The sequence below is a fragment of the Curtobacterium sp. ME12 genome (assembly GCF_903970855.1).
GTDB lineage: Bacteria > Actinomycetota > Actinomycetes > Actinomycetales > Microbacteriaceae > Curtobacterium > Curtobacterium poinsettiae_A.
The window spans coordinates 1-47006 of record NZ_CAJCKD010000027.1; the positions used below are offsets into that span (position 1 = coordinate 1).

Here is a 47006-nt window from a genome sequence, read left to right on the forward strand (position 1 = left end):
ACGGCCAACGCGGCCGCCACAGACGAGTCAACGACGCCTACTGACGTGCCGCAACCCCACCTTCGAGGCCTCGGTGTGCCTGTCCGGCAGCCAAGATCGGCTATTGAGACGATCTGTGTGCTTCGTGGGAGTGGGACAAGTTCGCGTTTGTAGCGTCGACCGGGTTGCCTCGCGGACCCTAGCTGAGAGTCCGACTCTTCTGATCGGGCTGGCCTCGTCAGATCTTCCGCGTTGAACCCGACGACGTCGTGGCACGGGAGCGTCCGCCGGGAACCCGAGTCCCTGGCGGATGTTCCCTCTCGCGGCCCTGCCCGCGCGTGGGACGACCGTCGTGTCGGGGTGCGCGGAAAGCGCGGCTGGTAGGTGTCCCCGATTCGCGGATGCCTAAATCGGTTAGGTGTCCGGGGACGTGGGTTCGTAGCGTTACTGCTGTCAGGACGCACCAACCGCCCGTGTCCGTTCAACACTCTCCACACCCTCGTGGGGGCTGAATATCGCACGGCACCCTGACTGCTACGAGACGCGCAACGTCTCAGGAGAGGCGGGCCCATCATGACCGCCACGATGATCACTCCGACCACCGGCGCTCCGGTCGCAGGCTTCCGCCACGTCGCCGCCTACCCGTCGACGTCTCGCTCCTCGTTCTCCGAGGTTCGCGAAGCCCACCGGAACCGTGTCCTTGCCGCTTCGGCAATCCTGACCGGCATCGGCGCCGTCAGCATCTCCGCGGTCGCCGCGATCGTACTGAGCGTCGCCGCATGAGCCCCACGATTTCTCTTCCTGCCGTGTTCGTCGATGAGCGTGTGAACGCTCCGACGGAAGCGATCGACATGACCGCGCTGATCCTGGCGCAGAAGTAGGCCACACCATGCAGCACCAGTACAACGTCCACCAGCTCCGACAGATCCCGACCGAGTGGCACCGCCGCGGGATGAGCTCCCCGGCAGAGATCGACGCCCTCGTGAACGAGCGCCTCGGCCAGCCGCGCCTCGCGACCGTCGCGCCGAGCGGCCCGTCATACGCGGACTTCTTCCGCGCCCCGACTGCCGCGTGAGCGCGCAGAAGATGACCCCAGTCCTACGGTGGACGGTCGCGGACGAGGGGTTCTGGGTCGCAGAGGCCGAGGGCTCCTACGCAGGCACCGTGGACCGGCAGGGAAAGCATCACTACGTCCGGAACGGGTACGGGGAGTACATCGGCGACTACGCCACCCTCCCCGCCGCGCAAGTCGCACTCGCTGCGCGCAGCACCGACCGCCGAACCCGGTGGCTGCACCGATGATCAGCCTGTCCGACGTGCTGCCTGAGCACCGGAACACGTGCCGGCGGCTGCTGCAACTGCACGCCATCGCCGCCCGACCGGAAACCGCACCACAGCCCATCCGCTGATCGTGTCCGCGAATCGCGGACACGATCGGCAACGCTTGCCGGACGGCCGCGAAGAGCGGTCATCCTGGTCGGCACCCACCCTTCGAGGCTTACTGTGAAGTCCGTTATGACTGCACCTGTTGCTCCGCGAAACCCCGCTCCCGGGGCAGACGCGAGCGCGAGCGACGTGATCCTGGTGGCCGCGGATCGGGTTCTCGGCCGCGGCGGCGCATTGCAGCTGCAGATCGAGACAGTTGCCGGCGACGCCGGCGTTGAGGTCGATGCGGTTCGTGCCCGGTTCCCAGATGTCCTGGCGTTGGCCACCGCAGTGCTGCGGTTCCGGCAGGAGCAGTGGCTGACTGGCCTCGCCGCCGCGGCGGTCGGGATATCCGAGCCGCGGGACCGGATCTTGGCTCTGTTCAGCTACCTCGAGTCGTGCTTCATGGACGACGACTGGCGCGGATGTGCGTTCATCAACGGCTACGGCGAGCTCGGCCGCGCCGAACCCACCATCGCGGCCCTCGCCGACGAGCACCTGGCGAGCATCGAGACGCACCTGCGTGCCCTGTGTATCGAAGCCGCGCTCCCGCCATACGTCGCGGATGGGTTGTCGCTGCTGGTGCAGGGCGCGAAGGTCGAAGCCGCGATCCACGGCACCACGCAGCCGGCACGGTCAGCGCGGATGACCGCAGCGATGCTGATGAGCGTCTACGAGCCGGCCCGCGAAGACCTCTTCATCTGACGCAGCCGCCGTTCTTGCAGTGGCGGCTCAGGTGTTGGCAAGGGTGTCCTTCGGGTACTCGCTGAACTCGGCAGTGTACTGCTGGCTGAACCGGCCCAGGTGCGCGAAACCCCACGCGGACGCCACCTGCCGCACCGTCGTCGTCGTCGGGTCCGCGGCACGGAGTTCCTGACGGACCCGTTCGAGCCGCACCCGTCGGATGAACGCGTTCGGGGTGGTCTGCAGGTCCCGCTGGAACGCTTCCTGCAACGCCCGAAGGCTGACGTCGAGGTGCTTCGCGAGTGTCGTCGTCGTGATCGGCAGGTGCACGTTCTGGTGCACGTACTCGACCGCTGCCTGCACGTGCGCCGACCGAGACGCCCCGGACCCAGCCTCATTCCCGGTCTGCTGCTGTGGGTACATCTCCAGCAGCGACGCGGACACCAGCCGCGCCATCTCCGCGTGCAGCAACCGCCCCGGCGTGCTCTCGCGGAGCGTGTGAGAGACCAGGGAGACGGTGTTGTGCCAGGTCCGGACCGCCTGCTCAGAGGGCGCCATAGTGGGGTCGAAGACGATCCCACCGGACACGTCCGCACCCTGCTCCGCAGCAACACGTTCCACGAGCGGCCGGGACAGGTGCACCAGGCGCTGTTCGTAGGTGTCCATCTCGAACGCGAACGAACGGTGTGCCAGCAGCGGCACGGGCACACCGTGCGTCATCTGGAACGGCTGCCCACCGGTGTCGAGGACACTCGTTCCGGACTGCAACCACTGCACGACCACTTCATCCGTCGGCTGCAGTTCGCCGGCGAGCCGGCCCCCGAACTTCGACGTGCGCAACGTCATCGTCTCGTCACCGATCGCAGCGTACCGGTACGAGAACGGAGCATCCGACGCGGCGACGTGCAGCTTCCCGCCGTACAGCTCAGTGAGCAGTTCTTCGGCTTCCTCGGGCTTGGTCCCGGCTGCTTCGAGACGCACCGGCATCGCGTCATCGATCGGCATCAGCACGAATCATCACACACAGTCCGACGGGTGCGGCAACCCACATCCGGCAGGCGCACCAGCCACCGGGGGCCGCGAGCGATCGGTGCAGTGGTGTGAACCTGTGGGGAGGGCGCGGGTGACGTGTAGAAGGTGGGGAGTCGTTTGTTCGATCCGGAGACCAGACAGGTTCCGGGAGGCGCTCGTCGAGCGAGCGGAGCCCCCCATGTCCACCCCTCCTGAACCGCAGGTCCCTCCCGGTGTTGCGCTGTTGGAAGCCGTCAACGAGCTCCGCGCCGCCGAGACACTGATGAGTAACCGTGCCAGAGCCCGGATGCACCTGCGGGCGCCGGACTATCAGGCGTTGCAGTACATCGCCGCGCACGACGATGCCGCCGAACCTGCACGGGTCAAGGACCTGGTCCCGGTCCTCGGGATCACCGACGCCGCGGCGACGATCATCGCTGACCGCCTCGAGAAGCGCGGGCTCATCACCCGCACGCAAGACCCCATCGACCGCCGCAGCCGGTTCCTCGCCCCCACCGACGCCGCCCGCGCTGAACTCGCCGACGTGTTCGGGCTCTTCCCCCGCGAAGTACGCGACGTTCTCAACGACGTCGACCAGAACGACATCGCAACCATCCGAGACCTCGCCGACCGGGTCCGGGAACTCCTCGACCGCACAGCAGTCTGACCCCAGTCTCAATAATCCATCGGCTATCGAGACGACTGTTCCGGGTTCCGGGTTCCGCGGGTCGCCTACTCTGGCGGCATGGATTCATGGATGATCGAGGCTCAGCTCCCAGACCATCCCTCGTCGCTGATTGTCATCAGTGCGTACGGGGTTGTCGATCACGTCGCACCATTCGATTCGCCGTTGCGGATCGCACGGGATATCGACGGCTTCAATGAAGCCGGGGTTGAGGCGATCCCGTTTGATCGGCCCGCCGTTCTCATCCACGAAGCAACCGAGGGAGGGCGAGACGTCACGGGCATGACCTTGCAGTTCAGGGCGTCGGCCTCCACCCCGATCCGTTCTGCGGCCGTGGTAATCAGCATCACGTACGTTCCAGACTCCCTCGTGCCGACCGAACCCGAGAACGTTGAAGCAGCCCTGGCGCAGTCTCGCATTGACTCGATAGAGCAGTACCAGAAGAGCACCGACGGCCACCATGAGGGCGACGATGCGCCAGTGACGCTGACCTTCCGGCAAGTGCAGAAGCTTGCCGCGATCATCGACGCAGCACGGCAAGGGCAAACCGCGTATGCAGATCAGCTCGACAAGGTGACGTGGTTCCTCAACATCGCAGCTTTAGAAGCGAACCCCCGTATCGATGCTCAGAACAGCCGATCGGCGGAGGAGCTCTGGGCAGAGATCGATAGCTCTGTGCCGTGGCCCTTGCACGGTCCGCCGCGCGCCCAGCCGGACATCGACTCTTGACGGATCGGGGCTAGAAGCGAATTGGCTGTCGGGCGGTTGCGCCCTGTCTTCGCTGCGCTGCGCAGGCCATCGGAGGGACCATGGCTCGGTCGTCGACGTCGGCTGCAGCTGCTCGAGGTGGTCGGTCATGATGGATGAATCATCGGCTCGCGTGTTTACCCTGCTGATCGTGGACGACGAGCTCGAGCGGTTGCAGTGGTTGACCGCCGATGAGCTCGCGTCCGCGCGTCGGAGTGCGATCCGCCGACTGAACCGGCTCGACCGATCTGCGCCGGACGCTGCATGGCGGGAGGCGGTGCTACAGCGCACGATGCGCCTGATTGGCGAAGTGCAGGACGGGCGCCGGCGGCAGCGCTGACGTCCTGGTGTCGGCGGCCGTGGTCATCATCGGTTCATGCCCGAACATCGGTGGGCGCCGCCGAGCCATCCCGATCCGCCCGAAGACCAGCCACTCGGCATCGATGCGCCGCCGGCACCTGACCGGGTCTCCGGATACCCGGCGGTGTGGGTGCAGGTCGAGTTCACCCGGTCGGGCCCGCAGGCATGCCTCGGCTTCGTCGAGCAGGCCGATGGGGACGTGGTCTACGTGCAGCTCGTGCACATGTGCTTCGTCCACCACGTCTGGGTGCCAATGGACCGGCTCCAGAAGCGGTCTCAACGGCCGCAGGCGCGCCACTGATGGGTCAACGCCGGCGTGGCCGCTGGGTGCCCGAGGAGGCCCTCTCCATCCCTCAAGAGGCCCGTGGCGGGCCCGTGGGGGATATTGCGCCGTCGGCGCCGGTGTGGGCGCGGATCCGCACGTACCGAGGCGTCGATCGACGGGTGGAAGCGCGCGCAATCGCGGTGACCGCTGACGCGGTCCTCATCGAGTGGGGGACCGGGCAGGCCGCGACCGCGGCGTGGGTATGGCGGGCCGCGCTGAAGCACCGCAGTCTCCTCCCAGTGGGCTCATAGCGTGCGGGGGGGCTCGCTAGGCGTTCTAGCGTTACCGTGGATGCGCGCTCGGACTGTTCCCCCCAACACGTTCGAGCGTGAGCCGCTCGGGTCTGCCCCCCATTGGGTCCGAGCAGCACCGGCCCCGGTCCTGCACCGCCCCCCTCGCAGGCCGGGGCCGCTTCACGTTCGCCGGTCTCTGCGCGCCGGCGAGCTCCTCGAGCGCGGGAGAGCTGAGCGGGCCGCCGTGCCGGCGGGCTGTTCTGGTCTGAGTTGCCCCGCCTTCGGCGGCCTGTTCTGACTGGAGGGAGCCGGCAAGCCGGCCAGTGCTTGTCGAACCCTGCCGGGTTCGTTGTTTGCCCGGGAAGCCTTCGGCGATTGTACGGACGAGGTTCCGGGCCGCAAGCCGTCGCCACCGCCGCACGCGAGAACTTTCGACCGGCGCCGTCGTGCTCATCTCCTTCGTCAATGGACGGCGCCGGTCGAAACTTCTCGGAGCGTCGCCGCTTTGGGCTTGCACCCCGGCTCCTCGTCCTATCGGCACTACGTGCCTTCCCGGGCAAACAACGAAAGGGAGAGGAAGAAGGAAATGAAGTTGATGGGTATTCGAGCGACCGCAGATGGTGCGGTCGAAGGCGTCGTCGTGAACGCGGCGCAGTCCACCCTGCAGGGCACGCGGGAGCAGATCGGGTGCCGCCTGGTGGACGTGGTCCGCCTCGACGGCCGGATCGACGCGTGGATCGATGACGAAGGCATGTACGCGGGGGACCGCAACGACCTCGCCACCGTCGCAGCGGTCGCGCTCGGGCGGTCTCGTGCGGCGTCGCCGCTGTTCGGGACGGTCCTGTTCCTGACCTACGACGAAGCCGGGGACACCCGGTCGCTGTCGCCGGATCAGTACACGGCCGTCATGACCGCATTCGGCCACGCACGCGCCGCCCTCACCCGGGCGGAAGCGCTCACCGCGGCACTTCACCAGTAACACCCGCAGTAGCACCCACCGAATGAAACAGACCGGGTGCGAAATCCCTGACAAGGACAAGTTGCCAGGACCCGCACCCGGTCACTACCGGAAAGCGTAGCAAACACAATGAGCATCATCGAGAACACCCGGACCACCACCACTGGCACCGTTGACGCGGTCGGCGTGGACCTGGTCACCATCCCGGCTTCTGAGGCCGTGATCGAGGACAACGTCCGCACCGCGGCGGACCTCGACCCCGCGTTCCTGTCGTCCGTGAAGCGTCACGGGGTGCTGCTGCCGACGATCGGCTACCGGAACGCGGACGGGGCCGTGGTGGTCCGTGACGGGCAGATGCGCGTCCTCGCCGCTCGCGAGGCGGGCGCGACCGTGCCGGTGTTCGTCACCGAGCGCGGCGACACCCCCGCCCAGCGGATCGCGGAGCAGTTGGTCGCGAACGAGCGCCGTACCGCGCTGACGGACGGGGACCGGCTCGCCGCCTACCGGCAGTTGGAACTCGCCGGACTCTCCGTTGCGGGAATCGCTCGCGAAACCGGCACCGACAAGGAGCAGGTGCAGGCGACCCTGACGGTGGCGAAGTCGGAGGCCGCGACTGCCGCGGTCGTGGACCGTCAGGTGTCGTTCGACGCGGCGCTGCTGCTGGCCGAGTTCGAGGGCGACGAGACGGCCACGGCGGAACTGAACGAGTGCATCAGCGAGGGCTACGACGACGAACTGCCGTTCGTCGCTCAGCAGCACCGCAACCGCCGCATCGCGGAAGCGGAAGCCGCGAAGGTGGCGGAGCAGTACCGGGAGCAGGGTGTCGCCGTCGTGGACGACAACACGGCCCTCGGCTGGAAGCGCCTCGACAACCTCTCTGACGACCCGGTCCCCGAGGATGACCCGCGGGCCATGCTCCCCGCCCTCGACCCGGAGGCCCACACCGCCTGCGGCGGACACGCGGTGCTGGTGCAGCCGATCGGTGACAGCGCGTCCGTGACCGCGGTGTGCACCACCCCGGAGGCCCACACGGCCCGGCACTTCTACGACCGCCCCGCACCCGAGTTGACCCCGGAACAGGAAGCCGAGCGCGCCACCGAAGCCGAAGCCGCGGCGGCTCGTCGGGAGCGGGACAACCGGCTCGCGGACGAGTGGACCGCAGCCCGTGAGGTTCGTCGGGTCTGGCTCGCCGGACTCGTCGCCTCGAAGAACCTCCCAAAGGACGCAGGCCGGTGGACCGCGGCGGCGCTGCTGACGCCGATGCGGGACTACTACGGCCAGCGCGTCACCGCGACCGACCTGCTGGGCGTCCCCGAGGACGCTGACGCAGCCGAGTGGGCGCGGAAGCGACCCGGGAAGGCCGGTCACATCGCGTTCGCGTTCGCCCTGGCGGAAGTCGAATCGGCCGTGGGCCGGTACGGGTGGAGCATGCCCGCCCCCGAAACGGTGCCGTACCTCACCCAGTTGGCCGCGTGGGGCTACACCCTCTCCCACGTCGAGCAGATCGTCACCGGCGCAACATCCGCCGACGACGGCGACGACGCCGACCAGGCCGCCGACAGCGCGGACCAGGACGAGGACACCGCAGCCGAGTAGGTGAACGAGCGTGAGGGTCGCAGCCAGCGGCCCTCACGCCCACCCGGCCCCGATTCGTGTCCCATCCGACCCCGAAAATGTCCCATCGGGGCGTCCGGGTGTCCGTGGGCTGCGCGCCGGCTGCGCCACCGCGGCAAGGGCTTCGCCCCTCCCAACCCGGAGCCGCTCGACGGAGCTCGCGGCTGTCACCGCCTCCGGCGGGCCAGGGGAGCAGACGAGACTCCTGCTCGAGCGGGCCGGCTACCGGTCCCGGTCAGGGCTGTGACGGTTGGAACGCGGCGGCGGGATCTGCGCCGCGGGCCGCGGCGTCGTACCGTGCCCACGACTCCACCTGCAGCTGCGACGGCTCGCTGCCGCCGTGGACGGCGGCTGCGATCGCGTTCGCGTACATGTCACGCATTTCTTCGGCATGCTTGCGCAGCAGCACAGGCCGGCTCCCCTCGAGTCCGGAGCGCGCATCGACGATGCGCCCCCTTTGAGCAGCGCTCCGCCGCATCGTCGATGCGCTCGCATGATTGTGCCTCACTTCATGCGATGTTGCACAAAGCCTCACATCAGAACATGCCGATGGGCTCGCCGCTGAGGGCACGGATCATCAGGTTGATGACGAGCACCAGACCGGCGGCGACACCGGATGAAGTCGGCCAGGGGCCCCGATCGAGTCGAGGAACCGGCCGACCGCACGGAACGGGCACCGGCGTGGCCGCGGGGTGGGGTGTCCGGCGTGCTCGGTCACGGGGTGAGGATCCCAGGGCTTCCGGCCAGAGACCGGGAGTCGCCTTCGGCTCCGGATGGAACCGGCTGCGCCGGCGCTGTGGGGCCTGCGGCCCGTTCTTTTGCCTGGAAGCCTTCGGCAGCGTACGTCCGTCCGGGTTCCGCGCAAGCCGCTCCGCGGCCGTCTCCTCCGAAATTTCCGCCACGCGGTCGCTTCGCTCCCTTATTTCGCGCCGAAATTCTCTCCCCCTCCGCCCTTCGGGTTGCACTCCACCCTCCCGTCCTAGCGGCGACAAGTCGCCTTCCAGGCAAGAGAACGTGAGGGAGAGGGAACCCCAATGCAGCACATCGACACACTCACCACCATTGTCCCGGTCGTGGACACGTTCGTCCGCGACGACGACGCGGACCGAGGCCGGGACGCGGGCATGGTCACCACCGATGGGGTGCCGGTCTCGCTCGAGCAGGACGACCACATTCAGCACCTGACCCAGACGTGGCACGACCTCGCCAACCAGTCGGATCGATCGGCGGATGCGCAGGCCGCGTACGCGGAACTGATCCGCGAGGTCGACCATCTGCAGCTCACCGGAACCACGCTGGACCCCCGCAAGTAACGGAAAGCGGCCGGGACCAATAGCAGGTTGGTCCCGGCCGCTCGATCACTCTTCCACAAGCGTCCGACTCCTCGAAAGGAACCGACCCACCATGCCTACCACCCTCATCCCCACGAAGGCTGTCGCCGCCCTGCTCCGGAAGGAGCTGCGCACTACGTTCCCGGGCGTGATGTTCTCCGTGCGCTGCTCTACCGGGACCGCGTCGGCGTGGATCAACGTCCACCACGAGGACGGACCTACGTCCGCGCAGGTGGATGAGATCTGCGGCAAGTACGAGGGCCGCTCGTTCGACGGGATGACCGACACCTACACCGACCACGGCACCACGCTCGTCGCCGGTGAGGCGGGGGAGATGCCGACCGAAGTCCGGTACTGCTGCGACGGCATCAACACGTCCCGCGACTTCACGGCCAACGGGCATCTTGCCGCGCAACGCCTCATCCACGAGCGCAGCAACATGCCGCACCTGATCCTCTGCGAGGACACCGGTGAGCTGGTCGAGGGGCGTGACATCACGGGCGGGCAGGGCTGCGAGTTCAACGACGGCCACCACGCCTGGGACCGCCCGCAGCTCTCCGCCTGGTCCGCGGTCCGGTTCCTGCTTCAGCACACCGACCTCACCCCGGCACCCGTCCGGAAGTAGTCGGAACGGGCCGCGCTGAAATCAGGATCAGTGCGGCCCGCCCGGGCGGCAAGCCGAGCGAGGGTGCCGCCCCCACCAACCTAGAGAGGACCACCAGCATGTTCATCACCTACGAACGCCCCGCCACCATCGGCGAGCAGATCGACCCGGCTGCGCCCGCCGCGGATCTCGACGCGACCGGCGCCGAGTGTGCCGCGACGACGTACGACGTCGGCGGCCTCGGATGGCACTGCACCCGCCGCCCGAACCACACCGACGACGAACACCGCGCCGCATTCGACGTTCACGGCGGCGGACCCACCGGCCAAGTCGCGTTCGCCTGGCAGTACGAGTGGGGCGGAGCCGGCCACGGCCCGTCCTCCACCGACCCCGTGACCACCGTCACCGTCACCGTCTCGTTCCCGTCGACGGCATGGACGAACGAGCAGCTGCCCGACGTGATCGCCGCCGAGATCCGCTCAGTGTTCTGGGAGTGCGACCACGACGACGTCACCGTGGCTACCACCGCGACCAGCACCCCGCACCCCGCCACGAGCTGACCCGCCGCGGCGGTGGTGGTCTTCGACATGGTGAAAAGCGCCGGGACGACACAGTTCAGGAATGCGCAGCCCGCTATTCCTAACGGTTTCCGGTGATTGCATTACCGGTTTAAGGCTCCTGGGGATTCCCAGCCCTCCCGCTGTTACTGATGCCCCAGCCGGACGTTCGTAAACGTCATGCCCTGGTGTCAAACAATGCAGACGCATGCGTTGACAACAGGCGTGCCGACCGGCAGAAAAGGGGTCAAAGAATGTGCGGAAAAGGCTACCCATATAGGCCCGCGCGTTATAGAATAGAAGCATGCAATGGGGGAGGCGCCCCCACTGCATCGCAATCTTTCGGAAGGTGATTTCGATGAGCATCACGGTTTACACCAAGTCTGGTTTCTGCGGCATGTGCCTCGCCAACGAGCGTGCCCTCGACTCCGCCGGCATCGAGTACACCGAGGCGATCCTCGACGACGTCGACCAGGCGCAGATCGAAGAGTGGAAGACCACCCTCGGCATGAACGCCCCCATCGTCATCACCGACACGGAGACCGGCTCCTGGAGCGGGTTCCGCCCCGACAAGATCGGCGAACTCGCCTCGAGCACGGCCGCGTGATGACGATGACCCTCGAGCGTCCGAGCACCATCCGCCGCGACGTCGTGCAGCAGTCCACCCGCGACGCCGTCGACGAGCTCTACGCCGGCGACACCGTGGTCGCGTTCCGCGCGATCGACACCGCCACCGCCGACCCGACCGAGAACGTCCGCGAGTGGGAACTCACCGACGAACAGCGCCAGGTCTGGGAGGCCGGCTACATGGTCGGGTTCCAGATGGCCGCCCCAGAGCTCATGGCCGAGGTCCTCGAACTGCGGGCCCGCCTCGAGCAGGCCGAACGCGACGCCGATCGGTACTACGCCGAGATGTGCCGCCGACCCGCCCCCGCCGAACCGACCGCATCGGGTCCGACGTTCGCGGAGATCTCCCGGACCCGCGGCGAGGACGACCGCGCCGCCCGCCACGAAGCGACGATGGACCGCATGTTCCCCCAGTACGCCGGCGCCCGCGCCTGAGCACGGAGACTAGAACCATGAACACCGCAGCAGACCTCACGTCGACCGTTTCAGCGCTCGGGCGCGAAGTACCCATCTGGGCCTTCCTTGTCGTCGCTGTCCTGCTCGTGCTCGTGCTCGGTGGGGTCGCATCGATCGTTGTCCGGCACGCCCGTGAGGCAGCGGGGGAGGAGCACTCATCCCTCACCCCGCTCCCCTCCACAGCAGCAGTCCTGTTCGTCGCGGCCGCGGTGGTGTTCCTCCCGGTGTTCACGGTGCTGGTGCAGGCGTTCTGATGAGCGCGGGGCGCAAACGGGTCCGCCGAAACCGGAAGCGGCAGAAGTGAGCACATGAGTGGGCCGACTCCGGTGAGTGCCGAGGAACGCTTCTTCTCGCACGTCGTGCGGGGGCCGACGCCCAGCGATTGCTGGATCTGGACCGGTGCCATCGGCGACGACGGCTACGGCCGCTTCTGGGTTCCACAACCCGACGGTGGCCAGCGTGCGATGCGGCCGCAGCGGTGGCTATACGAACACCTCACCGGCACAGCGCTGCACCCGACGGTGCTGCTGCTGCACGCCTGCGATATCCCGTTGTGCGTCCACGTCGACGTCAACGAATCGGTGTCACACCTGGCACCGGGCACGCACCGCGGGAACATGCTCGAGCGTGTGCAGCGCGGCCGCCACCGCAACGGGGCGACCGCAGTTCGGATGGCCGGCCTGCAGCGCAGCGAACGAGTGGCGCTGTCGCGTGAGCTCCGCGAAGCGTTCCGCGATCACGGGTGGGACCAGGCAGCGATCCGTGCGTGCCGCACAGGGATCGCGCCGGACACCCCGACGCTCTGGTGACCACCGACACCTAACGGCCAGAAGCCCCAACCTGGCCAGCGGTCCGATCGCCGGCGCCGCCGGCATGCGCGGGACAGGTGTCGGTCCAACTGGGGGAGCGGTCGGCGGTCGTCCACCCATGGGCGCGGGCGTAGGCGCGCGCTTCGGTGCGGCTGCTGTTGTCGTCGGGTCCGGCTATCGGGACGATGACTTGGTCGCAGCCAGCGACGTCGCAGGTGATGACCATCGCCGCTCGTGCACCCATCGTCCTGACTCCTCATCCCTAACGGCCACAGCCCCCGCGCATCGCGGCGCCGGGCCCGTCGGTTCCTATCTTGCCTGCCCGCTTACGCAGGGCCGGCGGTGCTCACTGCTCGTCGCGCGGCCCGTCGGGCTGTGTGCCCTGAGCGAGCCGCACCCGCGATTCGATGCCGGCGGTGAGGGCTTGGAAGTCGCGGATGGCCTGATCGCGGCGAAGCTTCCGAACCACGCCGATCACGATCGCTGGGACGGCGCACGCGGCGACACTTCCGATGAGCACGTTCGTCGACAGGTCCGACTCGAGCGCGTCAGGACCGGCGAACGCGACGAGGAACACCACCGTCAGGAAGACCCCAACGTACGCGATCGCGAACCACCACAGCACGACCACCATCGGCACGTTGTCCCAGCTGACCGGTCGCGGTTCCGGGGGATACGCGTTGAGCATGTCGCGACGTTGCGCGGCGCGCTCGGCGCTGCGGTCCACGATCGCGATCACTCCGCGCAGCACCAGCCAGAGCGGTAGGAGCACGAGCACCACGCCGAGCGCTGGCGACCACACGAGCGTGCCCGTCAGCACCAACCCCTCGAACGTCACCCACCCCATCAGGGCGTTCGACGCGCGCCGGGCGCGGTCAGTCCGGCGTAGGCCCGTTCGGCTGCGAAGTCGCCACCCCAAGTACCAGACGATCCGCGCGACGCCGACCGCGGACGCGACGACCGCCGTGCCGACGTTCACGCCGCCTGCCCGGTTTCACCCGCATGCTCCGCGTCCACGAAACCGTCGCTGGCCTCCACGTCCGACGTCGCGCCATCGTTCGCGCTCGGGCTGGCGGACTCCGCACCGAGGTCCCGCAGGCGGCGCACTTCCGCCACCGGAATGTCGAGCAGCTGCGCGATGCGCGGGTTGGTTTCCTTAAGCTTCACGAGCGACTGGACCGCGAGGGCGCGGTCCACGTCGATCGCGTCGAGCTTGGCGATGAGTTCTTCGCGATCGTCGTTGGCGTCGAAGAACGTCGAGGCAGCTTCTTCGATCGCGGCGTCACGTCGGGCTCGTTCAGCGTCGAGTTCTGCCCGGCGCTGACGTGCTCGTTCTCGGTTGTCCTTCTTCGTGCTGGTTCGAGCCATGGTTGGTTCCCTCTCGCTGGTCCCCTCAACGAGTTCCGACGATCGCAACGACAGCTTTGATAGGTGCTGACGCAGTCTGACCGACCGCCTGACATCACACTACCGAACGCACACACCTCTTGCACTAACAGTGTGTGGCCCTCCAAAACCCGCTACGGTGGGGGTGTGGGAGGAGGTGATCGCTCGTGATGACGGTGCACGTCCTGCACGCAGGTGACGGATACTCATACCTGACAAACCAGGTTGCTGCGGGCGATCAGCAGGTCCGGCGAAGCGAAGACCTCACGGACTACTACACCGCTGAGGGAGCCAAGCCCGGCCAGTGGTGGGGCAACGGCCTGGCCTCCCTGGGGGTCTCCGGGCAGGTGTCCGCAGAGCAGATGCAGGCCCTCTTCGGCGAGGGGCTGCGCCCTGACGCAACTGCCTTCATCCAGGAGCAGATCGCCGCCGGCGCGTCCGCCTCCGAGGCCATCGACGCCGCCCGTCTGGGCCGTCGGTTCATGACCACGAACGACCCCGACACCGAGTGGCAGGTGCAGATCCACGCCGCGTCCGTCGCGTTCGAGCGGGACCACCAGCGCGCCCCTGCGGACGCCGAACTGTCCGGCATCAAGGCCGACGTCGCGGCCACCATGCTGCAGAAGTCACTGCGTCGACCCGCCACATCGGACGAGGTTTCCTGGTTCGTCGCGCTCCGTGTTCCGGACTGGAAGCAGCAGGTCTCCCGCGGCTACCAGGGGTTCCGTGACGAGGTCGGCCGGAACCCCGAGACCGGTCCGGAACGCGACCTGGTGAAGCACAACCTCGCCGCCGATCACCTGCGCGGTGCGCTCGGCCGCGAGGCCACCACCGGCGAGGTCGCCCGGTTCCTGACCGAGCGTGGCACCCCGCCGCGCCAGCCCGTCGCGGGCTACGACCTGGTGTTCAGCCCGGTCAAGTCGGTCTCCCTGCTGTGGGCGTTGGCGGACCGCAACGACCCTCGTGAGGCGCACATCGCCCGTGAGGTGCATGCCGCCCACGAAGCTGCATGGCAGGGTGCGATGACGTTCCTGCAGGAGGAAGCAGCGTTCACCCGGACCGGTGCCGGCGGCGTCGCGCAGGTCGAAACGAAGGGCCTCATCGTCGCTGCGTTCGAGCACCGCGACTCCCGCACCGGCGACCCCGACCTGCACACCCACGTCGCCGTCTCGACCAAGGTCGAGGGCGTCGACGGGAAGTGGCGATCCCTCGACGGCCGCATGCTGCACCGCCTCGGTGTCGCCGCATCCGAGCGGTACAACTCGCTCGTCGAGGAAGAACTCCGGAACCGTCTCGGCGTGCAGTTCGTCGAAGAGTCCCGGGGTGCCGGCAAGCGCGACGTGCGCGAGATCATGGGCGTCGATCGCAGCCTCCGCGAGGGCTTCTCGTCCCGCCGTGTTGGGATCGAGCAGGCGTACTCCGAGCTCGTCGACGAGTACGTGGCCTCCCACGGCCACACCCCGCCGAAGAACATCCAGCACGAGCTCTACGAGCAGGCGAACCTCTCCACCCGCGACCACAAAGCACCGCCGTCGTCGGAGCAGGACCAGGTAGCAGAGTGGCGTCGTGCTGCCTCGGAGAAGGTGCATGTCGACGGGTGGGCGGCGGGCATCGTCGCCCAGTCGAGGGCGATGCCGGCGCAGGATCTGCTTGCTGGGCAGAGCGTGCAGCAGCTCGGGAATCTCGTCGTCACTCGGGTCGAGCAGGACCGGTCGACGTGGAAGGACTCGCACCTGCAGGCCGAGGCCGAGCGCGTCGCACGTCGCGTCGCGCAGGCCACCGGGCAGGACGTCCAAGCCCTCACTCGCGACATCACTGCCGCCGCGGTGCAGCGGTCGATCTCCCTGATACCGCCGGAGCTGAACCCCACGCCGGCGCAGCTGCAGCGCAGCAACGGTGAGAGCGTCTTCCGGATCCACCGTGCCGACGAGTTCACCTCCGAGAAGACCCTCCGCACTGAGGAAGCGATCCTCGATGCTGCCCGCACCCGGGGCGGTTTCGCGATGGAGCCGCAGGCGTTCGACGACGCGATGCGTCGGTTCAACGACCGCGCGATCGCCGACGGACACCACGAACTCAACGCCGGCCAGATCAAGCTGGCACGGCAGTTCGCGACCGGTGGCCGCCGAATCGAGACCGGTATCGGACCGGCCGGCACGGGTAAGACCACCGCGATGCGGGCCACGATCTACGCCGTCGAGGCGGGCGGTGGTCGTGTCCTCGCGCTTGGGACCACCGGCAAGGCGGCGGAAGTTCTCGGCCGCGAGCTCGGCGCGACCGCGGACACCGCAGACATGCTCCTGCAGGCGCACGCGAACGCGAAGCGCAGCGGGCAGCCGGTGGCGGAGCAGCACCGCATCGACGCCAACACGCTCCTCCTCGTCGACGAAGCGTCCATGGCGGGCACGCCGCTCATGGGACGTCTTCTCGCTCTCGCTGACGAGCACGGCGCCGCCCTCCGACCCCTCGGCGACCCCGCACAGCACGGGTCCATCGGCGCCGGCGGCGTCCTTCGCCTCCTCGAGCGCGAGACCACCGTCACCCGACTGGAAGAGGTGCACCGCTTCACCGGCGAGCACGCCACCGCCGAAGCCGCCGCCTCCCTGAAGCTCCGTACCGGGGACACCACCGGACTCGACTTCTACATCGAGCGGGGCCGCGTGTTCGCCGGCACCCGCGACGAAGTCATGGACCGGATCTTCACCGACTGGCACGCCGACACGACCGCCGGGAAGTCGTCGCTGATGATCGCCGGCACCAACGAGGAAGTGTCCGCTCTGAACGCCCGGGCCCGCGCCGACCGCGTCGCCCAGGGCCAGGTGCAGGAGGACGGACGGCTGCTCGCGGACGGGAACACCGTCGGCACCGGTGACGTCATCCTGACCCGCAACACGGACCGGTCGCTGCGGATGAACCAGGGCAAGGACTGGGTCACCAACAACGCCATGTGGACCGTCACGGCGGTCGGCCCGTACGGCGTCATGGCGAAGTCGCACCTGCACGGCGGCACCGTCACCTTCCCGCTCGAGTACGTCGACGAGCACGTGCAGCTCGGCTACGCCCGCACCAGCCACGGCACCCAGGGCGACACCGTCTCCACCGGCGGCGCGGTCATCCACCCGGACCGCACTACCCGCGAAGAGCTCTACGTCGACAGCACCCGCGCGAAGGAGCAGAACCGCCTCTACGTCGTCATCGACAAGCCGCTGGACTCCTCCGGCCACACCGACGACGAGCGTGAGAACTCCATCCGCGGAGCCCTCGAGCAGGTCCTCGGCCGTGAGGGCGCGACCAAGAGCGCCACGGAGACCCTGCGAGCCGAGCAGGACACCGCGCACTCCCTCACGACGCTGCTGCCGCAGTACGACCACGGCCGCGTCGCCGCACTCGACCCGAAGGCGATCGAGCGCGCCGAGCAGGCCGTCCGCGACGCACTTCCCGCCGATCTCGCCGCGAACATCATCAACGACGAAGCCTGGTCGACATTCGCCGCCCGGCTGGTCGACCACGATCTCGCCGGCACTGCACTCCACGCCCGGCTGCAGGGGCTTGTCCGTCCGCGGGATCTCGACGAGATCTCCCCGATCCAGTCGCCGGCGCGCGTCTACTGGTACCGGCTCGGACCGGTCACCGCGATCGGCACCGACCTCGAACCCGTGCCGGGGCTGCCGAAGTGGGTGACGCCGTTCAACGACCGCATCGGCGAACCCGAGGTGCGGACCTGGCTCCACGGCCAGCAGGAGCTGATGCGCGACCGCATCACCTCCCTCGTCGACCAGGTCGTTGCCGAACCGCCGGCGTGGGCAGAGCCGTTCGGCCGGATCCCCACGGACCCCGCGCAGGCGGAGCAGTGGCGGGAGAACATGGGCCGCATCGTCGCCTACCGGGAAGCGTTCGAGGTGCCCGCGAGCGAAGCCGTCCTCAGCGAGGAACCCGGCGGTTCCCACGCCGTCCAGGCATGGCAGGACGCCCGCGCAGCAGGGCTCGACCTCCGTACCCAGCAGGAGCGCCTGGCGCGTGAGCAGGCGTCCGCGGACGCCCTCGAGCGCATGGGCATCGACCCGAGCGCGCGCACCACCGCGACGGCCACGGCAACCCTGCCCGAGACGGCCGTCGTCGTCGACGTCGACCGGCTCCTCGAGCAGAAACCGGCATGGGTGGCGCAGTACGGCATGCAGCCGGCGGACGGCTACGCACGCGACACCTGGCGCGAGCAGGTCGCCACCGTGGCGGCGTACCGCGACGCCCACGGCATCCCCGACGACGCCTACCGTCTTCCGGACCCGGGCATGGTCGACCGCGATAGCCGGCACGCGTTCGCGGAAGCGGAGCAGGCCCACGAGGACCTCCGCCGCACCGGCTGGATGCGCGATCGCGACGGCGCCGAACGGAACACCGCCGGCCCCGTCCCCGCGGCCGAGACGACCGCCGGGGAGCCTACGACCGTCCGTCCCGGCGACGGTCCTGCGGGTACTCCGGTGGCTACTCCCGCGGTGGAGCCTGTCGAGAAGGCGGCGCCTGACGCGTCCGAGGCCATCCGTCGGCTGGCCAACGACCCGGATGCTCTCGCAGACGCGCTCCGTCGACGCCAGGAGGCCGCCGCGGCACGCGAGGCCGCGGCACGCGAGGCCGCGGCACAAGCTGCTCGCGACGCCGCGCAGCAGGCCGAGACCACGAAGCGGAACACGTACGACCAGTCCGGACCCCGTCAGGACCAGAGCGGCCCGCAGCGCCACATGTAGGCCGACTAGGTGGTTACGGGCGCCGGCGTACTCAGGTAGTCCGCTACCGGAATGGTGCAGTTCTTTTCAAGGCCGCTTCGATGCGTGTCGGTGTTGGGGCAGAACGCGATAGCGAGGAAACATGCCTTGACGCGGAGGATCTCGATCGGGTTAGTCAGCGGGCCGATGGCAATCTTTGCCGTTCGCTTCAAAACCACCTTCAGCACTACGGACAGCAGCGGTGGGACATTGAGGCGGTCAACCATCGCTTCCACGAGCTTGGTGACTGAACCGGTGAACGAGGCGAGCGCTACGGCGAGATCTTCGAACAGCTCGCAAAGTACGTGCTTGTTGAACAGGTCGCATAGCTCGGCGCGCTGCACTTTGGTTCCATCGGTTGCGACCGCATCCATGAGGTCCAACGCGGCTTTACGCGCCCGGTCGGATTGCTCGGTTGTCGCGTAGTCCAGGAGCTTGTCGCCCAACTTCACGAGCAGTTCCTGCTGCTCCGTCGTCATATCCGATTCAGAGAACGCGCCGCCTTGTCCTCCGGCCGTCGATGCGCCTGCGCCAGATGAGGAAGACGGCGCCGCGGCGGGCGTCCCTGCTGTTCCGGGAGACGTCGTGGTTGCTGCGCCGGCGGGCCCGTGCACACTCGCCGGGCACCTTTTACCTCGCTCGCTGGTCGCAGTGTGTCCGCGCACTGGTGCCGTGCATCCGCCGCCTGGCATAGTTCCCCCTCGTTCGTCCCGCCCCGACTCGCGGCGACCAGAAGGTCGCTCTCGGTCGACCACCGTAGGCCTGATCGTGCCCGGCTTGTCGAGGAGGCGTCAAGACCCCGGTCAGGTGACGACGGTGATCGGCTCCGTCGTGGGCTCAGACACGTCCGACGGTCCCGGGCTGGCGCTCTCGCGCTCCGGTGCGCTCTCGGCGCTCTCCTTGGCCAGCGCGCGAGCCGACGCGCCGGCGGCCTGTTCCAGGGCTCCGGCGGCGGCGTCCGTGGTGACCACGTTGCGGTTCCGAACGAGTAGCTTCCCGTCCTTGAAGATGCCGAGCGACTGCAGCCGCTCGATCGCTGGCCAGAGCGCCCGCTCGTGCCACTCGGACAGCGCCGAAGAGGGCTCTTCCAACATGTCGCTGTACGCAGCCTCTCGGGCGACCATCACCGCGGTGAGGACTTCGACGACGACCGGGTTCTCGTGCCAGTTCGCGGGGAACTCGTACTGCTCGTTGCTGAGGTGTCGCAGGTAGCGCTCCTCGAGCCACTGCACGAACGCGGTGAGGTCCTGCGCGAGCTCCTTCCGGCGTTCCTCGCTGACCCCAACCCAGTTCCAGGGGCCGCCCGCGTCCGCGACCGCGGTTTCCGCTACCGGGGCGGTGGTCCCGACCTGCGGGACCGGGGTCTCAGCCGCCGCCTCGGCGCCGGCGGCCGTGTCGGCCATGAGGATCCCGGCGACGAGCTGTTCGAGACGGCGGACCTTTTCTTCGAGGTCCACCGGTTCCTGCCCGCCGGCGCCGTTCTCGTCGGGCACCTCCGGTGTGGGGGCGTCGTCGCTCATGCTGCGATCCCTTCCTGCTGGAAGGCCCAGTTCTGACCTTCTTCGATGGCGGCCTTGTCGTCCTCTTCCCACCAGCCGGGCAGGTCGACGATCGCTACCGGCAGCTCCCGGTAGAAGAGCATCCCCTTACCGGGCTCGAGCTGGCGGATCGCGCCGGCGGTCATCACGCGCTCCTTGATCGTCGACGTCGACGTGGACCTGCCGTTGGCCGACTCGGTGGTGCCGATGCGTTCGGCTTCCCTCTCCGAGCACAGCTTCGACAGGCTCTCCAGGTACTCGTCGTCCTTGATCCCGCCGAGGACCATCAGGATGTTCGAGGACTTCAGGATCTTGTTCCCGCCGGCCTTCCCCCATCGGGTCTCGGCATCCTTCGGGTCCTGGTGGAACGACCACGCGATGATGCCGCGGTCGCCACCGTCGGTGACGAGCGCCGGCAGGCCCGGGATCGGGGCGATGTTCGCGACCTCGTCGAGGATCAGCGTCAGCGGCTTCGGCAGGCGGCCGGTGCGGTACTTCGTCGCGTGCGCCTTCGCGCGTCGCTCGATCGTGGACACCAGCGTCGTGATGACCGGCGCCGCGAGCGACGCTTCTCCGGACTCGCTGAGCAGGTACAGGGTGTCCGTGGATGCGAGGAACGCGTCGACGTCGAACACCCGGTCGCCTTCCTTCGGGCAGACGGAGTCGAGGATCTCCTCGAGCGCCAGGGTCTCGAGCGCCAGGCGCAGCGTCATGTCGGTGCTGTCGACCGTCTCGTGCGCCTTCGACCGGCAGAACCGGCGCAGGTCGGACAGCCATCCCGCGTTCGCGTCCGGGTGGTCGCGGAGGATGTCGTAGGGGGTGTCGATCGAGAAGTCCTTCGACCACAGCACGACGTCGCGCATCGAGTAGCCGCCCAGCGCTGCCGCGTGCAGCAGACACTGCAGCACGTTCTGCGCGGTGCCGGCGAAGAACTTCGCGTTGCCGGCATCCGCGAGCGGACGGGCCGCGATGATCGTCTTCGCCCGCCGAGTGGCCTCCTTCGCCGACTCACACCCGGCGACGATGTCCCACTTCACCCGGGTCGGCCAGTTCGTCACACCCTCCGGGTCGAACACGTGCACGGCGCCGACCTTGGCCCGCAGCCAGGCCGTGAGCCGGACGACGTCGGGCTTCGTCGACGTCGACACGACCGGCCCGAACGCCTTGAGGATCAGCCGGATGACCAGCCGCATCGTCTTGCCCGACCGCGGAGGTGCGACGACGGTGGCCACGTCCTCGGTCGTCGCCCGGATCGGGTGGTCACCCATGTAGGCGAACGGTGCGGTCGTCTCGACCTTGTAGCCGATCTCGGCACGGTCCTGCAGCTCCTGCACGCCGGCGAAACCCTCTTCCGCCTTCGGCTTCGACGGCCCGAACACCTTGTGCCAGATCGCCGGGAGGGCGAACCAGAGCACCATGAGGATCACCACGGCGACGATGACCGCTCCGACCGCGAACACGATGCCGCCCTCCGGCATCCGGAAGCGCCCCTTCAACGCGTCCATGGCGACGTCGAGCGGGTTCCACGACAGATCCCGCACCTTCGGGTCATGGCCGGCGGCGATGTGCAGGCCGGTCCAGGCCGCGATGACAACGACCGCCAGCCACACGTACACCTGCACCGTGGCCCAGAGTTCCTTGAGCGTGTCCATCAGCGGTTCGCTTTCTTGTCGAAGAACGACACCCTGCCGGCGGCGGGTGCTGGTTCGGATGATGCGGCTGCAGGAGCGGCCGGCGCCCGCGTCTTCGCGATGGCGCCGGGGCCGGGCTCCGCGAGCAGTTCGGGCAGGTCGGCGGCGGCGATCTCCCGGTTGTCGATCCACCACCGCGCGGCCGTTACGCGGCGTGCTGCCTCCAGCACGTCCCGCTGGAACACCGCCGGGTCGACCAAATTCGTTTCGACGAGCTCGCGGAACGATGCCCGCAGGAACTCCTGCCGGATCCGCACCGCCCACCGCACGGCGCCGTCGTTGCCGACCAACTCGGGCATGCCGTCCCGCTCGGCTTCCGCTCGGAGCTCGGCATCCTCCGCGGCCCGCTGTTCGGCTTCGCACGCGGGGCACTGACGGTTCTTCGCGAACCACCGTGCGGTGCCGGCACGCTGGCCTGCGGGCTTGTCGGAGAGGTTCTTGCGGACGGTGTGACCGCAGGTGTGGGTGATGTCCCACTCCGTGGGGATCGGGGTCATAGGAGGTCCTCCAGCTGCCATTCCCAGTCGATGCGGTTGAACTCGCTGGCGACGAGGACGTTGCCGGCGATGAGGAGGGCGATGCCGAGCAGCGCCCACACCGCCTGTGCGGTCAGGTGCAGCTCCGGTCCCGCGGCGGGGCCGCCCGGGAGCAGCTGCACGACGGGCAGCCCCACCACGGTGGCGGCGATCCCGCACACCGCGCCGAGCAGCAGACACAGCCGCGCGATCGCCAGGCGCCCACGCCGAACCGTCGCCCGCGGCTCAGGGACCGTTGCCCGCTTCATGCGATCGCCGCCAGCACCAGGAAGAACAGCGCGGTCATCACGCCGTAGACGCCGGCGATCGACGCTGCGGCAACGAACGGCTTCGGCGCCGTGGCACTGATCGCCGTTCCGGCGCCGACGCAGATTGCCGCCACTCCCGCTAGCCACCAGGCGGTGGCGGTGTCGTTGGCCGGAACGGCCCGCATCGGAGCGCCCCAGTAGGCCACGTACGGCTGCCACCCAGAGCGGAAGGACTCGATCCCGCAGCCGACGCCGGCGATCATGGGCGCCACGGCGAGGATGAGAAACACCACGCGGGTGCGGGACAGGCCGAACCGCGGTGCGCGGGAAAGGTCCGTGTCAACGGGCTTGTCGGTCATCGGCGTCTCCTTCAGCTGCAGGTGGTCAGGGTGCGTGCGAGCGCGTGCTCGTCGTCGGTGGCGATCGACAGCTGCCACTTCGTGGCCACGGTCACGAACGACGCCGCGTAGCTGCACGCGTCGCCGGTGTTCGCCGGCATCCACTCCGCGGGCCCGGAGTCGGACTTCTCTTCGTTCGCGGGCCCGTCGACGGCGACCAGGTTCGTCGCCTGGTCGTTGGCGAACATCTCCCGCTGCTTCGGCGTCCAGGACGCGGCGCCGTGCCGCCATGCGTAGGACAACGGGACGCGGTGGTCGATCTGCACGGCCAGGCTCGACGTGTTTCCACGCTCGAACGTGATCGTGCGGCCCGTGTACGGGTCGTGGAGTGTCCCGGAGAGCACGACGCACTCGCGGGTGCCCGGCTTGATCACGACGGCCGTGAGGTCGCGGCGGAGGACGTCGTTGCGGGTGTCGCAGCCGTTGCGGTCGGTGTCGGCCCACGCTGGACCGAACGCGTCGCGGTCGTAGCGCGCCGGCACGTACGCGTCGGAGATATCCAGTGCGCGGAGATCTCGCAGCGCCTCGCCCGCGGACACCGTGCTCGAGGGCGACGGCTGCTCCGTCGACGTCGACCGGATCTCACCGGTCGCGGTCGTGGGGTGCACGTAGGGTGCGGCGATCGTGCCGACAGCCGCGGCCGCGAACAGCGCGGCCGCCGTGACGAGCTGCTGCTTCGTGCGGCGTCTCACTGGGGGTCCCCTTCCCGGTCATCGTGGTGGCCCTCCGGTGCGGTGACGTCGTGGAGGATCTGCCGTACCCGCGACGGGGAGAGGCCGGCTTCCTGCGCGACTCGGTGGGCGCCGACCGTCAGGGCGGCCTCGGCGATCGCGAGGTCGCGTGCTTCTCGGGCGACCTTGTACGCGGCGACGGTCCGGTGGACTTCGTCAACCCCGCCCGTGACAGCGCCGACGATCTTCCCCACGACGCTCACCAGACCCGCACCGTCATCGGCTGCCCGGCGCCGGCGCAGGACACCACGAACGAGTTGATGCTCATCAGGTACGGGGAGTCGTACGAGGTGTGCAGCCACTGCTCCGCCCACGTCAACACGTCGTCGAGGGTGTTGAGCTCGGAGGCGTGCTCGTGGACCTGGAGGTCGTCCGCGATGCGTGGTCCGGATCGCAGGACCCACTCCTCGAGCGAGGGGGTCTGCTCGAGGATGAGCCGCTCCATTGCGATCATCCCGGGATGCTCCTCGAGCACGTTGGTGCGGTCGGAGAGGCGGCCGCGGAACAGCACGCGGCCGCGGAGCTCGGGGCCGGGCATGGATGCCGGCACGTCGCCGGCGTCGACGACGGGGCCGGTCCACACGGAGAGCACGGGCAGGTCTCGGGAACCGTCTGCGTCGAACGGGTCGATGTCGTGCCCGATCGTGAACCGGTGCACGGGCTCTGCGGCCTGCAGGTGGTTGAGGGCGTCGCCGATGGTGCGGTGCTGCAGCCGGACGCGGTCTCGGCCGGGACGGCCGTCGACGTCGATCCAGCGGTGGAGGACGAGCACGTGGTCGGTGCTGCTGCGGTCGGGGAAGACGGAGTAGTCCGGCAGGGCATCCCCCCGCAGCGGCGAATGCAGCCCGCCCGTGGGTGCGGTCAGTCCGCCCCAGCTGACGGGAGCGTGCTCCTGCAGCTGGTCGAGGATCTCGAACGTGACGGTCGCCGCGTCGAGCGGCATGGTCAGGGTGCTCATGAGGCGTCCTTGCCGAGGGTCAAGGGCTCCGTGGTAGAGCCGAGGTCGATGTGCTGGTGCGAGCAGGGGTCTTCGAACTGGCGGAAGTTCTCCAGCGGCGTGTTGGGCCGGCACTGCACCTGGCCTGCCTGGGAGCCCTTCGGCATCACGGTGTCGAGCCACTGCAGGAACTCGATGTCCTGCTTCCCGGAGCCGAGGAGCACGTTCCCGCCGACGGCGTTGAAGTCCACGGCCACCGCGGGGTTCTTGCAGTGCAGCGACCCGGACTCGCAGTGCGTGCCGATGCCGACGCAGGGACGGTTCATGTCGCTGATCTGCACGGAGCCGTACTTGTTGAGCGCCGCGACGAGCAGCTGCAGGATCCGGGTGTCGACCTGGCAGGCGTCCTTCGTGGTCCCGTCGACGATGGGGAGGATTTCCTGCTTCACCATCTGCGGGTGGTACGTGTCGGTGAAGGTGCCCTTCTCCCACGCGGCCTTGAGGGTTTTCGCGAGCTCGACCTGGTCGCCGGGGACGTCGCAGCCGGACGTTGTCGCGGCGCCGGTGACGGCGGCGACCATTTGCTGCGCGTCGGTCCAGAACTTCGCGTAGTGGTACGGGTCGGCGTTGACCTGCACCTTGTGCGCGGCGATCGTCGGTTCGAGCGTTTCCCAGTCCGGCACCTTGACCAGCTTCGCCAGGAACGCCTTCGCGGCCTTCTCCGGGTTCAGCCGGTCGGCGCGCTCTCCGTAGCTGTCGTCCTGCTGCAGCACGCCGATGGTGGTGTTGTCGACGGCGTCGCCGTGGTTCAGGTTCGACAGCGACGACTCACCCATCGCCGCCATCACGACGATCGTGGTGGCCTGCTCGTTGGCCTTCACCTCGTGCGCGGCTCCGACGAGCCGTGCGGCCATCTTCACCTGGTCGGTGTCCCACGTGCCGACCTTCTTCGGGAGGTCCTTCGTGACCGCCGCGGTGTCGCCGGCGCCTGCACCGCACGCCGCGGCCGCGGTCGAGCCGCCACCGGAGGCTCCGAGGAGCATCCCGATGAACAGCACGATCACCGCGACGGCGCCGACAACGAACTTGACCATGTCAGTCGTCCTCGCCGGGGAGGATCGCGCGGAGCACCTTCCAGGAGCCGTTCACCTGGTTGAGCTGCACCGTGTACGTGCCGGCGTCGGTGGGGACGTCGACGATCGCGGCACCGTTGGTGCCACCGTCCTCGAGCTTCACCGTGCCGGAGAGCGTGGTCCCGGGAACCGCCTGCTGGCTGGTGCCCTCGTACGCGGCCTGCGCCTGCGTGGTGAGGTACGGCATCCATCCCTTGGCCCATGCGTCGCCGGTGACGCTCTTGTCGACGTACGCGGAGACGAACCCGGACGCCGTCCCGGTCGCGGCGCCCTCCTGCGTCGGCGTGATCGGGTCCTCCGCGTTCACCGGTGCCGTCGGCTGCGCGGACGGGGTCACCTGGCCGGGGCCGGTGACCTTCGGCTGCCCGTCGTCGCTCGTGGCCGCACCGGTGGGTGCTGCTGCGGGGACCGACACGGACGGCTGCGCCGGCGTGCTGGCGCACCCGGTGAGGGCTGCGGCGACCACCACGGCGGTGGCGATCGCGAGGCTGGTGCGGTTCACAGTGCTGCTCCCGTCAAGCCGGCGCTGGTGTCGGTGATCTGCCGTTCGAGCTCGGAGCGGAAGTGCGCGATCCGAACCTCCGCGGCGAGGCCGACCTTCTTGAAGTGCTGCCCCTTCGGCAGGGTCATCAGCTGCTCAGCCGCGCCGGGCTTCAGCCCGGCGATCTGCGCGGCCGCGACCGCGTCGTCGGCCTTCGACTGCCGGAAAAGGTGCATCGTCCCGGCCTCCTTGATGAACGCCACCGCGGGGTCGTCGGCGGGGATGTCGGAGATGTGGTGGATGTTCACCACGTTCGACAGACCGAGCGCGCGGGAGAGCTTCGCGTTGGACTGGATGACCTTCCCCATCGGCCCGCCGACGAGGAACCAGCCCTCGTCGACGCAGAACGTCGTCTTCCATCCCGGCTCGGACCGGCGGATCGTGCCGAGGGTCCACGCGTTGGCGAGCATCATCGCAAGCGGCACCGCGGGGCCGTACTCGTGCAGCTGCGAGATGTCGAACACGGTCAGCTTCTCGCCGAGCTTGACGTTCTCCGACGTCTCGCCGTCGAACAGGCCCGGCATCTCTTCCGGGAGACGTTCGAGAATGAACCGCAGCGTGAGGCCGGCTTCGTGCATGCGCTCGAGCGCGGTGGGGCTCATCTGCCGAGTGAGCTCGTCGCTGATGACACCGCAGTGGTCGAGGACGTCGTAGATGTTCACCACCCGGCCCCGGTCCCGCGCCTGGGCGGCGCCGTCGCGGAGCGCTGCCCGCAGCGCCTTCCGCTCCCACGTGTCCAACGGGGTGCCGTCGTTCAGGAGCGCGGCCGCCTGCTGCAGCACCATGAGGGCGCCGGTGTCGCCGGCGATGAACCGGGTCTGCGACAGTGCCGGGTCGAGCATGTTGATCCGGGACCCGTCTCGGTCGCCGAGCGCGAGCCGGATCGGGTCGACCCCGGCGGTGTGGGCGACGTTGGTGTACTCGCCCCACGGCTCCGTCGGGGACTGCTGCTTCTTGTCGACGACGACCACCCGGCGACGCAGGAGCGTCAGAGCGCGGAGGACGTAGTCGCACTTCATCAGCGTCGACTTGCCCACGCCGACGTCGCCGGCTTCGACGACGTTCGGAGAGTCGACCAGACCCAGCGCGTACGCCTGGAACTGATCGTTCACGCTCGGCGTCTTCGACAGCGTCTCGACCCCGGACAGCAGGCCCTCGAACTGCATCGGGGATTCCAAGATCCCCTGGTTCAGCACCTCGACCTGCCGCGACGTCGACGGGGCACCCTTGACGGGGCCGCCGTAGTAGCCGGTTCGCTTCAGGATCCGGTTGCGCGGTTCGACGTAGCCGCGGGGCTCGAGGCGGGGGAACTCCCAATCGCCGATGGGGAGCTGCGTCTGCTCGAGCACGGTGGTGTCGGTCATCGGTTCGTTCCTGTTCGTTCGACGGTGGTGTGCTCGCTGGGCTCTCGAAGGTGGCGGCCGCTCACAGGGCTTCCTTCGCTTCCTTGCCCTGCGCGAACTGCTCGACCTTCGAGCCGATCGACACGTTCGCCGGCGCGATGCCACGGCCGACGGGCCAGGTGAACGCGTTGGCGGTGGCGGAGTCGACCTCCAGCCACTCGAGGGTGCGGATCCCGGCTCGGCTCGCGGCGTCCTCGATGAGCTCGGAGACGTCAGCCAGGCCGCGTTCGGTGCCGTCCGTGACGGTGATGTAGCCGACCCAGTTCGCGCCGACGTGGCCGGTTCCCGGGATGAGGTCCTGGTGGCGGCGCCGAGCGGCGTCGGCTTCGACGTTCAGGGCGACGTCTTCGATCTGCCCGTCCTTGTCGCGCTTGATCTGGTCGGCGATGTCGGAGACCCGGTCCTGCTCGGAGAGGTGGCGGGCTTCGTCCTGCGGGGATCCTTCGATGTGCCAGGCGATCGTCCGCACCACCTGGGACTGCATTCCGCCGAGCAGCGGCGCCATCCACAGCGCGTTCCGCTCGACCACTTCGAGGTTCTTCGCCGTGATGCGTGCGGTGCGTGACAGCGACACCGACACCTGACCGCCCTTGGGTGCGCCGACGTACGTCGTGTACGACCACGCGTCTTCGGAGGGCAGCCACCCGGTGGTCGGGGTGACGTCGGCGACCTGCTCCATTGGGAAGCCGGGGTGCTGCATATGTCGGATCACCGCGGCGGTCTGCCGGGCGGTCATCGCGTGCACGTTCTTGTAGCCGGCGCCGACGAGCATGCGCCGCATCCCCTCGATCTCGTTCGCCATGAACAGTCGCCACCCGAGCGCCGCGTCGCCGTGGCGGGCGGCCCGGCGGACGAACCGGTCCGAGACGGGCCAGGAGACGGTGAACATCGGCCGCTGCATGAGCTGCCCAGCGGCGACACCGTCGACGACGTCTTTGTAGGAGTGCAGCAACACCGCGGGGACGCTGCTGTCGCCGTGCTCCGCCATCCACGCTTCGTGCTGCGCGGAGTCGGTGGGCATGTTGCGGCTGATGGTCTGGATGCGCTTGGCGAACCCGAGCGGGTCCCCGAGCGACGCGACGACGGCGGAGAAGCCGGCGGAGGCGACGTCGAAGACCTGGTCGGTCTCGATGCCGGTGACCTGCCCCGTCGTGGTGAAGGTGACCGCGAGGTACTCCTCCGCTTCCGGGGTCTGGTGCCACTGGATCCCCGGTTCGCCGACACCGTCCTGCAGCCACAGCATCCCGGAGACCCCGTCCGGGGTGTCCCGCATTGCGTGGAGCTCCTGCATGGACTCCCGCTTCTCCTCGCGGGTGCTCGCCTCGGCCCACCGGTCGGTGAGCATGTCCCAACCGTCCTGGTCGAACGGGACGAACTTCGTCGTCCCGCGGCGGAGGCGCTCCTTCCACCGAGCGGTCTTCATCCGGCGCTGCAGGATGGTGTTGTTCGCCGTGTCGATCGTCGCGAACCACGCGGCCCCGATGAGGACCACGCCAACCAGCAGCGCCCAGAGCCCCATGACGAACACGAGGACGAGGGTCAGCGCGACGCTCGATCCGAGCGCCCAGAGCCGGGGCTTGGAGATCCGACCGCCGAAGAGGCCACGGTGGGCGCTGTCGCCGCCGATGATCGAGGTGCGCATGCTCATGCCTCCTGGTGGGTGCCGTGCTCGACGGCCTGCTCAGCGGCCGTCGACGCGGCTTGCGAGGCCTGCTGCGCGACCTTGAGTGCCGAGTTGGCCAGCAGCATCCCGACGGCCAGGGGCGCGCCGACACCGGTCGATGCGGTGCCCGCCGCGGCCGCGGCTCCCGCTCCTCCGGCAGCGCCGGCACCCGCACCTGCGGCTCCGGCTTTCCCGGCAGCACCGGCTGCGCCGGCTGCGTGCTTGCCGGCCGTGCTCGCCGCTGACGCGGTCGCGTTGACTGCGCCGCCGCCACCGCTCTGTCCGGTCGGCTGTGACGCCGCGGTCTGGTGCGCGGTCTGTGGGGCGTGGGATGGGGTGTTCGGGATCTGCGGCGCCACCTGTGGCGGGGTGAACCCGCTCGTTCGGGACGTGCCGCCACCGCCGCCGGGGCGCGGGATGAACTTCAGCATCGACAGCGGCGCGAACACGACGATGAAGGAGATGACCGCCGGCACCGCGAGGTTCACGAACGTCTGGATCGGGTTGACGAGCTTGCCGAGGGTGCCCGGGTCGGCGGTGATCGAGATCCCGTTGATGGCGCGGAACGCCAGGCCGACGAGGAGGATCAACGCGACCTGCGTGAGACCGATGACGACCCAGATGATCGGGACGGCCTTGCCGATCTTCCGGGTGTCCGGGTTCACGATCCACACGAACCCGAGCGGCAGCACCGCGCCGACGAGGTACTGGGTGGCCAGCTGGATGATGAAGATGAACGCCACCCCGAGCAGACTCAGGAACAGGGTGCCGAGGACGAACATCGACACGATCGCCGAGTTCAGCAGCGCTCCGGCGTCATCGGCCGCGGCGAGTTCGGCGATCTTGGTGAAGAACTCTTGGGTGGTGGAGTTCACCGCCCACGCGGCGATCGAGTCGCCGGCAGCGGTGAACACCTTCGTCAGCGCGATACCGATCACCGGGCCGAACGCGGCGCCGATGAGGAACGCTGGTGCGGCGATGAAGATCGACTCGAGCATCTCCTTCGCGCCCAGCGAGCCCTTCCGGCGTCGGCTGGTGATGATGAGCAGCTGGACGGCGAGCACGAACATCGAGATCGAGAACGACACCGCGTAGGACTTCAGCCACCACTGGGCGTCGTAGTTCGGGTGCAGGGCGCTGAGCAGCCACGGGATCAGCACGCCGGCGACGGCGTGCACGGCGTCCTGCATCTGCTGCGTGATGAACCCGAGCGGGTCCTGGGCGAACTCGATGCCCTTCTTCACGCCCTCGACCGCGCCCTTGCCCTTGGCGAAGACGCCGGAGATCCACGACAGGCCTTTGGCGAGCGCGTCACCGCCGCCGCAGACGATTGCTCCTGCTTGGCATGCCATCAGCAGCCCTCCTTGTACTTGGTGCCGGACGTCAGGCCCTCGTCCCAGCCGGGAGAGGGATCGGCGTCGGAGATGACCCAGCCCTGCGCGCTGGTGGTGAGGGTGAAGGTGCCGCCCGTGTACTGGTACTTGGAGGCGCTGTCCTCGGCGGGGTCAGGTTTGCCGTTCGTCGTGGTGAGGCCGGCGAACGCGATGGTGACGGTGGTGTCGGTGCTGTCACGGACGAGGTACGCCGAACCGGACAGGTCGACGCCGTGCGTCTGCCCGTCGTCGTAGCCCGACTTCGACAGATCGGACGCGGCGAGCATCGAGTGCGCGGTGCCGTCCGTGACGTCGTCGACGGTCTCCCGCAGGTTCGGCCGGCGGTCGGGGTCCGCGGCGCTATAGAGCTGCATGAAGGCGCCGAGGAACTCCGCTGCCCCGGCCGGAGTGAACTGCTTCTTCTCGCGGAGCTCGAGCAGGTCTTTCGACGTGATGTCCGGGCCGGCGACGCAGCCCGAGGCGTAGTCGACGCCCTGGACCGGGGCGGTGCTCCCGGTGCCTGTGGGGGCCCCCGAGCCTGCCCCGGCCGGGGTGCGGGTTGTGTTCGGCGCGGCGAGGTTCGCGATGGTGACGCCGACCGCGACGAGTGCGATCGCCGCGAGGATCCCGACTGGGATCAGCCACCACCGGCGGCGTCGCCGGGGCTGGGATGCGGTTTGCTTGCTCATGTGCGATTCCCCTCGCTGGTGTGGACGGCTCAGCCGTTGACGGCGTTGAGGATGAACCCGAAGATCGCCGGGACGATGATGATCCCGCCGGTCATCAGGGACGTGCCGAGCACCTCGCCCTTCGCGGCCTCCGCCTTCTGCGGGTTCTTCGCGTTCTTGAAGTGCCGCAGCCTCGAGACGGCCTTGAGCAGGAAGAACGCCGAACCGAGGATGAACAGGAACCAGACACCGCCGAGCGCGATCTTCCACTGGGTGGTGAAGTTGTCACCGAGCCAGGACGGGTCCGGCTTGACGCCGTCGAACGGGTTGATGTTGGCGCCCTTCGCCGTCACCTCGGACGGCGTGTGTGCCGCGATGACGGCGCTGGTGGTCATGTTGATGACCGGGGCGAGGAGTGCGCTCATGAGCTGGGCCTTTCGGGGTTAGCCGGCGACGACGGGGAGCGTCGTTCCAGGGTTAGGAGTGTGCTGCTGGGGAGTCGTGGTGGCGGGGCCGCTGCCACGGGTCTGTGACGCTCCGGAAGAGCGAGGAGCGGCAGCCTGCGCCGGCGAGCTCGCGGCCGCGGACGGCGCAGCCGTCGGAGCCGGAGCCGGGGTCGGGGCGGGCTGCGCAGGAGCCGGCGTGCCGGGGTCGGTGGGCTGCGTGGGATCCGTGCCCGGGTCCGCAGGGGCGGGATCCGGGTCGACCGGCGTCGTCGGGTCCGCGGGGGCGGGCTCCGACGGGTCCGGGATCGGGTCCGTCGGCACCGTCGGGTCCGTGCCCGGGTCGGTTGGGTCAGTCGGGTCCGTGCCCGGGTCGGTTGGGTCAGTCGGGTCGGTCGGAACCGGGATCGGGTCCACAGGAATCGGGTCGACCGGCACGGTCGGGTCCCCGGGCAGCGTCGGGTCGACCGGCTGGGTGGGGTCGACCGGGACGTCGACGGCGATCGAGGCGTCCGGGGCGGCGGTGTCGGCGTGGCTGACGGCGGCGGGGCCGAGCGTCATGGTGGCGATCGCGGCGGTGGTGAGCGCGATGCGGGTGCGGGTGTGCATGGAGGTCCTTACTGCTTCGTGGTGTTGTCGGAGGTGGCGTAGGTGCTGATGCGGCCGTTCGTGACGGCGATGAGGTCGCCGGATCCGGTCTCGGCGACCGGGACGACGGTCGGTGCGGGCCCGGTGCGGACGTCGTCGCCGGCGACGTACGCGGTCGTGCCGTCCTGGTCGGCGCCGTAGAGGTGGTTGCCTACGAACCCGTCCGCGACGAACCCCTTGGGCATGGCGACGGTCTTCCCGGCGGCGGTGAACGCGGTTCCCTGCACCAGGAGGGTCTTCCCGTCCTGGCTGGCCGTGACCGGCTCATCCGAACTGGTGCCGGTGCTGCTGATGGCCTTGCCGTCGCGGACGTCGTGGGCGGCGAGCACGGAACCCTTCTCGCGGGTCTTCCACCGCACCCACACCGTGTTGTCGGTGGCGACGATCCACGAGGAGATCTCCGTCGCGTTCTTCGGGGCGGCGAGCTTCGCGGTGCGGGTGACGGTGCCGTTCGTGGCTGCGGTGAGGACTTCGCCTCGAGCGGAGGCCCACAGCACCTGTCTGTTCGCGGTGCCGCCCATGATGAGCGCGCCCGGCCGCGGGAAGGTGACCGGTACGGCGCCGTGCCCGGTGAGCATCGCCGCGGTGGTGTCGGTGGTCACGAACGGCACGCCGGCGCGCACCTGGAACTTGCCGCCGGTGGGGATCCCCGCCTCGAGCTGCAGCTTCCCGGCACCCCAGACGGTCGCGGCCGTCTTGGACGCGGCCGCGAGTGCCGGCTTGCCGTCGACGGTCACGGCGGACACGCCACCGACGGCCTTCCCGGGCAGGGTCAGCGTGGCCGCGGTGCGGCCCGACCCGGCGTGCAGGACGGTGACGGTGCGCCCGTGGGCGTAGCCGACGTAGTTCCCGTCGCTGGTCACGCCGACCGCGCCAACGGCGCCGCTCTTCGCCCACGTGGGCTTCTTCGCCCAGCCGGGCAGCGTCGTCGCGGGAGTCGAGGCGACTTGCGCCGTCGAGCTCTGCTGATCCTCGTGTCCGCTGCCGGCCACGAACAAGGCCGCTGTACCCACCACGACGACGACGAAAGCCGCAACCCAGACCCACCGGCGGTGACTCTCGTCGAGAAGCGGGGCAACGTCCACGCCACCTTGCTCGTCCTTCTCGGCCGAGGGGTCCACCGGTGCGTGGTGGAACCAGCTGGCGAACAAGGTCCGCAGGCTCGGATTCTCGTCCTCTGCGCTCGAGGCAGCGTCCCCCTCGACGGCTGGCGCATCGGCGGCGGCGTCGGTCGGGCGGGCGCCGCGGCCGAACAGGCCGCCGAACAGCACGCGGAGCGTCGGGCGCGCATCCGTCTCACCCACGGGCTCTTCGTGCTCCACCTCGGGCTCGTCGAGTACAGCGTTGTCGACGTCGCCGGTCCGAGCCAACGGCGTGCGCTGGACGACCTCGGCGTAGCCGGCGGCTCGTTCGGAGGAGGTGAAGATCTTCGTCAGGTCGAGCTGGCCGATCTGACGGCCGCAGCGCATGCAGAACGTGGCCTGCGGCACTGCCTCCGTGCAGAACGGGCAGGTCACGGCGGGACGCTCATCGACGTCGGCGGAGTCGTGTGTGGTGTCCGTCATCGTGCTCTCACTTCGTGATCGTGATCGGAGTACCCAGCGGCAGTCGGTTGACTGCCGTGATCGCTTCGGCGGTGAGCCGGATGCATCCATGCGAGACCGCACCGGAGCTCGTGGTGTTGAAGTGCACCCCGATCAGGCCGCCGTCCGAGCCGCCGAACGGCTCGTCCTTCGCCGCAGAGTGCAGCGACGTCAGCTCGATCGGGTGGACGCTCTGCCCCTGCTTTGGGTCGAGGTAGCGGGCCTGCAGGTACCCGGTGACACCGGTCGGTGTCGGGGTCGTCTTCGTGCCGACACCCACCTGGTAGGTGGCGACGTCCTTGCCGGCGACGATGCTGAGCGTCTGCTCGCTCACGGACACGACCACGCGGGACGGCAGCGCCTCCCCCGCGGTGAGGGCGTCCGTGCGGAGCCAAGCGGCGGTCTGCGCTGCAGCGTCACCGTTCGTGTTCGAGGGGAGCTGCTGGCGCGCCGGTGTCAGGATCAGCGTCCACGCGCCGTCCGTCCGGACTGGGACGACGGTCGTCGGATCGCCGAGGAAGTTCGTTGCAGAAAGGTGCGCCACTGCACTTTTCTGCGCGGCACCGTACAGAGCGACGTCCTTCGTGAGCGTCGCCGATCGGGTCAGCGCCGTGGTGTTCGTGCTGTCGTAGCGGATCAGGCCAGGGATCACCGCGTCGTACCGGGCCTCCGGCAGGGACGCCACCTGGGCGGCCGTCAGAGCGCGGAACGTACCGGGACGCACCGGGATCGACACCGCCGTGCTCGGCGACGCGGTCAGTGCAGAAAACTGCTCGGTCGGACGAGCCACCACGGCGACCGTGATGCACGTACCAACGACGACCACGACCACGACCACGGCCACCGCAGCTACGAGAACGTTCCGCACGATCGTTGCGCGCCAGTGGTGGGCCAGGTGCAGGCGCGCGAGGGGTCGACGCGTCTGCACCTGACCGTCGTCGCCGTTGCCGACGACGGACGCGGAACCAGAGCCGTCAGAAAGCCCGGTCCGCGAGCTCAGGGGCGGGACCGTGCTTGAGGCATCTGCCTCACACGACGAAAACCGATCCGCGCCACTCATAGCCTGAGTGTTGCAGATTTGCAAGATCAACGCAATACCGTGACCCCCGTTCAGGTTACGTCTCGCGCAGCGCGCCAATCTGTCGCAGATGTGCAGCGATCCAGTCCGCGACTGTCGCGCCGAACCGGTCGGGATCCGCGTTCCACTCCATCGCGTGCGGCGCCGGGGGGAACTGCATCACGGCTACGCGGTCCGATGCTGAGGCGAACGCCACGGTTGCCGAGAATGGCGTGGTCAGATCGCCCTCGGAGTGGATGACCAAGGTCGGGACGGACGGTTCCGGCAACGTGTCAGTGAGGTGCAATGTGACCGGTAGGCCGAGAAGGCGTGCACCGAGCCGTGAGGACAGCAGCCCGATGGCGGAAGCGGCGAGCCAGCGGGGCACACGTTGCCGGGTCATGCCGTACCGGATGGTTCGCGCCCAACTCACGACGGGTGACACGAGGACCAGGGCGTCGATCGCGGCGCCCTGCGGCCCGTGCACAGTCTCCTCGAGCGCCACGGTCGCGCCCAGCGACCAGCCCACGACGACGATGCGGGCTGCGCCCTGCGATCGGGCGTACGCGATCGCTGCGTCAAGATCGCGCCACTCCGTCTGCCCGAGTGTCGAGGGTGCACGCCCCTCCCCTGCCGCCTCACGGTCGCCGCGGTACGAGATCACGAGCGAGGTGTAGCCCGTGCCGGCGAGGGCGCTGACGCTCCGGAGGGCGGAGTCGCGGCCGGCGAGCATGCCGTGCACGTGGAGCACCCACGTCGACGAGTTCGTGCCGACGCCGGCGTACAGCCACGCTGGCTGCGTCGCGTGGTCCGTGTCGATCGCGACGTCTACCGGTTCGGTCCCGGTGACATTCGCCGCGGTGAACATGTTCCCCGCGGCGCGGCCTTCGGTGCCCCCCTCGAGCGGCGCCCGCTCGGCGAGGCGCCGCGTCACCGTGCTGCCGTCGCCGGCAACCTCCGCACCGGGGGTCAGCACGGTCAGCTTCGTCTCGTTGTCGTACAGCAGCCCGAGGATCCCGTCGAACCTCGTCAGCGGGTTGCTCGAGAGGACGACGCTCTGGCCGTCGTCGTCGACGCTCACGATCTTGGTCGGCCGAGCCCGTTGCGGGAAGACCACCGCACGGGCGAGGAACAGCACGGCCGCGGCGTACGCGGCTGCGAGAACGACGACCGCGATGACGACGATGATGAGGGCGAGCATCAGGGGGTGACTTCTCCGAGCTTCTTGGACAGCGTTCGTTCGATGAGCCCGAACACGATGCGTTCGGTCGCCGAGAGATCCTGGAGGCCGACCCTGACGCGGTCCCGAACGTTCGCGGCCGAGTCGAACGCCAGCTGCTTGTTCGACCACCCGCCCGGACGCACCAGGGCTAGCCGACCCTCTCGGTAGCTGGGGCCGTGGCCGCGGGCGTCGATCCGGACGGTCCATCGAGCAGCTGCACGCCAGAAGCTGCGCGCGCCGAGGATCCAGAAGAAGCCGCCGACGGCGATGATGATGCCGGAGAAGAACGGCTCCTCCGCCACGTAGTAGTAGTGCTCTCGGAATGCGGCTGAGACGGGCGCGAAGTGCGCGATGCCGAGGTAGATCACCTCGATGACGTCGCTGACGAGCATCAGGGACAGCCCGATGACCCAGAACACTGTGGGGATCGTTCGCCGCTCCGCCAGCATTCGGATCGTGTGGGCGCTGAGGGCGCCCATGATCGCCGTGTACAGCGTCGCGAACAGCCACACGGCTGCCTGGTCGAGACGGTCGAGCACGAAGCGTGTGGCGTCCCCTGCGGGCGCTGTGATGAGCAGGAACGGGACCGAGAACGCGACGGTCGCCGCGACGATCACCCACCACGGCAGCCGCCGGCGTTGGAACCCGCGCTCGGCAGCGACGGCGTTGTGGAACAGCGCCAGTGCCGCGACGGCCGAGGCGTCACGGACGAGCGTGAGGAGGTTCCGGGAGCCGAGGAGGCCGTCGAGGACCAGGGGTGGAGCGCCGATGACTCCATAGCTTGCGAGCGACACTGCTGCGAAGACGGTGGCCCACCATGCGGGCTTTCGCCATGATCGGTGCCGGATCACGACGACCGCGATGAGGACCAGGAGACATGCGCTTTGGATCACCCGAAGTGCTCCTCTTCCGTCGTGTCCGCGTAGGTGGTGAACCGGCGGGTGAACATGCGCGCCATCTCCTCCACGATCAACTCTTCTCGGACCGACTCAGCGTCGCCCGACTCCGAACTGTTCCGTGGGCACAGGCGGAGGAACATCCGGGACTCGGGATCCGGCTGCCTCGGACGGGTGGTGCCTGGCGGGAACCACGTTGCCGGTGCGCTCCGGACGAGCAGGTGACAGAGCTCGTGCAGGCGGCTCAGGAAGCTGTAGTAGTCGCTGTCCTGAGTCGCGACGATGATCCCGGTGAACGTCTTCGCCTCGAACAAGACGCCGGTAGTTGCCCTGAGTGGGGCGTCGGTCTCGGCGAAGACAAGCCGCCGACCGTAGATCTCGGAGACAGCGGCACACAGGTGCTCGAAGGACGCTTCTTCGGGCAGAGGCGTGTTCCACACCAGGGCCGCAGCGATCGCCGCGACCGGCTCGTGGGCGGCTTGCCCCCTGCGGCGTCCTAGCATCATGTCTCCCGTCCAGCGCTCCCCCTCAGAGAGCACTCACTTGTCTAGGATCGGGGACCCTCTTCTTTGTCGATCAGCGCGCGAATCGCAGACTCCACCGTCGCCATCTCCTCCGGCTCCAACTCGTCGAGCGAGCGAGCCGCGATCTGTGTGACGCCGAAGGAGCGCATCGACTTCGCGAACCCCAGCTGGGCGTCGATCCGCTGTGCCGCGTCCTCGGGCGTCTGCCCCAGCAGGTAGTCCGCCGGCACCTCGAGGAAGTCCGCGAGTGCGACGACCAATGAGTGCGAGCCGGCGCCGTCGACGAACGCTCGCCACTCGCGCAGCGACAGCAGGTGTCCCGTCTTGCTCAGCGCAGCACGTGCCTTCGTGTACGACTCATCGAGGTTGCCCCAAAGCCCTGCAGCTTCGAGCGCGAGCCGCGCCCTGTCCGACCGGACGACCTCGTCAACGTCGTCGACCAGGTCGAGGCCGGCGCGCTTGGCGGCACGGCCCAAGAGCTCGAGTGGATCATCGTCAATTGCCCGGCACAACGTGACCAGCTCAACGACCGTCACCGGACGCTTCCCGTTGAGGATCCGGTAGATCGTGTCATGGGTGATCGACGAGCGTTCTGCCCACGCGCGCACGTTGACATGCGCGACACCTTGCGCTGCCCGCAGCTCGGCGGCAAGCGCTCCGTGCAGGGCTTGTGCGGAAGTTTCGCTCATTGGGTCCACTCAAAAACGCTAGCAGGCGTCGGCTCTGCGCGCCTCATCGCAAAGATACAGCAGTCTTGCAATCCGGCAACTTATCCCCGAAGAGCAATGGCGACCACGTTGATGACTCCGACGGCCGCGGCTCCGGCGAGAAGTAGCCAGACCCAGGCATGCGGGGCTCTTGGTTCGAAGGGTTGTTCGGGACTGCGTGGGTGGATCGATTCGGCAGGCTGGGTGGAACGATCGGTCTGCACGGCAACCACCCTGATGCAGCTGAGCTGAAAATGAGCCGACAGTCCAACAGGGAGGATCCGGGGGAGGGGGTTGCTCTCCGGTGAATCGCGGTGCCTCCGGCAGCCATGCCCGCGCGGACATGGTCATCGATTGATCCAAGGTTCATCGTTGAACACTGTCGTTGCTGACGCGTATGCGACTCACTGCGGACGAGGCCATTTCGGCAGTCGTCGGCACGCTCGACCGGGTTGTGTGTCGTTCAGAGCAATGGGGCGCTCCGGGTTCACGGACGAGGTGGCTGCGGGGAAGTTGATACACATAAGCGTTCCGCATCCGCGCCGATAACATAGATTATGTCAACTCACGTTGGAAGCCCAACTCGGCGGGGCCCTTTGGCCGCCCGCCGACCACTCATCCCGAGCCACATACAGGACCCTCTTGCGCGTCGGAATCGCCACGGCGTCGTCCACCGATAGCACCGGGCCCACCTGCAGCCGGGCGGTTCGGCGCCGCGCCAGTCGTAGGCAGGTCGACGTTGACCTGGCGGCCATCCGTCGCGGTGACGTTCAGGTGTGCAAAGTACTCCGCCCGGCAACGCTCTTCCACAACGTAGCCGGCGTCTGCGAGGACGGTGCTGGCTTCGGTAACGGCTCGGTCGAACTCGGCCGCGTCGTAGCGATTGGTGAACAGATCGACGTCGCGGGTGAGCCGGTCCACGATGCCGTGCTCACGGATCGCTCCAGACCCGGCGAGGACGAACCCGTGCTGATCGGCGCCGCGGAGATTCGTCTGCGCTACCTCGAACTGGAGATCGCGGCTGTCGCTCACGCGGTGAGCTCCGGGAACCGGGACTCCCAGAGCGACCGAACGCGAACGGGCAGGAGCAGCTCATCCCACGTCTGCAGCAACACGTCGCGGTTCAGCAGCGCCTCCTGCACCTCCGAAGCCCCCTCGCGAAGGATCGCCTGGTACGCCTTCGTCACGCCCGAGAGCGTGTCGAGGTCGGCGTCAGACTCGGGGCCCCAGTACACGTCCAACGGGAGCGTCAGCACGCCTGAGGAGGGTCCCTGAAGGGCGCCAAGGGACTTGGGGACGTCGTAGGGCTTGATGTCCTGGTAAAGCACGCGTGGCCCCATCGGTTCTGCCTCCTCCGTCCCCATTCTCCCGCGAAACGTGCCTCGGTGGGTAGGGGCGACCGGTTGTCCTCGCCCGTGTCCCCGATACGGTGCTGAGGGTGGGCGAGATGACGACGTGGGGAAGGGTGACCGATCCGAAGACACGGTTCGGGAGCGCGCAACGACTGGCAGAGGAGACGGCCGCGCTAATAGCGGCCATGATGAACGTCGATGACTTCCAGGTCATCGTGACCGCGATCAGCGCTCCCGCCGGAACGGCACACACGCTTCCAGAGTTGCGGCGGGTAGAGGTTGCGATCAGCACGGTCGAGTACCCCGATCCTCGGATCCTCTGTGCCACTCTTGCTCACGAGCTAGCACATATTCGCTTGGACGTGCCGCGCTGGGAGCGATGGATTGATGGGGCACGAGTGCTTGCTCCGGCGCTCGGCGCGATCGTGGGCGTACTAGCCGCGGCCGCCCTGACTGCGGCGGTGGCGCATCCACAAGACATCCTTCTCTCCCAAGCGATGAGCGCGGCGGCATTCGCAGCCGCATTCGTCCCGCTGTCAGAGTTCCTGGCCCGGCGACCGCCGGGCCGCTTCCGGCCGCTCTTGGCCGGTGCAGTAGCCGTTGGGTAGCGACAGGGCGGCCGGACGTGTGATCGGGAGGGACCGACACGGCCGAGAACCGGAAGTCAGCGAAGCAGACCGCCGCCCGCAAGGCCGCACGGGAGCAGCCAGCGCAGCGCGCCGCCGAGTTCCGTCGCCGGCAGGAGCATCTCGAAGAGCTCGCCGTCGAGTACTTCGTCGCCGTCGACGCAGTCGCAGGTATCGAAGCGGATGCTGGGGAACGCGTCGCGGCGATCCGTGCCGAGACCGAGCAGCAGGTCGCAGCATCCCGCGCGAAACCCGCCGCTATCATCGGGCAGATGCTCGACACTAAGGTCACCCGCGACGAGGTCGCCGAACGCCCTGGCCTCCCAGTGCGGGAAGTAAAGCGCCCCAAGCAGGACACGACGACATCCGCTGCTGAGCGGCCGGACGAATCGGCGGCGGTCGATGACAGCGCACGAGCCGGCGCGTACGACGTCGACCGCAGCGACGACGCGGCCGCGTGATGATGTCTCCTGCCGGGTGCGGGTTCGCCCGGCCTGTCAGGTAGCCGGTCGGACTGTGGCTGCCCGCTCAGCGATGGTCGTGAGCTGCGACGCGTTCAGCTGCGATCGCGTCATCATTCCGATCGCGACAGCCGACGACACCAGCAGCCGCGCCGAAGCACGCGCGTTCGCGCGGGACCACGGATGGTCGACCGCGGACACGTCCCCCAGCTACACCGACCTCTGCCCCACACACGCGGCAACCCGACGCGTCGGGTAGCTTGCGCGGCCGGGCCGCGCTCACCAGAGCGTTGGTGTGTCGGACTCGATCCCGGTCTTGTGCGCGGCGATCGCGGCGGGGTCCCAGCCGTGATCGCGGAACGCTTCCCGGAGCGCACGCGAGAGCCGCACCCGATCCGCACGCGCGACACCCGCCGTGCGGATTGCGGTGGAGCCGTTGCGGTACCGCCCGCGCTGTACCCGCTCGACCATGTTCCCCCGATGCGTCCCCGTCGCCAGATGCGACACCGACAGGTCGATGTCGACGTGCACGCACAACGGCACGTTACAGGCGTGCAGCAGCAGGACGTCGGGCAGGAGCGCGACACCCGTCAGGTGCTCGCACAGCCACCGTTGCGGCCGCATCGCCCGCTGCCCACCATCCGGCTGTGGCACCCAGAAGCGGCCGTAGCCGTCGTCACCGATCGCACCGGTCCAGATCCAACAGTTTGCCGGCGCCGGCCCTTTGACCACGTGCGACCAGAACCGTTCTGGAGCGGTCGACGTCGACCTGGTCACGTATCGACACCGCCCCTGACCTGTTCGACGTCAAGGTGCGCGAGACCGGCTGCGAGTGCGGCCTCGACCGTCATCGTCTTGGCAGCGACGCGACGGACGTACTCGCGGAGTATCGGGTCCGTGACCTGATGGCCGGCAGCACCGAGCGCCCCGTCCGTGAACTGCACCCGCCGGTTTACCTCCGCCGCGGACACCTCACCACGATTAGCACTCATGCGCGCACCGCAGGGTCGGACGGTTCAGCGTCGGGGTCCACCCAATGCAGTAGCCGCATCGACGCACCTTGGTAGCGGCCCTTGTTCGCGTGGATGGCGCAGTCGTGGTTGTCGTGGTCGTATGCGGCCCGGTAGTACCGGTCGGCGTCGAAGTCCGCAGCGTTGAACGCGTTCCACGCTGCGTCGACCTCCGCCTGCCGGGACTCATACCCCCACCGTTGCCCCTGCCGGAAGATCGCCCACTCCCGCGCAGTGAACTCCCCCATCGGGATCTCACCCGCACCGCGATCCGCGGGCGGTGCGGCGAGCTCGTCGAGATCCGCCGGAGCCGCGAACACATCCGCAACCAACGGCTGGGGCTCCCGTGTCTCCGCTTGCGGTGCGAACACGAATGCGGGCTGCGCTGACATCAGGACGCGACACCGTGGAGCGGTTCCGGGACGGCCGAGCACACCGCCCAGGTGTCGGCCTCGTAGCTGCGGAGCTCGTCGCCGTTGATCAGCTCGATCCGGCCATCAGTGTCGAGGCCGTGGAAGGCACCGGTGACAAGTTGGTGCTGCCACTCCCCCGCGAGGGGGAACCAGCGGATGAGTCCGATGATCTCCCCTGCTGGGATTTCGAGCCCCTGGACGCGGACTCGCTTCCGCCCGGCGCTCACCGCGGTTTTCCCTGGCCGTCGGCGGATGGGTGCTGGTACTCGACCCACACTCGATGAGCGGGTGCAGCCTCGATACGGCGGCGCCATGCGGCCGTCTCGGCACGTTCACCGGCGGTCACGTCGAGGCGCGCGAGGACGTCGATGTGGTGCAGCACGTCCCGGCGGAACTGCTCCGCATCGTGCACCTGAATCTGCGGCGGCCGCGCACGCGCGTGGGCCCGCTGCAGCTCCCGCGGCAGCGCGCCAGAACCCAACAGCCACTCGTCGTCGTCGCTCGTCACCATCGTCCTAGTGCCCCCGCTCATGCACGGGCGCCGGCGTACTGCGGGAACATCCGGTCCATCGTCGCCTCGTGGCGGACTGCGCGGTCGTCCTCACCCCGGGCACGGGAAATCTCCGAGAACGTCGGCCCCGGTACAGTCGGCTCGGCGAGGGCGGTCCGGCGGCACATCTCGGCGTAGTACCGGTCTGCGTCGTGCTCTGCCTGCTCGAGGCGGGCCCGCACTCGAAGACCTCCGCCATGAGCGTGAGGGCGGCCATCTGGAACCCGACCATGTAGCCGGCCTCGTAGACCTGACGCTGCTCGTCGGACCATTCCCACTCGCGGACATGCTCGGTCGGGTCCGCGGTGGCGGCGCCGGTGACTCGGAACACTACAACGGCGTCGCCGGCGTAGAGCTCGTCGACGGCGGCACGGGTCTCGGGCCGGATGACGTCGGGGCGAACAGTGGTCGGACACTCGAGGGTCATCATCATCACGCCGCCGCGCTCGAAGCGAGCTCGCCGATCTTATCGGGGCGGAACCCGCTCCAGGAGCCGGTTTCCGTGTCGGTGACGACGATGGGGGCGTTCATGCCGAGGGTGGTCTTCCACTCTTCGATCTGCGCCTGGCCGACGTCTTCGAGGTGCAGCTCGGTGTACCCGATGCTGGCGGAGGCGAGAGCACGCTCCGTGGCCTTGCACATGCCGCATAACCCGGACTTGGTGTACACCGTGATGCTCATCAAAATCACCTTCAGAAAGATCGTGATGCGGTGGGGCCCCCGCTGTATGCTTCTATTTTATAACACGCAGGCCTATAATGCTAGCCCTTTCGGCGCATTCTTTTACTATTTTCCCGCCAGTCACACGCCTGTTGGCAACCTACGCATGCGCATTGTTTGGCACCAGGGCATGACATTTATGAACGTACAGCTGGGGCATAGATGCCAGGCCCACTTCGCCCGTGGGTCCACGCCCGTGTACGTCGATTGCGACGCGGTGTTCATCGTCGGCATGGCCGGGACGACGGTGCGGTGCCATTCGAGCCCGCCAGGGTCGTACGTCATCGCAGCATGACTCCGCCCCGGTCGGATCGAGGTCAGCCGTAGGTACTGCCGGGGTGGTCTGCTCGCCGATGGCCGCGGGGCGTTCGTAGGTGATGCGCATGCTGGGTGGTCCTCTCTAGGCTGGTGGGGGTGGCATCCTCGCTCGGCTTGCCGCCCGGGCGGGCCGCGCTGAACCTGATTCCAGCGCGGCCCGTTCCAACTCATTCCGGAGGGGTACCGGGGTGGGGTCAATGTGCTGCAGCAGGACAGCAGACGTCGTCAACTTGGGGGTTGGTGGGGCCGTCCTCGTGATAGACGTTGGTCCAGGCCGCCGCGGTGCCAGTGGAGCAGCGGACGGAGAACTTCACGCCGGGGAAGCGGAAGTCGAGTTACTTGCACAGCCTGGCTGCGACGGCCTTCGTCAGGAAGATAGTGGTAGGGATGGTAAGTCGGTTCCTTCCGAGGAGTCGGACGCTTGTGGAAGAGTGATTGAGCGGCCGGGACCAAAACATGGATTGGTCCCGGCCGCGCACCGTCACTTTCGGGGGTCGAGCGGGTTCCGGTGAGGTGCAGATGTTCGATCGTGCGCCGTGACGGCATGTCTGGCAGAGAGTGAGCCCATGAGGCTGCCACGATTTGTTCTATGGGATCTCGTCGTGGAGGACGCAACCGTGACCGGAAGCGGGCTCGGTTCAGCCGAACCGCTGCCCCGCTCGAACAGGACACCGTCAGCCTGGAGCTGACCCCCTCGGCCGCAGCCGCGACGGGCGGCGTGGTCGAGGGCCAGCTCATTGTCGCGTCCGATCCGTGGTTCGTGCAGTTTGCTGACCTCGTCGCCTGCGACGCCGAGGGCTGCCCAGAGATCGCAACGCCGGAGGCCTGGGAACTGGTCGACCTCGACAGCGGCGACGAGCTACCGGGGCGGTTTTGCGAGGAACACCAAGTCGCATGGCTGACTCGGCGACGCCCAGCGACGTAGCTCATCAATTCGTGCGACATTGCACAAAGTGAGGCACAATCATGCGTGCGCATCGGCGATGCGGCGGAGTGCTGCTCAGAGGGGGCGCATCGTCGATGCGCGCTCGATTCCGAGGGGAGCCAGTGGTGTTGTTGCGGAAGCATTCCGAAGAGATGCGTGACCTCTATGCGAACGAGATTGCGGCTGCGGTCCATGACGGCGTGCAGCCATCGCGGCTGCAGCTGGAGTCATGGGCGACGTATCACGCGGCCGCGCGCAGCGCTGACCCGGGTACCGTGTTCGCACACGCACAGTGAACGACGAACTGATCTGGGAGCCCTAGCAACCCGGCGCGGCCACAGTGGTCTCCCATGACGGACCCTACGAGCACTGCCCCCGACGATCTCGACTGGGTTATCGCCGGCCTCGCCGATAGCCTCAACGTCGACCAGCGCATCCCGAGCGCGAATGTCATGGCTCCTCGAGCCCGCCGAAGGTGATGACAGCTGCGAGCTCCATCGAGCGGCTCCGGACGGGCGAGCGGAATCTTTGCCTCGGCTGCGAGCCATCGTGTGCCCCACGCACGCCTGTCCGGCCCGATGGGAAATCTGGGGGCGGGAGAGGATATGAACCGGCGCAGGGCGGGGGCCGCTGGCTGCTGCCCCTAACACCGGTTCACCCACTCAGTCGCCGTATGCGCGTTGTTGTCCTGGTCGCTCGGCTCGGGTTAAATGCCCGCGGCTGATGAGCAGGTAGCCCTTGCGGCCAACCGGCCGAGGTAGTAGTCATGGGGACTCGACCACGGAATACGGCCCCACTCACGGTTCGTCGTGTCCTCGAATCCAGCAAGACACCACGGTGCGGGACATGCGCAGCCCCATCTGTCAGATGCTGCTCGACCCACTGGGAGAGCGTGTCACCGTCCCGCCCACTCGACTCGACTCGACTCGACTCGACTCGACTCGATGCCGTTGTAGCACGTGTGCGGTGACTATGCCGGACGCATCCCGGATCATGGCGTGACGGGTCCGCGCGACTGCAAGGAACCGGGCAGCACCCTTCGGGCCGCTTTGAGCGGGGCAGCTCAGGCCGGAACACCCCATCGGCACGGCGGCCGCTCAGCTCTTCACCTCTCGGAATAAATCGCCGGCGCGCAGCGGCGGCTTGACGTGAAGCGACCCCGGCCTGTTGGGGGAACAGGGCCGGGGCCGGGGCTGCTCAGACCGATCTTGGGGGCTGATCCGAGCGGCTGCGCTCCAGCGTGTTGAGGGAACAATCCGAGCGCGCTCTCACGGTAACGCTAGAGAACCTAGCAAGTCACCCCGATACGCTATGAGGTCACTGGGATGGGCAGCGGTGCTTGACGATCCCCACACCCCCACGTCCTCGGCATCATCTGCCCGCACTGCGTCAGCGCTTGCTGCGCTTCCACCCGGCCGAGGACGCCGTTGTAGGTGTGAATCCACGCCTGCACCGGTACCGCCGGTACCTCATCATCCATGGGACCGCCGCGGGCCTCTTGCGGAACCAAGACGGCTTCCCGGACAATCAGCGGCCCCGCGGGGGTGTGCCACCCAGCGGCGCGCTAGCGGCCGCAGGGGCCGTTTCTTGCTGTGATCTACCGGGACCCAAATGTGGGAGACGAAGCCCAGGTGGCACCGGCTACACGGAGACCAGGTCCCCGTCGGCCTGATCCATGAACCTTGAACAGGTTTGCGCGCCAGCTTGGGTGAACTGCGAACTGCAGGGCAGGCGGTCTCAGTTCTCGCGGCGCCGACCGTCCTGCACCTCACCAATCTGCCGCATCACGCGCTGCAGAACCACTTCCCGCAATTCCACGTCTGGTTGTGCACGATCGAGCCGGTTCAAGCGGCGGATGACGCTCCGACGCGCGGCCGCGAGTTCGTCGTTCGACATCCACTGCAACCGTTCGAGCTCATCGTCCACGACGAGCAGCGTAGACACTCGCGCCGATCACGCTTGACGTAGAGCGGTCAACGGTTGCTGCCGGACGTTGGTGCCACAGCGGCCGCCTCAGCTGGCCATGCTCGGCGTTCGGCAGTCGATCGGCTGTCCGTCGGACATGCCGCGACCTCGAAGGTGGGGTTGCGTCAGCTCCCCCATTGGCCGTTGACTCGACATTGGCGGCCGCGTTGGCCGG

At 68.4% G+C, this 47006-nt stretch carries 59 protein-coding genes; 21 read left to right on the top strand and 38 right to left on the bottom strand.

All coding sequences use genetic code 11. The features are described 5' to 3' along the window. Positions 1–552: 552 nt before the first annotated feature. The 4 genes from H7A73_RS12965 (at position 553) to H7A73_RS12980 (ending at position 2109) form a co-directional block, all read left to right on the top strand. Positions 553–762: a hypothetical protein gene (locus H7A73_RS12965; RefSeq protein ID WP_182066338.1), complete on the top strand. Its 210-nt coding sequence runs from the start codon at positions 553–555 to the stop codon at positions 760–762. Positions 763–868: 106 nt separating this feature from the next. Beyond that, positions 869–1054 carry a hypothetical protein gene (locus H7A73_RS12970; RefSeq protein WP_182066339.1) on the top strand — a complete coding sequence of 62 codons (186 nt, stop codon included), beginning with the start codon at positions 869–871 and terminating at the stop codon, positions 1052–1054. An 11-nt stretch (positions 1055–1065) separates the two neighbouring features. Further along, positions 1066–1281 carry a hypothetical protein gene (locus tag H7A73_RS12975; RefSeq protein WP_220456617.1) on the top strand — a complete coding sequence of 72 codons (216 nt, stop codon included), beginning with the start codon at positions 1066–1068 and terminating at the stop codon, positions 1279–1281. 273 nt (positions 1282–1554) lie between these two features. After that, positions 1555–2109, top strand: coding sequence for a TetR/AcrR family transcriptional regulator (locus H7A73_RS12980; protein ID WP_182066341.1), 555 nt, complete (start codon positions 1555–1557; stop codon positions 2107–2109). Positions 2110–2136: 27 nt separating this feature from the next. On the opposite strand, the gene H7A73_RS12985 is transcribed toward H7A73_RS12980, so the two are convergent. Next, positions 2137–3093 (bottom strand): helix-turn-helix domain-containing protein, encoded by a 957-nt coding sequence (locus tag H7A73_RS12985; RefSeq protein ID WP_182066342.1) that lies wholly within the window; start codon positions 3091–3093, stop codon positions 2137–2139. 205 nt (positions 3094–3298) lie between these two features. Between H7A73_RS12985 and H7A73_RS12990 the strand changes: the two genes are divergently transcribed. From H7A73_RS12990 to H7A73_RS13015, 6 genes are all read left to right on the top strand, one after another. Continuing rightward, complete coding sequence (locus tag H7A73_RS12990) at positions 3299–3766, top strand: MarR family winged helix-turn-helix transcriptional regulator (protein WP_182066343.1); 468 nt, start codon at positions 3299–3301, stop codon at positions 3764–3766. A 78-nt stretch (positions 3767–3844) separates the two neighbouring features. Then, positions 3845–4513, top strand: a complete 669-nt coding sequence (locus H7A73_RS12995) for a hypothetical protein (protein ID WP_182066344.1) — start codon at positions 3845–3847, stop codon at positions 4511–4513. 169 nt (positions 4514–4682) lie between these two features. Beyond that, positions 4683–4871, top strand: a complete 189-nt coding sequence (locus H7A73_RS13000) for a hypothetical protein (protein WP_182066345.1) — start codon at positions 4683–4685, stop codon at positions 4869–4871. 36 nt (positions 4872–4907) lie between these two features. After that, entirely contained in the window at positions 4908–5192 is a 285-nt protein-coding gene (locus H7A73_RS13005; RefSeq protein ID WP_182066346.1) for a hypothetical protein, read from the top strand. A gap of 762 nt (positions 5193–5954) precedes the next feature. Next, a complete protein-coding gene (locus tag H7A73_RS13010) occupies positions 5955–6428 on the top strand; it encodes a DUF3846 domain-containing protein (RefSeq protein ID WP_182066347.1) in 474 nt (157 codons plus the stop codon). A 108-nt stretch (positions 6429–6536) separates the two neighbouring features. After that, positions 6537–8003 (top strand): ParB/RepB/Spo0J family partition protein, encoded by a 1467-nt coding sequence (locus tag H7A73_RS13015; RefSeq protein ID WP_182066348.1) that lies wholly within the window; start codon positions 6537–6539, stop codon positions 8001–8003. Positions 8004–8256: 253 nt separating this feature from the next. Here the strand turns inward: H7A73_RS13015 and H7A73_RS13020 are convergent, their stop codons facing one another. Further along, complete coding sequence (locus H7A73_RS13020; RefSeq protein ID WP_182066349.1) at positions 8257–8403, bottom strand: hypothetical protein; 147 nt, start codon at positions 8401–8403, stop codon at positions 8257–8259. 652 nt (positions 8404–9055) lie between these two features. Between H7A73_RS13020 and H7A73_RS13025 the strand changes: the two genes are divergently transcribed. The 7 genes from H7A73_RS13025 to H7A73_RS13055 all read left to right on the top strand — a co-directional run bounded on the left by H7A73_RS13025 (position 9056) and on the right by H7A73_RS13055 (position 12405). Next, a complete protein-coding gene (locus H7A73_RS13025) occupies positions 9056–9334 on the top strand; it encodes a hypothetical protein (RefSeq protein ID WP_182066350.1) in 279 nt (92 codons plus the stop codon). A gap of 91 nt (positions 9335–9425) precedes the next feature. Then, positions 9426–9977, top strand: coding sequence for an LPD29 domain-containing protein (locus H7A73_RS13030; protein ID WP_182066351.1), 552 nt, complete (start codon positions 9426–9428; stop codon positions 9975–9977). A gap of 98 nt (positions 9978–10075) precedes the next feature. Continuing rightward, complete coding sequence (locus tag H7A73_RS13035; RefSeq protein ID WP_182066352.1) at positions 10076–10516, top strand: hypothetical protein; 441 nt, start codon at positions 10076–10078, stop codon at positions 10514–10516. 355 nt (positions 10517–10871) lie between these two features. Then, positions 10872–11120 carry a glutaredoxin domain-containing protein gene (locus tag H7A73_RS13040; protein WP_182066353.1) on the top strand — a complete coding sequence of 83 codons (249 nt, stop codon included), beginning with the start codon at positions 10872–10874 and terminating at the stop codon, positions 11118–11120. After that, positions 11120–11575, top strand: coding sequence for a hypothetical protein (locus H7A73_RS13045; protein WP_182066354.1), 456 nt, complete (start codon positions 11120–11122; stop codon positions 11573–11575). Before H7A73_RS13040 ends, H7A73_RS13045 begins: the two co-directional genes overlap by 1 nt. Before the next feature lie 17 nt (positions 11576–11592). Beyond that, the gene (locus H7A73_RS13050; RefSeq protein ID WP_182066355.1) at positions 11593–11850 is read left to right on the top strand and encodes a hypothetical protein; all 258 of its coding nucleotides are present in this window, start codon (positions 11593–11595) and stop codon (positions 11848–11850) included. A gap of 54 nt (positions 11851–11904) precedes the next feature. Further along, on the top strand, positions 11905–12405 hold the full coding sequence (locus tag H7A73_RS13055) for a hypothetical protein (protein ID WP_182066356.1): 501 nt from the start codon (positions 11905–11907) through the stop codon (positions 12403–12405). 346 nt (positions 12406–12751) lie between these two features. Here H7A73_RS13055 and H7A73_RS13060 read toward each other — a convergent pair whose 3' ends face one another. After that, complete coding sequence (locus tag H7A73_RS13060) at positions 12752–13252, bottom strand: hypothetical protein (protein WP_182066357.1); 501 nt, start codon at positions 13250–13252, stop codon at positions 12752–12754. A 128-nt stretch (positions 13253–13380) separates the two neighbouring features. Continuing rightward, complete coding sequence (locus H7A73_RS13065; RefSeq protein WP_182066358.1) at positions 13381–13773, bottom strand: hypothetical protein; 393 nt, start codon at positions 13771–13773, stop codon at positions 13381–13383. Between the two features lie 188 nt (positions 13774–13961). Here H7A73_RS13065 and mobF point away from each other — a divergent pair, with 188 nt between their 5' ends. After that, complete coding sequence (mobF, locus tag H7A73_RS13070; protein WP_182066359.1) at positions 13962–18533, top strand: MobF family relaxase; 4572 nt, start codon at positions 13962–13964, stop codon at positions 18531–18533. A 5-nt stretch (positions 18534–18538) separates the two neighbouring features. On the opposite strand, the gene H7A73_RS13075 is transcribed toward mobF, so the two are convergent. From H7A73_RS13075 to H7A73_RS13195, 25 genes are all read right to left on the bottom strand, one after another. After that, complete coding sequence (locus H7A73_RS13075; protein WP_182066360.1) at positions 18539–19030, bottom strand: hypothetical protein; 492 nt, start codon at positions 19028–19030, stop codon at positions 18539–18541. Positions 19031–19354: 324 nt separating this feature from the next. Continuing rightward, a complete protein-coding gene (locus H7A73_RS13080; protein ID WP_182066361.1) occupies positions 19355–20071 on the bottom strand; it encodes a hypothetical protein in 717 nt (238 codons plus the stop codon). Continuing rightward, positions 20068–21741 carry a type IV secretory system conjugative DNA transfer family protein gene (locus tag H7A73_RS13085; protein WP_182066362.1) on the bottom strand — a complete coding sequence of 558 codons (1674 nt, stop codon included), beginning with the start codon at positions 21739–21741 and terminating at the stop codon, positions 20068–20070. Before H7A73_RS13085 ends, H7A73_RS13080 begins: the two co-directional genes overlap by 4 nt. Then, a complete protein-coding gene (locus tag H7A73_RS13090; protein ID WP_182066363.1) occupies positions 21741–22277 on the bottom strand; it encodes a hypothetical protein in 537 nt (178 codons plus the stop codon). The genes H7A73_RS13085 and H7A73_RS13090 overlap by 1 nt, the downstream gene beginning before the upstream one ends. Beyond that, the gene (locus tag H7A73_RS13095; protein WP_182066364.1) at positions 22274–22564 is read right to left on the bottom strand and encodes a hypothetical protein; all 291 of its coding nucleotides are present in this window, start codon (positions 22562–22564) and stop codon (positions 22274–22276) included. Before H7A73_RS13095 ends, H7A73_RS13090 begins: the two co-directional genes overlap by 4 nt. Beyond that, positions 22561–22923 (bottom strand): hypothetical protein, encoded by a 363-nt coding sequence (locus H7A73_RS13100; protein WP_182066365.1) that lies wholly within the window; start codon positions 22921–22923, stop codon positions 22561–22563. Before H7A73_RS13100 ends, H7A73_RS13095 begins: the two co-directional genes overlap by 4 nt. 11 nt (positions 22924–22934) lie before the next feature. Then, a complete protein-coding gene (locus tag H7A73_RS13105) occupies positions 22935–23654 on the bottom strand; it encodes an HNH endonuclease family protein (RefSeq protein ID WP_182066366.1) in 720 nt (239 codons plus the stop codon). Then, entirely contained in the window at positions 23651–23896 is a 246-nt protein-coding gene (locus tag H7A73_RS13110; protein WP_182066367.1) for a hypothetical protein, read from the bottom strand. The genes H7A73_RS13105 and H7A73_RS13110 overlap by 4 nt, the downstream gene beginning before the upstream one ends. Next, positions 23893–24651 carry a hypothetical protein gene (locus H7A73_RS13115; RefSeq protein WP_182066368.1) on the bottom strand — a complete coding sequence of 253 codons (759 nt, stop codon included), beginning with the start codon at positions 24649–24651 and terminating at the stop codon, positions 23893–23895. The genes H7A73_RS13110 and H7A73_RS13115 overlap by 4 nt, the downstream gene beginning before the upstream one ends. Then, positions 24648–25724, bottom strand: a complete 1077-nt coding sequence (locus H7A73_RS13120; protein WP_182066369.1) for a hypothetical protein — start codon at positions 25722–25724, stop codon at positions 24648–24650. Before H7A73_RS13120 ends, H7A73_RS13115 begins: the two co-directional genes overlap by 4 nt. A gap of 1 nt (position 25725) precedes the next feature. Continuing rightward, positions 25726–26265 carry a hypothetical protein gene (locus H7A73_RS13125; protein ID WP_182066370.1) on the bottom strand — a complete coding sequence of 180 codons (540 nt, stop codon included), beginning with the start codon at positions 26263–26265 and terminating at the stop codon, positions 25726–25728. Then, a complete protein-coding gene (locus tag H7A73_RS13130) occupies positions 26262–27668 on the bottom strand; it encodes a hypothetical protein (RefSeq protein WP_182066371.1) in 1407 nt (468 codons plus the stop codon). The genes H7A73_RS13125 and H7A73_RS13130 overlap by 4 nt, the downstream gene beginning before the upstream one ends. Positions 27669–27729: 61 nt before the next feature. Beyond that, positions 27730–29355 carry a hypothetical protein gene (locus H7A73_RS13135; RefSeq protein WP_182066372.1) on the bottom strand — a complete coding sequence of 542 codons (1626 nt, stop codon included), beginning with the start codon at positions 29353–29355 and terminating at the stop codon, positions 27730–27732. After that, on the bottom strand, positions 29352–30722 hold the full coding sequence (locus H7A73_RS13140; RefSeq protein ID WP_182066373.1) for a hypothetical protein: 1371 nt from the start codon (positions 30720–30722) through the stop codon (positions 29352–29354). Before H7A73_RS13140 ends, H7A73_RS13135 begins: the two co-directional genes overlap by 4 nt. Beyond that, complete coding sequence (locus H7A73_RS13145) at positions 30722–31432, bottom strand: hypothetical protein (protein WP_182066374.1); 711 nt, start codon at positions 31430–31432, stop codon at positions 30722–30724. Before H7A73_RS13145 ends, H7A73_RS13140 begins: the two co-directional genes overlap by 1 nt. 29 nt (positions 31433–31461) lie before the next feature. Continuing rightward, the gene (locus H7A73_RS13150; protein WP_182066375.1) at positions 31462–31836 is read right to left on the bottom strand and encodes a hypothetical protein; all 375 of its coding nucleotides are present in this window, start codon (positions 31834–31836) and stop codon (positions 31462–31464) included. 18 nt (positions 31837–31854) lie between these two features. Then, positions 31855–32463: a hypothetical protein gene (locus tag H7A73_RS13155; protein ID WP_182066376.1), complete on the bottom strand. Its 609-nt coding sequence runs from the start codon at positions 32461–32463 to the stop codon at positions 31855–31857. 8 nt (positions 32464–32471) lie between these two features. Continuing rightward, a complete protein-coding gene (locus H7A73_RS13160; protein ID WP_182066377.1) occupies positions 32472–34067 on the bottom strand; it encodes a hypothetical protein in 1596 nt (531 codons plus the stop codon). Positions 34068–34074: 7 nt separating this feature from the next. Continuing rightward, complete coding sequence (locus tag H7A73_RS13165) at positions 34075–34953, bottom strand: L,D-transpeptidase (RefSeq protein WP_259362890.1); 879 nt, start codon at positions 34951–34953, stop codon at positions 34075–34077. A 247-nt stretch (positions 34954–35200) separates the two neighbouring features. Then, complete coding sequence (locus tag H7A73_RS13170) at positions 35201–36343, bottom strand: alpha/beta hydrolase family protein (protein ID WP_182066379.1); 1143 nt, start codon at positions 36341–36343, stop codon at positions 35201–35203. After that, the gene (locus tag H7A73_RS13175) at positions 36343–37257 is read right to left on the bottom strand and encodes a hypothetical protein (protein ID WP_182066380.1); all 915 of its coding nucleotides are present in this window, start codon (positions 37255–37257) and stop codon (positions 36343–36345) included. The genes H7A73_RS13170 and H7A73_RS13175 overlap by 1 nt, the downstream gene beginning before the upstream one ends. Next, positions 37254–37799, bottom strand: a complete 546-nt coding sequence (locus H7A73_RS13180) for a hypothetical protein (RefSeq protein WP_182066381.1) — start codon at positions 37797–37799, stop codon at positions 37254–37256. Before H7A73_RS13180 ends, H7A73_RS13175 begins: the two co-directional genes overlap by 4 nt. A gap of 8 nt (positions 37800–37807) precedes the next feature. Next, positions 37808–38473 (bottom strand): XRE family transcriptional regulator, encoded by a 666-nt coding sequence (locus H7A73_RS13185; protein WP_182066382.1) that lies wholly within the window; start codon positions 38471–38473, stop codon positions 37808–37810. A 633-nt stretch (positions 38474–39106) separates the two neighbouring features. Further along, entirely contained in the window at positions 39107–39523 is a 417-nt protein-coding gene (locus H7A73_RS13190; RefSeq protein WP_182066383.1) for a hypothetical protein, read from the bottom strand. Next, a complete protein-coding gene (locus H7A73_RS13195) occupies positions 39520–39819 on the bottom strand; it encodes a transcriptional regulator (RefSeq protein WP_259362891.1) in 300 nt (99 codons plus the stop codon). Before H7A73_RS13195 ends, H7A73_RS13190 begins: the two co-directional genes overlap by 4 nt. Before the next feature lie 110 nt (positions 39820–39929). Here H7A73_RS13195 and H7A73_RS13200 point away from each other — a divergent pair, with 110 nt between their 5' ends. Both H7A73_RS13200 and H7A73_RS13205 read left to right on the top strand, forming a co-directional pair. Beyond that, positions 39930–40451, top strand: coding sequence for a hypothetical protein (locus H7A73_RS13200; protein ID WP_182066385.1), 522 nt, complete (start codon positions 39930–39932; stop codon positions 40449–40451). Between the two features lie 290 nt (positions 40452–40741). Then, complete coding sequence (locus tag H7A73_RS13205) at positions 40742–40930, top strand: hypothetical protein (protein WP_182066386.1); 189 nt, start codon at positions 40742–40744, stop codon at positions 40928–40930. A gap of 279 nt (positions 40931–41209) precedes the next feature. Here the strand turns inward: H7A73_RS13205 and H7A73_RS13210 are convergent, their stop codons facing one another. The 8 genes from H7A73_RS13210 to H7A73_RS18240 all read right to left on the bottom strand — a co-directional run bounded on the left by H7A73_RS13210 (position 41210) and on the right by H7A73_RS18240 (position 44255). Then, positions 41210–41707 carry a hypothetical protein gene (locus tag H7A73_RS13210; RefSeq protein WP_182066387.1) on the bottom strand — a complete coding sequence of 166 codons (498 nt, stop codon included), beginning with the start codon at positions 41705–41707 and terminating at the stop codon, positions 41210–41212. Beyond that, complete coding sequence (locus H7A73_RS13215) at positions 41704–41901, bottom strand: hypothetical protein (RefSeq protein WP_182066388.1); 198 nt, start codon at positions 41899–41901, stop codon at positions 41704–41706. The genes H7A73_RS13210 and H7A73_RS13215 overlap by 4 nt, the downstream gene beginning before the upstream one ends. A gap of 17 nt (positions 41902–41918) precedes the next feature. Beyond that, positions 41919–42332: a hypothetical protein gene (locus tag H7A73_RS13220; protein WP_182066389.1), complete on the bottom strand. Its 414-nt coding sequence runs from the start codon at positions 42330–42332 to the stop codon at positions 41919–41921. Then, entirely contained in the window at positions 42332–42580 is a 249-nt protein-coding gene (locus H7A73_RS13225; protein ID WP_182066390.1) for a hypothetical protein, read from the bottom strand. The genes H7A73_RS13220 and H7A73_RS13225 overlap by 1 nt, the downstream gene beginning before the upstream one ends. Further along, positions 42577–42861 carry a hypothetical protein gene (locus tag H7A73_RS13230; protein WP_182066391.1) on the bottom strand — a complete coding sequence of 95 codons (285 nt, stop codon included), beginning with the start codon at positions 42859–42861 and terminating at the stop codon, positions 42577–42579. Before H7A73_RS13230 ends, H7A73_RS13225 begins: the two co-directional genes overlap by 4 nt. Positions 42862–42881: 20 nt before the next feature. After that, complete coding sequence (locus H7A73_RS13235; protein WP_182066392.1) at positions 42882–43085, bottom strand: hypothetical protein; 204 nt, start codon at positions 43083–43085, stop codon at positions 42882–42884. Positions 43086–43335: 250 nt separating this feature from the next. After that, on the bottom strand, positions 43336–43584 hold the full coding sequence (locus tag H7A73_RS13240) for a glutaredoxin domain-containing protein (protein ID WP_182066393.1): 249 nt from the start codon (positions 43582–43584) through the stop codon (positions 43336–43338). 551 nt (positions 43585–44135) lie between these two features. After that, positions 44136–44255, bottom strand: coding sequence for an LPD29 domain-containing protein (locus H7A73_RS18240; protein WP_411469316.1), 120 nt, complete (start codon positions 44253–44255; stop codon positions 44136–44138). Positions 44256–44530: 275 nt separating this feature from the next. Here H7A73_RS18240 and H7A73_RS13250 point away from each other — a divergent pair, with 275 nt between their 5' ends. Continuing rightward, a complete protein-coding gene (locus H7A73_RS13250) occupies positions 44531–44866 on the top strand; it encodes a hypothetical protein (protein WP_182066394.1) in 336 nt (111 codons plus the stop codon). A 1737-nt stretch (positions 44867–46603) separates the two neighbouring features. Here H7A73_RS13250 and H7A73_RS13255 read toward each other — a convergent pair. After that, complete coding sequence (locus H7A73_RS13255; RefSeq protein WP_182066395.1) at positions 46604–46792, bottom strand: hypothetical protein; 189 nt, start codon at positions 46790–46792, stop codon at positions 46604–46606. Positions 46793–47006: the final 214 nt, after the last annotated feature.

Excerpts from the sequence above, each read along its gene's own strand:
- H7A73_RS12965 (WP_182066338.1), top strand. The coding sequence starts at position 553 with ATGACCGCCACGATGATCACTCCGACCACCGGCGCTCCGGTCGCAGGC.
- H7A73_RS12970 (WP_182066339.1), top strand. The coding sequence starts at position 869 with ATGCAGCACCAGTACAACGTCCACCAGCTCCGACAGATCCCGACCGAG.
- H7A73_RS12975 (WP_220456617.1), top strand. The coding sequence starts at position 1,066 with ATGACCCCAGTCCTACGGTGGACGGTCGCGGACGAGGGGTTCTGGGTC.
- H7A73_RS12985 (WP_182066342.1), bottom strand. The coding sequence starts at position 3,093 with ATGCCGATCGATGACGCGATGCCGGTGCGTCTCGAAGCAGCCGGGACC.
- H7A73_RS12990 (WP_182066343.1), top strand. The coding sequence starts at position 3,299 with ATGTCCACCCCTCCTGAACCGCAGGTCCCTCCCGGTGTTGCGCTGTTG.
- H7A73_RS12995 (WP_182066344.1), top strand. The coding sequence starts at position 3,845 with ATGGATTCATGGATGATCGAGGCTCAGCTCCCAGACCATCCCTCGTCG.
- H7A73_RS13005 (WP_182066346.1), top strand. The coding sequence starts at position 4,908 with ATGCCCGAACATCGGTGGGCGCCGCCGAGCCATCCCGATCCGCCCGAA.
- H7A73_RS13015 (WP_182066348.1), top strand. The coding sequence starts at position 6,537 with ATGAGCATCATCGAGAACACCCGGACCACCACCACTGGCACCGTTGAC.
- H7A73_RS13020 (WP_182066349.1), bottom strand. The coding sequence starts at position 8,403 with ATGCGTGACATGTACGCGAACGCGATCGCAGCCGCCGTCCACGGCGGC.
- H7A73_RS13025 (WP_182066350.1), top strand. The coding sequence starts at position 9,056 with ATGCAGCACATCGACACACTCACCACCATTGTCCCGGTCGTGGACACG.
- H7A73_RS13030 (WP_182066351.1), top strand. The coding sequence starts at position 9,426 with ATGCCTACCACCCTCATCCCCACGAAGGCTGTCGCCGCCCTGCTCCGG.
- H7A73_RS13035 (WP_182066352.1), top strand. The coding sequence starts at position 10,076 with ATGTTCATCACCTACGAACGCCCCGCCACCATCGGCGAGCAGATCGAC.
- H7A73_RS13040 (WP_182066353.1), top strand. The coding sequence starts at position 10,872 with ATGAGCATCACGGTTTACACCAAGTCTGGTTTCTGCGGCATGTGCCTC.
- H7A73_RS13045 (WP_182066354.1), top strand. The coding sequence starts at position 11,120 with ATGACGATGACCCTCGAGCGTCCGAGCACCATCCGCCGCGACGTCGTG.
- H7A73_RS13050 (WP_182066355.1), top strand. The coding sequence starts at position 11,593 with ATGAACACCGCAGCAGACCTCACGTCGACCGTTTCAGCGCTCGGGCGC.
- H7A73_RS13055 (WP_182066356.1), top strand. The coding sequence starts at position 11,905 with ATGAGTGGGCCGACTCCGGTGAGTGCCGAGGAACGCTTCTTCTCGCAC.
- H7A73_RS13060 (WP_182066357.1), bottom strand. The coding sequence starts at position 13,252 with ATGGGGTGGGTGACGTTCGAGGGGTTGGTGCTGACGGGCACGCTCGTG.
- H7A73_RS13065 (WP_182066358.1), bottom strand. The coding sequence starts at position 13,773 with ATGGCTCGAACCAGCACGAAGAAGGACAACCGAGAACGAGCACGTCAG.
- mobF (WP_182066359.1), top strand. The coding sequence starts at position 13,962 with ATGACGGTGCACGTCCTGCACGCAGGTGACGGATACTCATACCTGACA.
- H7A73_RS13075 (WP_182066360.1), bottom strand. The coding sequence starts at position 19,030 with ATGACGACGGAGCAGCAGGAACTGCTCGTGAAGTTGGGCGACAAGCTC.
- H7A73_RS13080 (WP_182066361.1), bottom strand. The coding sequence starts at position 20,071 with ATGAGCGACGACGCCCCCACACCGGAGGTGCCCGACGAGAACGGCGCC.
- H7A73_RS13085 (WP_182066362.1), bottom strand. The coding sequence starts at position 21,741 with ATGGACACGCTCAAGGAACTCTGGGCCACGGTGCAGGTGTACGTGTGG.
- H7A73_RS13090 (WP_182066363.1), bottom strand. The coding sequence starts at position 22,277 with ATGACCCCGATCCCCACGGAGTGGGACATCACCCACACCTGCGGTCAC.
- H7A73_RS13095 (WP_182066364.1), bottom strand. The coding sequence starts at position 22,564 with ATGAAGCGGGCAACGGTCCCTGAGCCGCGGGCGACGGTTCGGCGTGGG.
- H7A73_RS13100 (WP_182066365.1), bottom strand. The coding sequence starts at position 22,923 with ATGACCGACAAGCCCGTTGACACGGACCTTTCCCGCGCACCGCGGTTC.
- H7A73_RS13115 (WP_182066368.1), bottom strand. The coding sequence starts at position 24,651 with ATGAGCACCCTGACCATGCCGCTCGACGCGGCGACCGTCACGTTCGAG.
- H7A73_RS13120 (WP_182066369.1), bottom strand. The coding sequence starts at position 25,724 with ATGGTCAAGTTCGTTGTCGGCGCCGTCGCGGTGATCGTGCTGTTCATC.
- H7A73_RS13130 (WP_182066371.1), bottom strand. The coding sequence starts at position 27,668 with ATGACCGACACCACCGTGCTCGAGCAGACGCAGCTCCCCATCGGCGAT.
- H7A73_RS13135 (WP_182066372.1), bottom strand. The coding sequence starts at position 29,355 with ATGAGCATGCGCACCTCGATCATCGGCGGCGACAGCGCCCACCGTGGC.
- H7A73_RS13140 (WP_182066373.1), bottom strand. The coding sequence starts at position 30,722 with ATGGCATGCCAAGCAGGAGCAATCGTCTGCGGCGGCGGTGACGCGCTC.
- H7A73_RS13145 (WP_182066374.1), bottom strand. The coding sequence starts at position 31,432 with ATGAGCAAGCAAACCGCATCCCAGCCCCGGCGACGCCGCCGGTGGTGG.
- H7A73_RS13150 (WP_182066375.1), bottom strand. The coding sequence starts at position 31,836 with ATGAGCGCACTCCTCGCCCCGGTCATCAACATGACCACCAGCGCCGTC.
- H7A73_RS13155 (WP_182066376.1), bottom strand. The coding sequence starts at position 32,463 with ATGCACACCCGCACCCGCATCGCGCTCACCACCGCCGCGATCGCCACC.
- H7A73_RS13160 (WP_182066377.1), bottom strand. The coding sequence starts at position 34,067 with ATGACGGACACCACACACGACTCCGCCGACGTCGATGAGCGTCCCGCC.
- H7A73_RS13170 (WP_182066379.1), bottom strand. The coding sequence starts at position 36,343 with ATGCTCGCCCTCATCATCGTCGTCATCGCGGTCGTCGTTCTCGCAGCC.
- H7A73_RS13185 (WP_182066382.1), bottom strand. The coding sequence starts at position 38,473 with ATGAGCGAAACTTCCGCACAAGCCCTGCACGGAGCGCTTGCCGCCGAG.
- H7A73_RS13205 (WP_182066386.1), top strand. The coding sequence starts at position 40,742 with ATGCTCGACACTAAGGTCACCCGCGACGAGGTCGCCGAACGCCCTGGC.
- H7A73_RS13220 (WP_182066389.1), bottom strand. The coding sequence starts at position 42,332 with ATGTCAGCGCAGCCCGCATTCGTGTTCGCACCGCAAGCGGAGACACGG.
- H7A73_RS13240 (WP_182066393.1), bottom strand. The coding sequence starts at position 43,584 with ATGAGCATCACGGTGTACACCAAGTCCGGGTTATGCGGCATGTGCAAG.
- H7A73_RS13250 (WP_182066394.1), top strand. The coding sequence starts at position 44,531 with ATGGGATCTCGTCGTGGAGGACGCAACCGTGACCGGAAGCGGGCTCGG.